Below are 43500 nucleotides of genomic sequence, written 5' to 3' on the forward strand. Positions count from 1 at the left end.
GGTACACGCCGTTGATCACATTCAGCAGTGAGCTTTTTCCCGCGCCATTGGGGCCGATCAAGGCGCAAATCTCCCCGGCTGCCACAGCAAAGCTGATGTCGGTCACCGCCTTGACGCCCTTGAACGACAAACCGATGTTTTCCAGCACTAGCAGATGTTCAACCTTTGTCGCCTGTGTCTGTACCATGAATCATGTCCTTGTCAGGCCGGTTGCGTGCTGTCTTCGATCCAGCCGTTGACCAGCGGAGCTGGCCACGGCGCGGGGCGGTGCCACTGTGCCGGATCCGGCCAGGTGCGTACCTCAATAGCCAACGCCTGGAAAAACGCCAGGGTTGGCGGTGCAAGTGCCTCGCCCACCAGCAACGGCGCACGGGTACGAGAAAAGCCGAGGACATCGCGCAACGGCCGGCGGATCAGCCAGTATCCCAGGTGCCGTTGCAGCGCACCGGGGTGCGCCACCAGCGCCCAATCCACCATTCGCCGGCGCCAGCAGCCTGGCTCCGGTAAGCGGGCCAGGACCTGGGCATGCAGGCGCTGGTAGGTTTCCCGGGTGCCGGCCACCAGCGTCGGGCCCAACTCACGACGGTCCTGGTCGCGAGTCGACAGGTTCTCCGGAAAGTTCAGGCGAAAGCCGGCAATCAACCAAGGCGCCAGCAAATAACGCGCTTGACCACCCGCGGCAAACGCTCGCGCCGCCAGGGCTTCGTCCTGCCGCCCCAGCTGCTCGCTGTGCACCAGGCGCCGGCCTTCCAGTAGCAACTCGGCGTGGCTGATGCGCTGCTGCTCGATGCCCTGCACCGCGTCCAAACGATAGAAAGCAAAGGCTGTGCGCTCGGCGCGGGCCTGGGGCTCCAGCCGGTGATCGCTGCCTTGCTGCTGCAGATGTGCGAACGCCAGGGTGTCACAGGCCTGACTCACCTCAGCCAGGCCGCGGCCGTCGGCGTAAATCAGCAGCCTGGGCGCCAGTCCGGCGGCGCGCAGGCGCTGAATCTCCTCATGACCTTCGGCGAACACCCATTCCCTGTGCAGCTCACGCAGCAGCGGCACCTGCGCGGCCGCAGCTTCCAGCGGATCCAACAGCGCGGCCACGCCGCCCAACCACTGTGCCGCCAGGGCAGCGATCAATGCCTCCGGCCGCGGGCGGCTGACAATCACCAAAGTCGCACCAGGCACAAAACCACGCGCCTGCAAGGCCGTGGACAGGCGTTGAACCTCAGTGGCCAGTTGGCGCCAGGTAAGCACCTGCCACACCCCCAGGCGCTTATGGCGCAGGGCGATGCCCGTCCCTTGCTGACGTGCCTGATGTTGCAGCCACTGCGGCAAGGTACCCGCGACGGGTTGCGGGTTATCGATGAATGTCGGCATGACCTTTCCCGTCCCTTACACCAATGCCGCAGCTTTGGTCGCCACAGCCTCGCGCTCCAGCTCACGCACCAGCGGCAACACCTTGCGGCCGAAGTACTCCACCTCCTCCTGAAAGTGCAGGAAGCCACTGAGCACCAGGTCCACGCCCACCGCCTTGAGTGCGACGATGCGTTCGGCAATCTGCTGAGGTGTACCGATCAGGTTGGTCTTGAAACCATCGTTGTACTGCACCAAGTCTTCGAAGGTGGACTTGGCCCAGTTGCCTTCGCCTTCCGGGCTGGAGGCACCGGCGTTCTTCGCCTCGCTGCCGAAACCGTTGACGGCCTCGGGGTCGGCCTTGGCGATAATTTCCTGCAACACCGCGCGGGCCTCGGCCTCGGTTTCACGGGCGATGACAAAGGCGTTCACCCCAACTTTCACCGAGTGGCCATTGATCGCGGCCTTGGCCCGAATGTCATCGACCTGGGCCTTGATGCCTTCGACGCTGTTGCCGTTGGTGAAATACCAATCGGAAACCCGCGAAGCCATATCCCGCGCCGCGCGCGAGCTGCCACCCTGGAAGATTTCCGGGTGCGGCTGCTGCAGTGGCTTGGGTTTGAGGGTGTAGTCATGGAAGCGGTAGAAATCGCCTTGAAAACTGAAGTTGTCCTGGGTCCAGATGCCCTTGAGCGCCTGGATGAATTCTTCCGAGCGACGATAGCGCTCATCGTGATCCAGCCACGGCTCGCCAATGGCGCGGAATTCGCCCTTGAACCAGCCCGACACGATGTTCACCGCAACGCGACCGTTGGTGAACTGGTCGATGGTGGCCAGCTGCTTGGCCGCCAGCACCGGACTCCAGGGCCCAGGCAGGATGGCGGCGATCACCTTGAGCTTCTCGGTGGCGGCCAGCAAGGCATGACTGATGGTCACCGACTCGTGTTGGTTTTCGGCGCCATAACCGGCGGTGAAGCGGATCTGTGACAAGGCGTATTCGAAGCCGGCCTTTTCGGCGATTTGCGCCAGCCTGCGGTTGTAATCGATGTCCCAGCTGGTGCGCTGTTCGATCTTGCTGACCACAAGGCCGCCGCTGACGTTGGGAACCCAGTAGGCAAACTTGATGTTGTCCTGGCTCATTTGCATGTACTCCATTGATTCGTTGAAGTGAGGGTTGACCGGGGACGTCAGGCCGCGCTGGCGTCCGGTTGAATAGTCAGATTGAGGCTCAGGACCGCCGACTCAACAGCGCGCTCGATGCGTTCGAGCACCTGCGGGCTGGTGATCTGGTAATCGGTGAAATCGGCTTCGGCGGCATACACACCGATGGGCAAGCTCAGGGCCTGGAAAAAGCCGAACAACGGGCGCAACTGGTGATCGATGATCAGGGCGTGGCGGTCCGAGCCACCGGTGGCGGCCAGCAACACCGGCACGTTGTTCAACGCCTGGTGATGGACGAAGTCGAACAGGTGCTTGAACAACCCGGTGTACGAGGCGCGGTACACCGGGCTGGCAGCAATCAGCAGGTCGGCCGTTTCAATGGCCTGCAGATCGGCCTCTACCGCAGCGGGTAAGTCTTCACGGCGCAGCACCCCGGCGAACTGCGGGCCGACCTCGGACAACTCGATCAGGTGCAGCTCGATCGGCAGCTGTTGCGCAAGACCGGCGACCAGCGCCTTGAGCAGCACCAGGGTGCGCGTAGGCCGCTGCACGCTCCCGGATACCGCGACCACTTTCAGTGTGTTGCTCATTGCCCGTCCTCGTGGTGGCAGAGGCCACCGCGGCACCTGCACAAGGACTAGAGCAGCAACCGTGCCACTTTATTAACTTAATATAAATCAATGAGTTATAAACTTTTCGTAAAACACCGCAGTGTCGGCCACCGGACAGGCTGTTGATCAACTGTTGCGCTCACAACAGTTGTCTCTCGGCCCCATGCCATGCCGCGCGCCCAGACCGCTGTTGCCGGGCGGTCAGCGCTTCAGCAAGTTGCCCGGCAGGCGACAGCAACCACCCTGGCGAACAGCCCTGCGCGCCCGATTAAACGGCTTTTGCAGCGCCAGGCACGACCTGTGCACTGGCACCAGTACGCAACAGATCGACCACTCTGTTGCTTCTCTTGTCTTCCATAAGGAGCTGCACCATGACCGTCCTGCAACAGCACCTGCCGCACCCCCTCTCCACCGGTACCGACTACCAGGCCCTGGCCGAGCGCTTCCGGCCGATCTTTGCGCGCATCGCCGCCGGCGCGCTGGAGCGCGAGCAAAGCCGCAGCCTGCCCTTTGAACAAGTTAAGTGGCTGAAGGAAGCCGGCTTTGGCGCCGTGCGCGTGCCGGTGCAGTACGGTGGCGCCGGCGCTTCCCTGCCCCAGTTGTTTGAACTGCTGATCGAACTGGCCGAAGCGGACTCCAATCTGCCACAGGCGTTGCGCGGTCACTTTGCCTTTGTCGAAGACCGCCTCAATGCCCAGGCCGACGCACCACAGGACACCTGGTTCAAGCGTTTTGTCGAGGGTGATCTGGTGGGCAATGCCTGGACCGAAATCGGCAGCGTCAAGATCGGCCAGGTCGGCACTCGCGTCTCGCGTCTGGGCGAACACTGGGTGGTCAACGGTACCAAGTACTACAGCACCGGTAGCATCTTCGCCGATTGGATCGACCTCTATGCCCAGCGCGATGACAACGGTGCCGACGTGATTGCCGCCGTCCGCGCGCAACAACCGGGCATCACCCAGAGCGACGATTGGGATGGCTTTGGCCAGCGCACCACCGGTAGCGGCACCTCGGTATTCGAAAACGCCGTGGTGGAGCCCGAAAACCTGCTCGACTTCGCCACCCGCTTCAAGTACCAGACGGCCTTCTATCAATTGGTGCTGTTGGCGGTTCAGACCGGTGCCGGCCGTGCCGCGGTGCACGACATCACGGAAGAAGTGCGCAAGCGCACGCGCATCTTCAGCACCGGCAATGCCAGCCACGTCAGCCAGGACGTCCAGGTGCAGCAAGTGGTGGGCAAGGCATCGGCGCAGGTCTACGCCGCACACGCCACCACCCTGCGCGCGGCGGCCGCCTTGCAGGTGGCGTACGAAAGCCGCTTCGCCCATGACGAAGTCGCCGAACGCGAGGCCAACATCGCCGCCGAACTGGAATCGGCCCAGGCCCAAGTGGTGATCGCCGACCTGGTGCTGCGCGCCACCAGTGACCTGTTCAACGCCCTCAGCGCCTCGGCCACCAGCACCGGCAAGGCCCTCGATCGTCACTGGCGCAACGCCCGCACCGCGGCCTCGCACAACCCCCTCATCTACAAGGAACGCATCATCGGCGACTGGGAAATCAACGGCACCGAACCGCCCTACGTCTGGCAGATCGGCGCTGGATCGAAGTAAGCCGACATCACGCGGGTGCCAGATACCCAAGCACCTGCACCTGATCGGCCAGCGACGAAGCACGGGCCAGCAACGCGTCTGGCCCCTGGCTCGTCGCAGCGGTGACGCGCGCGGGACTGGGCGTCCCCCCCCAGAAGTATGGAAATGCTCGGCCCGGACATGCGCGTATTGGGTGAAAATGACGGATTGCCGCGACTGCCAGACGTGACCTATCACTTGTGAATTCGCCCGAACACCGTAAACCCGCTAGTGCGTCGGGCGTATGAGTTGATTAAAAGCAGTCAAGGGAACTGATGCCCCGGTTCAGTTGCCCGCACCGCCGTGGGCTTCTTCAAAGAAGTAGTCCTTCCAGCTGGCCGCCTTGTTTTTCAGTACACCTACTCCTGCAATTTTTCGGCATAGATGAAGGTGCGCTGTGGCACGACGGTAAAGTCGATTTCGGGGTCTGCGACGATTTTCTCAACCAGCGGCAAGGCCAGCTTCGACTGCTCCACCCGGATATAGCTCTGGGCTGCCGCGGGCTTGTCGGCCTTGATTATTTTTTCGGCCTCGGCCAGCGCGTCGTAGAACGCCTTGTAGGTTTTCGGGTTTTCGTCGTGGAATTTTTCAGTGGTGTACAGCACGTTAAACGTGGCCTGCCCGCCGAGTACGTCGTAGGAGCTCAGTACCTTGTGCACGTTGGGATTCTGCAGTTCCTGGTACTGGAACGGCGGACTGCAAAAATGTGAATTGATCTCTGAACCGCCAGCAATCAGCGCCTCTGTTGCATCCGGGTGTGCAAGGCTGATCGAGACGAGATTCAAATCCTTTCAACCTGCGATAAACACGTCGGCCGGGATCAGGGGGGAGATGCCTACACCTACGGGCCTCAAGAACGGGTATAGAGGCAGCTTCCGCAGGAAGCGCCGGAACGAAAACAGGTTGTGATCTCTCTTCGACGCTGCCCAACAAACTACACGCAAACAAAAACGCCGCTCAGTGAGCGGCGTTTTTGCGTTTTTGGAGAAGGAAACGAGACTCGCATCTGGCGTCCGACCCATTGAAATCTAAGGGGTTTGGTTTATTCCTGAAGTAGGAATGGACTTGATTCTGGACTTGTTTTCAGGGTGTATCAAGAGCAAAAAAGGAGTTAATCCACGCCACGCTATTGGATTCTACCTATAGCCAAATGACGATTTTGGCGGCTACAAAGTCAGCCTTGCACTCGGCGTCATCGAGATTGGCTGCATATGCTAAGCGCAAGTTCTTCGACCTGTAATCTAAAAATCCTTAGCCGCTATGCGGCAAGCTCGACGTAGCTAGACTCCCCTCCTCCAGTCGCACCCGACAACCAACCCCATACGAAGGTCAGAGTGGTACGCCCAGCGTGATCAACGCCTACGGTGCCACGAGACCAGCCGGCAAGAATCTCGCCATCCGTAGTTAAACACTGATAAAGAAGCTCAATGGTATCGGGGCCTGTCGCGCGCCCGACTTGATTACCCATGCGAATTCGGCCGCCTTGGTAAGTGCCCGAAATGGCATTTTCCTCGACATGGTAGTGAAATACTGTACCTGCACCGGATAGTCCGTGGGCGTTGTCCGCTACCGTAAATCGGCGATTGTTCAGACGATCGCTGATTTGTGAAAAGGGAGTTTCCATAAATGACGAGTCCTTTAGTCGATATGTTCCATTCCAGCCTGATTATCTTAAGCCATTTTGTCGCGACTGATCTGATGAAGGCACTGCTTTGGCTATCTCTGGAGCTTCGAACTCACGACGATAAAAAGCAAGATGGATTCACCGCCCGCTTACAAACAGCTAGCAGAGATCGCTCGCCAAACGCGGCCTCCCCCATAATTCACCGCCCCACCTCTAATGCTATAAACCCGAATCCTATTTCGCCGTAATCACCGACAACTTGGTAATCCCCGCCCGCTCGATCGAGGCCATCGCCCGCGCCACTTCGCCATAATTCACCCCGTTGTCGGCTTGCAATTGCACGCGAACGTCAGGTTTTTTCGCTTTGGCGGCTTGCAGGTTGAACTCGAGCAGATTCGGCTGGATTTCGTCCTTGTTGATGAACACCTTGCCCTTGTCGTCGATGCTCACCACCAGCGGATCTTTCTGTTCCACCGGCGCCACCGCTTCGGTCTTCGGCAGGTTGATCGGGATCGCGTTAGTCAGTAGCGGCGCGGTGACGATGAACACCACCAGTAACACCAACATGACATCCACCAATGGCGTGACGTTAATCTCGCTGAGCACTTCATCGCTGTCTTGTGTGGAGAAGGCCATTTCAGGAGGCCTCCTTGACTTTCTGCCCGGCGACGGTGGCGCCGGACTTGCTCAGCACCGGGTGCAGCAGCACGCGGAATGAATGTTTCTGCGCCAGGTTATAGAAGTCGTGGGCGAAGTCATCCAGGTCCGCGGAGGTCAGTTTCAAACGACGCAGGAAGTAGTTGTAAACCAGCACCGCCGGCACCGCGACAGCGATCCCCACACCGGTGGCGACGAGTGCGGCACCAATCGGTCCGGCCACGGTTTCCAGGCTCGCCGAGCCCGCCGCACTGATGCCTTTCAAGGCCGACATGATGCCCCAAACGGTCCCGAAAAGACCGATAAAGGGCGAGGTGCTGCCAATGCTGGCGAGGATCGCCAGGCCCGTTTCCAGCGAGCGCCGTTCACGCACGATCTGCTGACGCAAGGCACGCTCGAGACGGTCCTGGTGATTGATCGACTGGCTGAGGTCGGTGTTTTGGTGGTCACTGACCTGAATCGCCGCATAACCGGCCAGCGCCACACGGGCCGCAGCACCAGGCAGGCTGTTGGCGAATTCGGCGGCCGAGTCAAGGCTCGACGCGGCCCAGAACTGCTTGTGGAATTTTCGATCCTGCGTCTTGAGTCGGGTGAACTGCACGCCCTTTAACAAGGCCAGGCCCCAGGTCGCAACGGAGAAAAGGATTAATAGCCAGATGACGGTGTGTTCGATGGATTCGAAGGGGGATGCGATCAGGTTCATGGTCAGGCTCTCCAACTAGGCATTAAATCGGTTGTAGCGATGCGCCTTTGGTCAGGTGGCCCGCGGTGTCTGTCTATAGGATTGAATTACTTTATTTTGAAGTCGATGGGCACGCTGACCCAGCCGTCCTGGGCGACATCGCCCTGCTTGGCCGGGACGAAGCTCCAGCGCTTGACCGCAGCCAGTGCGGCGTCGTCGAGTTGATCGCGGCCACTGCTTTTCTGGATCTGGATCTCACCGGGCTTGCCGCTGGCCAATACATGCACCCGCAACATCACCGTACCTTCCCAGCCGCGACGCATCGCCAGCGACGGGTATTCCGGTGCCGGGTTCTTCAAGTAACCCGCGCTGGCCGACGCCGGAGTCACCGGTTTCGGTGCCGGGGGTGCCGCTGGCGCAGGCGCGGCGACTGGTTGTGGCGGTGCTGGCGGTGCGGGTGGCTGCTCCACAGGTTTGGCCACGGGTTTGGGAATCGGTTTAACCAAAGGCTTGGGCTTTGGAATCGGTTTCGGAGGTGGAGGCTTCACGGCCAGCTCATCTTCAACCGGTGGTGGCGGTTCGACCACTGGCTGCGGAATCGGCTGGGGCGGTGGTGGCTCCACCACCGGTGGCGCTGGCTGCGAGAACTCAATGGTCATCGGCGGGATCTCCGGCGGCACCACGGGCAGTGCCGGCGGTGGGTTCTGGTTGACCCAGACAATCACCGCGCCGTGCAACACCAAGGCAAACACCCCGAGCAAGACTCCTTCACGGCGACTCAACACCCGTTTGGGCGTGCTGTGCAGCCGCGACAGCGCCAGGGGTTCCCGGAGGACCCGGCCAAGGTCGAGCAGTTCGCCGCGGGATGCCGGGTGTCGGAACACCTCGAAGGCCTTGGTGGCGCTCTGGACATTGCCCATTTATTTACTCCTGTAAGCCTTTGGATTGAACATGCACCGGCACCGGATTACCGCGCTGGCACCGATTGAGTCACCGTCAAAGGCGTCAGGAAAAACACCTCAGAGTCCGTCAACTTCTCCACGTCGACGCGATGCGGAAAGATCTTCTTTTCCACGAACAAATCGTCGACTTGCTGCAACGCCTGCACATCCCGCGGCTCCACCGGCAACAGCGACTCGTCGCCCCAACTGCGCAGCCGCTGCGAGACTTCGAGGGGGATATCGTTGACCTTGGCGAAGACCCGGGCGTACTCGTCGGGGTTCGCTCGGGCCCATTCGAAGGCCTTGGCGAAACGCTGTAACACGTCGCTGAGCGCCTTGCGTTTGAGCGGGTCGGTCAGCACTTCATCGGAGGCGGTGATGAACGTCAGGCCAGTGTTGATCCCCTCGCCGCTGATCAACACCCGGGCGCCCTGCTGCTCGGCAAATGCCTGATAGATACCGAAGGTGGCCCAGGCTTCGATCTTGCCGGCGTTGAACGCGGACAAGGCGTCGGTCGGCAGGACGAAACCGACGTTGACGTCTTTCTCATCGACCCCGGCATTGGCCAGTGCGCGAATCAACAGGTACTGGGAAATGCTGCCGCGGGCCGACGACACCACGACGTTGCGGCCTTTCAAATCCGCAACGCTATGAATGGGCGAATCGGCTGGAACCAGGATCGCAATGCCTCGTGATTGGCTGCGCCGTACCGCGACGATGCGCAAGGGTGTGCCACCGGTTGCAGCGGCGAGCACCGGGGTATCACCGGCCGGCCCAAGATCTACCGCGCCAGCGCGCAAAGCTTCAAACAATGGCGCGGCGCCCTGAAAATTGGCCCACTCAACCTTGTAGTCAATGCCCTCAAAGGCATTCGCCGCCTCGACCACCGTGCGCAGGCCATTGGCCTGATCGCCCAGCACCAGCGTGACGCCGGACAAATCTGACTGGGCAGTGGATGGGGCTTTGGTCTCGACGGCATCGCCGCAGCCGCTGAGCAGCAACGCCGCGCCAGACAGCATCAATATCGCCGATATCCAGACACGTATTGGCATAACGCAACCTCCCTGTTTCAAATGATCAACCATGGGCAAACCGTCGGACCGTGTTGTTCGTGAGCTGACGTTCAGCCACGGCAACGGTTTCCACTTCAACCCCCAACAAACTCAGCAAGCGCACACGGATTTCCTGAAACCCTTCCTGACCGGTGTCTCGAGCTCGCGGCAGATCGATCGACAATTGTTCGGCGATCTTGCCGTTGGCCAGCACGATCACCCGATCGGCCAGCAGGATGGCCTCGTCCACGTCATGGGTGACCAGCAGCACCGCCGGGTTGTGTTTGCGCCACAACTCGATGATCAGCCGATGCATGCGAATCCGGGTCAGTGCGTCGAGCGCGGCGAAGGGTTCGTCTAGCAGCAACAGCTTGGGTTCGCGCACCAGCCCACGGGCCAGTGCCACGCGTTGCGCTTCGCCACCGGAGAGCGTGGCCGGGTAAGCTTCAAGCCTATGGGCCAGGCCCACTTCCGTCAGCGCCTGCACCGCACGAGCCTTGGCGTCCGGGGTGTGCAGACCGAGAATCACGTTCTTCCAGGCGCGCTTCCACGGCATCAATCGGGGCTCTTGAAACACTGCGGCCCGTGCCTTGGGCACCAGCAGCTGACCGCTGTCGATACTGTCCAGTCCGGCCAGGCTACGTAGCAAGGTGGTCTTGCCCGAACCGCTGGCCCCGAGCAGCGCGACGAATTCGCCCGGTGCGATATCCAGGTCCAGGCCATCGATGACCCGCTGCTGGCCAAATTGGCGCACCACATTACGCAGTTGTACCGGTGCTTCTGACTGCAGTTTTTTTGCGGCGATAGTCGACATGTCAGTTCCTCACAAAAGATGGGCGCCAGGCCAGGGCAAAACGCTCCAGCGTGCGGATCAGTCCGTCGATCAATAAGCCGAGGACGCTGTAAATAAGCAGGCAGATAACGATCACGTCGGTGCGCATGAAGTCCCGCGCATCACTGGCCAGAAAACCGATGCCGGCGGTGGTGTTGATCTGTTCGACGAACACCAGGGCCAGCCAGGAAATCCCCAGGGAGTAACGCAGGCCGACAAAGAATGAGGGCAATGACCCCGGCAGGATCACATGCCAGATCAACTCGCGACGATTCAGGCCCAGGGTGTTGGCGGCCTCGATCAACTTGGGATCGATATTGCGAATGCCGGCGAACAGGTTCAGGTACACCGGGAAGGTGGTACCGGTGACGATCAGCGCGATCTTGGTGAACTCGCCGATGCCGAACCAGAGTATGAACAACGGCACCAGCGCCAGGGAAGGAATAGTGCGCAACATCTGCATCGGCGAATCGAGGATTACCTCACCGCGCTTGGACAAACCGGTGATCAGTGCCGCGACGACGCCGACGCTGACGCCGATACTCAAGCCCAGCAGCGCGCGCTGCAGCGACACCAGCAAATGCTTGCCCAGCTCCCCGGAGACGATCATCGCCCAGAGGGTGCCGCCGATTTGCGAGGGTGCGGCGATGATCCGTTGTGGGATCAGGCCGAGCTGCGACGCCAGTTCCCACAAGAGCAGCAACGCAATCGGGCTGAGCAGGCGCAGAAAGACTTCGGGGGTTCGCCAGTTGTGTAACCAGTCGGGGATCAGCTTCGACGCACCCTGGCTTTCAACAGCCTTGCTGACGGAAAACGAGCTACTAGTGCTCTGCGTATCGAAGGTCTTTTCGGTCATCAGGCTTCCTTCCTCATCAAGAATATGGCTTCGGATTCATGCTATTCGCATAAAAAACGTCAGTGAAATTCTTTTTGGGAATAACCTAATATGATTAATAATCAGATAGAAAATAATCCAGATAAATTATTTGCATAATTAGACCCTGCAACCCACGTCCTGTGGCGGATGCATTCCTGACGCCGATTAAAATGCGCATTACTGATATTTTATATTTTTTATGATTCATTTAATTAATAATTAACTTAGAACAAAACGGCATTTCACAGCCCTGCCCCGCTGCGCCTACTTTCGACGTCACAGACCGACCCCCTGCCCGGTGGAGGCTTGAATCACGCCTATCCAAAGACAAGGAACTCAGCATGAGCATCGAATTTATCGGTTACATCGGTGGCCACCAATCCTCGGAAACCCAGCCGCGCAGCGGCCCGGTGTTGCAGCCCGAATATGTGGAGACCGTCGCCCGCGCCCATGAGGAAGCCGGTTTCGACCGCGCCCTGGTGGCGTTCCACTCCAACAGTCCGGACAGCACGCTGATTGCCTCCCATGCCGCCAGCGTGACGAAAAAGCTGAAGTTCCTGATTGCCCATCGACCGGGATTCGCCGCCCCTACCCTGGCCGCACGACAGTTCACCACCCTCGACGTGTTCAATGGTGGGCGCACTGCCGTGCATATCATCACCGGCGGCGATGATCGCGAATTACGCGCCGATGGAAGCTATATTGGCAAAGACGAGCGCTACGCCCGCACCGATGAATACCTCGACGTGCTACGTCAGGAATGGACCCGCGAAAAGCCCTTCGACTATCAGGGCAAGTACTACCAGGTCGAGGGTGCGCACTCGCAAGTGAAGTCGCCACAACAGCCACACATACCGCTGTATTTTGGTGGCTCATCGGCGGCGGCCATCGCGGTGGCGGGTAAGCATGCGGACGTTTACGCGCTGTGGGGCGAAACCTACGAACAGGTGCGCGAAGTGGTGAATCAGGTGCGCGCCGAGGCGGCCAAGCATGGGCGCAGCATTCGTTTCAGCCTGTCGTTGCGACCGATTCTGGCCGACACCGAAGCGCAAGCCTGGGAACGTGCCGAGCGCATCCTGCAACAAGCCACAGCATTGGCCGAACAGAACGGTTTTGTTCGTCGCGAACCACCGAACGAAGGCTCCCGGCGCTTGCTGGCGGCCGCAGCCCAGGGCTCGCGTCTGGATAAGCGCCTGTGGACCGGAATCGCCGGCCTGCTCGGCGCACAAGGCAATTCGACTTCGCTGGTCGGCACCCCGGAACAAGTGGCCGAAGCCCTGCTCGACTACTACGACCTGGGCATCACCACGTTCCTGATCCGCGGCTTTGACCCACTTGATGACGCCATCGATTATGGCAAGCGCCTGATCCCGCTGACCCGTCAACTGGTGGCCGAACGTGAACGGCAAGCGGCGGAAAAAGTGGCTTGAACCATCCTTGATCTTTTAAGCCTCAGGACCTTAAAAGATCGCAGCCTGCGGCAGCTCCTACAGGGGTTCGCTTCCCCTTGTAGGAGCTGCCGCAGGCTGCGATCTTTTGATCTTGCTCTTCAATTACTCCCTATATGCCGTATCAGTCCTTTCCAACTGCCGAATCAGCGCATCCCAGTGCCGCGCAACACCCGGCCCGTCACCACTTTTGAATACCTCGGCCTGCTTCTCGACCTTGGCCACCACTTCGGCCGGCGGGAAGATCAAGTCGGCATTGCCACCGGCCTGCGCCGCGATCTGAATATTGCAGGCACGTTCCAGGCCGTGCAGTTGCTGGAAGGCGTGTTCAACGCTGACACCAGCGGTCAGCAGTCCGTGGTTGCGCAGGATCAGCACACTTTTGTCCCCCAGGTCCGCTACCAGTCGTTCACGCTCGTCCAGGTCCAGGGCGATGCCTTCGTAACCGTGATAGGCCACCCGCCCGGAAAAACCGATGGAATGCTGCGAGATCGGCAACAGCCCATCGCGCTGCGCCGATACCGCGATGCCGTCGCGGGTGTGGGTATGCAGGACCGCTTGCAGGTCGGGACGCGCACCATGGATAGCGCTGTGAATCACATACCCGGCGTAGTTGATACCGAGGCCAGTCGGGTCGTCGACGATGGTGCCATCGATGTCGACCTTGACCAGGTTGGAGGCGCTGATCTCATCGAACAACAACCCGAAGGCATTGATCAGGAAATGTTCCTCAGGTCCCGGCACCCGCGCGGAAAAGTGCGTGTAGATGTGGTCAGTCCACTTGAACACCGCCGCCAACCGATAGGCTGCGGCCAGTTTGACCCGCACTTCCCATTCTTCGGGAGTGACGCGCTGGCGAACATTTTTCGAGACGCTGGATAACGGGCTGACGCTGCTCATGGCAAAACTTCCTGGATGGCCTTGAAGGATTTCCAGCCAGCCTAGGGGATGCCAAAAAATAATAAAAAGCACATTTTAATCTAAGCTAATTATCATTTTTTTTTATGTCTTCAGTTGCTGATCATGCCGCATTCTTGATCTTCTGCAACGATCCAGCGACCAGTTTGCCAAAGGCATCGACCGGCCCTTGCAGGTTGCCGAGAAAGTGCGGGTAGATCAGCCACAGATCCATCAGCGGTTTGAAATCCTTGAGCGGCATCACCGCCAACTGATCGAAATGCGCACTGCGCTCCAGCAACGGACGCGGTACCAGGCCGAGCCCCATCCCGTCGGCGACCAGGCCCAACTGCAACTCGGTACCGAAGGTTTCCAGATTGACCCGCAGAGCCAGTCCTTGATCTGACAGAGTGCGTTGCAACCCGGCGCGGAAACCACAGCCGTCAGGGTTGAGAATCCAGCCACTCTGGTAAACGTCGGCGAGTTTGCACGCACGCTTGGACACTTGCGCCTTCGCGCAGACCACCACCAGTCCCATCTTGCCGATGGACTCACCAACGATGTTGTCCGGAAAAATCTTGCCCGCCGGGAACAGCGCCGCTGCGGCGTCCAGTTCACCGCGCTCGATCTTGCCTACCAGTTGACTGCCCCACCCTGTCGCCACTTGAGCGCGCAATTCAGGGTATTCGACACGCAGGTGCTTGAGGGCATCGAGCAGCACCACATCGCCGATGGTTTGCGGAACACCCAGGCGCAGCAGCCCGGTGGGCGGCGCATCGGTGGCCACGAGTTCGCGCAACGCGTCCATTTCCCGCAGGATCAAACGGCACTGTTCGTACACCCGCGTGCCAATCAACGTGGGCTTGAGCGGCTTGGTGTTGCGGTCGAAAAGCTCCACGCCCAACGCCTGCTCGAAGTTCTGCACACGCCGGGTAATCGCCGGTTGGGTCAATTGCAGCGACTCGGCCGCATGGCTGATGGACTGGCAACGAATCACTTCGACGAAGGCATCGATATCATCAATTTTCATTTGGCCCGCACATAGAGAACAGTCAATAAGATGTCTGAAAAGCATAGTTCTATTGCTGGAGTCTGGATAGACCGGAGCGCTCCCTGGCTCCTACTGATAACGTCTAACGCTATTCAATCGAGTTCTTAATTCCTTTCAGCTATAACCTAATCATTAAAAAATAGCATATTAAGAACAATCATTATGCTTAGATAATCACAACAACCTTCGAAACGAACGATGGAATCGCCATGACCCAGGCCCGACACCCGGAGAGACTCAGAGCATTCATAGGCGCCCTGGCTGAACTGATCGACAGCCATCCACGCGAGGGTGACCTGTTGTATCGCGGCGGCAAGCTGCTCGGCCAATTGGTCAGCCACGACGACTGGCTACCGAAAGACTTTGCCCGCCCCGACCCGCAGCGTTATCAGCAATACCTGTTGCATGCCGATTCACGACAGCGCTTCAGCGTCGTCAGTTTTGTCTGGGGGCCGGGGCAACGCACACCGATCCACGATCATCGGGTCTGGGGCCTGATCGGCATGTTGCGCGGCGCGGAGTACTCGCAGGGATTCGCCCGCAACACTGACGGCGCCCTGGTGCCCGAGGGCCATCGGATACAGCTGGAACCCGGCCAGGTCGAAGCGGTGTCGCCCAAGATTGGCGACATTCATCAAGTCAGCAATGCCTTTGATGATCAGGTGTCCATCAGCATCCATGTCTATGGCGCCAACATCGGCGCCGTGCACCGCGCGGTGTATCAGCCCGATGGCAGCGAGAAACTGTTTATCTCCGGTTATTCCAACGCCTTTCTCCCCAACATCTGGGATCTGTCCAAAGAGAGCCAAGCCCTATGAGCACCCTATTGATCCGCCCCTTCGCCGAGATTCGAAAGGCACTGTTGAACAAAGCAGAACTGGCCCTCGTCGATGTGCGTGAAGAGGCGCCCTTCGCTGAGGCGCACCCGTTGTTCGCCGCCAACATTCCACTGTCCAGGCTTGAGCTGGAGGTGTACTCGCGGATCCCGCGGCTGGATACCCCGGTGACCGTCTACGACAACGGCGAAGGCCTCGCACAGATCGCCGCTCAGCGCTTGCAAGAGCTCGGCTACATCAATGTCGGCTTGCTGGAGGGTGGCCTGGACGGTTGGCGCCGTGCCGGTGGCGAGCTGTTTATCGACGTCAACGTGCCGAGCAAGGCCTTTGGCGAACTGGTGGAGAGCCAGCGTCATACGCCATCCCTGGCGGCGGAAGAAGTGCAGGCACTGCTCGACAGCGAAGCCGATGTGGTGGTGCTCGACGCCCGGCGTTTCGATGAATACCAGACCATGAGCATTCCCACCGGCATCAGCGTTCCGGGCGCGGAGTTGGTATTGCGTGCCCGAGAACTGGCACCGAACCCGGCGACGCGGATCATCGTCAACTGCGCCGGGCGCACCCGCAGCATCATCGGCACGCAGTCGTTGATCAACTCAGGCATCCCCAACCCGGTTTCCGCCTTGCGCAACGGCACCATCGGCTGGACCCTGGCCGGTCAAAAACTGCAACACGGCCAGTCGCGCCGTTTCGCGCCGACCAGCGAAGAACACCGACACATCGCCGCTCAGGATGCCCGTCGCGTCGCCGACAAAGCTCTGGTTGGTCGCGCAACCCTGGCCGACTTGCAAGGCTGGCAACAAGAAGCAACCCGCAGCACTTACCTGTTCGATGTCCGCACCCCGGAAGAATTCGAGACCGGCCACCTGCCCGCTGCCCGTTCAACACCGGGCGGCCAACTGGTGCAGGAAACCGATCACTTCGCGAGTGTCCGCGGCGCACGTCTGGTGCTGGTCGATGACGATGGCGTAAGGGCCAACATGTCCGCGTCCTGGCTTTCGCAATTGGGGTGGGAGGTGCATGTGCTGGATGGCGCGCAGCCTGCGCATTTCAGCGAAAAAGGTGCCTGGCAGGCGCCGGTCCCCGCGCCGCAGCAGGCCGAGGAAATCAGCCCCGAAACCCTGGCCGAATGGCTGACTCACGGCGACATTGCGGTGCTGGATTTCACCAGCAGCGCCAACTACGTCAAACGCCATATCCCCGGTGCATGGTGGGTGCTGCGTGGGCAATTGCGCGAAGCCCTGGCCAACGTACCGGCCGCACAACGCTACGTGCTGACCTGTGGCAGCAGCCAGTTGGCACGGCTGGCTGTCGCTGATGTCGAGGCCCTGACCGGCAAGCCAGTGTTCCTGCTCAAGGGCGGCACGGCCAGCTGGATCGCTGCGCAACTGCCACTGCAAGACGGTGAAACTCATCTGGCTTCGCCGCGCATTGATCGCTATCGCCGCCCCTATGAAGGCACCGACAGTCCTCGCGAAGCAATGCAAGCCTATCTGGACTGGGAATATGGATTGGTGGCGCAACTGGCCCGCGACGCCACCCATGGCTTTTTTGTGATCTGAACCCTTAAGGCTTCTGCACCGTATACCGGGCAGCGCCGTTTGATACGCCCAACGTTGAATTCAGCCCGACCCCTTTCTCCAGGCGGAGGTGACAAGAAGCATCAAGACCCGCCTGGAGCATGCTGTTATGAGTTTCACCCAGCCGTTCAAATATCTGCTGATCGCCACCTCCCTTACCTTTGGCGCAGTCTCTCACGCCGCCGACCTGCAACCGCTGTTGGTGGCCAATCAAAAGTCCACGATCAAGGTACTGCTGGAGGTCTCCGGTGAACTGAAAAACGTGCCCTACCAGATCCAGTTCTCCGAGTTCCCCGCCGCCGCGCCGTTAGGTGAAGCGTTGAACGCTGGAGCGGTAGACATCGGCGCCCTGGGCGATGCGCCTTATGTGTTCGCCCTCGGCGCCGGTGCGCCGCTCAAAGTGGTCAGCATCATTCATGCCGAGGGGCGCAATACCACTGCCATTCTTGTGCCCAAGGATTCACCGATCAAGGATGTCTCAGGCCTCAAGGGCAAGCGCATCGTCACCACACGCGGCTCGATCGGGCATTACCTGGCCATCAAGGCCCTGCGCGGCGCCGGCCTGAGCACCCAGGATGTGCAGTTCGTTTTCCTGCTGCCCAGCGAGTCAAGACTGGTGCTGGATAACGGCACCGCGGATGCCTGGTCCACATGGGATCCCTACACCACCGTCGTCACCTCTCAGAGTCAAGCCAAGATCCTGGTCAGCGGCAGCAACCTGCTGAGCAATCACCTTTATCTCGCAGCCACCGACAAGGCCATCGTCGATAAGCGCCAGCAACTGGACGACTTCGTCGCCCGGGTCGACCGGGCCTACCGCTGGAGCAACGAGCACCCCAATGAGTACGCCGCTGCCCAGGCCAAAATCACCGGCCTGCCCCTCGCGGTGCATGTGGCCGTGGCCAAGGCGACCCACATGCAACCGGTGGTGATTGACGACACGGTCGTCAGCGGCTTGCAGGCCACCGCCGACATCTATCAGGAAGAAGGCTTGCTGACCCGACACATCGACGTCTCCCAAGGCTTCGACAAAAGCTTCAACACCAAACGTCCCCCACTTACCCAGGCTTCGCGCTAAAGGAGTAGAACCATGAGCAAGCAACGCCAACTCAAACTCGGGGCGATGGTCCATGGCGTCGGCCATGGCTGGGGCGAATGGCGCCACCCGCAGGCCCTGCCCAACGCCAGCGTGAATTTCGGTTTTTATCAGCAGCAAACGCAACTGGCTGAAGCGGCGAAGTTCGACTTCGTGTTTATCGCCGACAGCCTGCACATCCATGAGAAGTCGAGCCCGCACTACCTCAATCGCTTCGAGCCGCTGACCATCCTCTCGGCGCTGGCCGCGACCACTCGCCATATCGGCCTGGTGGCAACCGTCACCGTCAGTTACACCGAACCGTTCCAGGTGGCGCGCCAGTTTGCGTCCCTGGACCACATCAGCGGCGGTCGTGCCGGCTGGAACGTGGTGACCTCCTGGCTCAGTGGCACCGCCGATAATTTCGGCAAGGCCGAGCACCCGCCCCATGCGGTGCGCTACCGCATCGCCAAGGAGCATGTGAATGTGGTCAAGGGGTTGTGGGACTCCTGGGAAGACGACGCCTTCGCCTACAACAAACAAAGCGGCGAGTTTTTCACCCCCGGCAAACTGCATGCGCTGGCGCACAAAGGTGAATTTTTCTCGGTAAAAGGCCCGCTCAACATCGCCCGCTCCCGGCAAGGTCAGCCGGTGATTTTCCAGGCCGGCACCTCTAAGGACGGACGTAATTTCGCCGCGGAGAATTCCGATGCGATTTTCGTCAGCCCCGAGGGGTTCGACGAAGCACGCGCCTATTATCAGGACCTGAAAAAGCGCGCCAGCGGCTTCGGCCGGGATGCACAAAAGCTGTCGATCCTGCCGGGCATCCGTCCGATCGTTGGCCGCGATGAAGCAGAAGTTGAAAGCCGCTATCAGCAAGCGGTGGAACTGGTGAGTATTGAGGATGCGATTGTCGCCCTCGGCAGGCCGTTCAATGACCATGATTTCAGCCAGTACCCATTGGATGCCCCATTCCCCGAGCTGGGTGACTTAGGCTCCAATAGCCAGAAAGGCGGCTCGGACCGGATCAAACAACTGGCCAAAGACGAAGGCCTGACCTTGCGCGAAGTGGCCCTGCGTTTCTCCCGGCCACGACGGGATTTCGTCGGGACGCCTGAGCAGGTTGCGGACGCCCTTCAGACCTGGTTCGAAGAAGGCGCTGCCGACGGTTTCATCATCAACTCGTTGCTACCCGATGGCCTGCAATATTTCACCGAACTCGTCGTGCCGGTGCTGCAACAGCGCGGTCTGTTTCGCGATGAATACAGCGGCACGACCCTGCGCGACAACCTTGGGCTTGAGGCACCCGCCAACCGTTACACAACCGCCCAGGTTCACCAGAAAAGCGAGGTACTGGCATGAGCGAATCCTTTAATCGCCTGCCGGGGCAGTTCAATCGTCGCGGCTTCCTGACGGCCAGTTCGATCGCCCTCGGGGCGTTGGGGCTGTCCTCGATGGGATTGGCTTCGCGTGCGTTCGCGCAAAACACCTCGCTTTCGGACCTGACCCTGGGCGTCGCCACTTATCGCGGCCAGGAATCGTATTTCACCGAAGACGCCGGCACCGCTAACCGCCCTTACAAAGTCGATTACGCGGAATTTGCCGGCGGCAACCTGATCGTCGAAGCGCTGGCCTCGGGCAGCTTGGACATCGGCTCCATGAGCGAGATCCCACCGATCTTCTCTATCCAGAGCCATCGCCAACCGCGACTCATCGCAGTGATACAAGGCGACGTGAACAACCAGGTGTTCCTGATTCCCAAGAACTCGAAACTCGAATCGGTCGGGCAGCTGCGCGGCAAACGGGTCGGGTACGTGCGCTCGACCACCTCGCATTACTTTCTGATCAAGGCACTGAAAGAACAGGGCCTGACGATGAACGACATCACGGCGGTAGCGCTCACGCCGCAGGATGGTTTCAGTGCTTTCCAGAGCGGTCAGCTCGATGCCTGGGTGATTTATGGGGTGTTTATCCAGTTGGCGAAATTCCGCAGTGGCGCCCGGGTGTTGAAAACCGCTGAGGGTTATTTGTCCGGCAACTACTTGATGGCGGCGCGCCCCGCTGCCCTCGAAGACCCGCTGCGCAAACAAGCGATTCAGGACTACTTGCAGCGCACGGCGCGCACGCTGGAATGGATCAATAACAACCCCGAACCCTGGGCCGCCAAATCCGCGCAGCTACTGGGTGTCGACAAAGCGGTGTTTCTCGACATGTACAACAGCCGCAGCCAGCCGTGGAAAGTCATCGAAGTGGACGACCAGGCGATAGCCTCGCAACAGGAGGTCGCGGATTTGTTCTTCGATGCGGGTGTGTTGAGCGAACGGCTGGATGTCAGTCCGTTGTGGGACCGGCAGTTCAAGTTGTTGCCGATATGAGCCCTAAAGTCGCCCCCTCCCTGTGGCGAGGGAGCTTGCTCCCGCTCGGCTGCGAAGCAGTCGCAAAACGGTTTGCCTGAATCACCGCAGTGCCTGGATTTGGGGCCGCTTCGCGACCCAGCGGGAGCAAGCTCCCTCGCCACAGTTGGTTACGGTGGCCCCCAATCATTGCTGCTCACACTTTTTGATCGAGTGAATCCACCATGAGTCTTTCTTCTCAACACCCGCCCTTGCTGCGATCGGTCGAGGCGGCGAATTTCGAAGCCTTGCTGGAAACCATCGGCGCACAACTCAGCGCCACGGCGCACCTTTATGACGAAAGCGGCGCCTTCCCCCAGGACAATTTCAAGCTGCTGCAGGAGCACGGTCTGGTCGCGCTGACCGTGCCCAAAGCCCTCGGCGGTGGTGGCGCGAATCTGGCCCAGGCGCGCAAGGCGATCAGCGCAATCGCCAAGGGCGAACCCTCGACGGCGTTGATCCTGGTGATGCAGTACATCCAGCACGCGCGCCTGCAAGACAGTAAAACCTGGCCCGAAGCATTGCGCCTGCAAGTGGCACAAGACGCCGTCCAGCAAGGCGCGTTGATCAACGCCTTGCGGGTCGAGCCCGACCTCGGCACCCCGGCTCGCGGTGGTTTGCCAGCGACCGTTGCCCGGCGCACCTCCGCCGGTTGGCGCATCAGTGGCCGAAAAATCTACTCCACCGGCAGTCATGGCCTGACGTGGTTCAGCGTCTGGGCGCGCAGCACCGATGAAGATCCGCTGGTCGGTGCCTGGCTTGTGCACAAGGACACACCCGGCATCAGCATCATCGAGGATTGGGACCATTTGGGCATGCGCGCCACGTGCAGCCATGAAGTGGTGTTCGACAATGTCCTGGTGCCGCTGGATCACGCCGTCAGCGTCAGCCCCTGGAGTGCCCCACAACCCGAACTCGATGGCGATGGCTTCCTGTGGATGTCGGTGTTGCTCTCGTCGGTTTACGACGGCGTCGCCCAAGCCGCTCGCGACTGGTTGGTGGGTTGGCTGGAACAACGCAAGCCATCCAACCTCGGCGCGGCGCTCTCGACCCTGCCGCGCTTTCAGGAAACCGTCGGGCACATCGACACGCTGTTGTTCGCCAACCGCAGCCTGCTGGATGCCGCCGCCGAAGGTCGCACGCCAGCCAGTAACGCCGCGCAACTGAAATACCTGGTGACCGGCAACGCCATCCGCGCCGTCGAGTTGGCCATCGAGGCGTCTGGCAACCCCGGCCTGTCCCGGACAAATCCACTGCAACGGCATTACCGCGATGTGCTGTGCAGCCGTGTTCACACGCCGCAGAACGATGCCGTGCTGCAAGGCGTCGGCAAAGCGGTCTTCGCCCAGCACCAGCAAAAGGAACGCCCATGAGCCAGCTCATTATCGCCAGCCAACTGGATGAAGACTTCAACGATGTGATTCGTCAGCGCCTCGCACACACGCATCCTGACGCCCGGTTAATCGATGTGCCGAGCGGCGTACCCAGCGACCTGCCGACTGAAGTCAGTATTTTGCTGGCGCGGCCAATCAATGTTCGCGGCTATCTGGCGCCGGACACACCGCCGCCGGGTTGGCCCTACGGTTTGAAGTGGGTTCAGGTGGTATCTTCCGGCATCGACTTCTACCCCCAGTGGCTGTTCAACGGCCCGCCGGTGAGCACTTCCCGGGGCAGCGCCGCCGAGAACATCGCCGAGTTCGCCCTGGCCGCGATCTTCGCTGCCGCCAAGCGCCTGCCGGACATTTGGGTGCATGACTCGCAATGGAATTTCACCGCACTGACGCCGCTCAAGGGCACCACGTTGGGGATTCTCGGAATCGGTGCGATTGGCCGCAGCCTGGCGAGCAAGGCCCACGCCTTGGGCATCAATGTGCTGGCGTTGCGTCAGAGTCAGGCGCCGTTCGAGGTGGAAGGCGTCGAAGCCACGCGAGATATCCATGACCTGTTTGCCCGTTCCGACCATCTGGTGCTGGCCGCGCCGTTGACCGATGCGACCCGGCATATCGTCAACAGTGCGGTGCTCGCCAGCGCCAAACCCGGCCTGCATCTGATCAACATCGCCCGCGGCGGTCTGCTGGATCACGGGGCGTTGCTTGAAGCACTGGACAGCGGAACGATCGGCCTGGCTTCGCTGGACGTTACCGATCCCGAGCCACTGCCGGACGGACATCCGCTCTACACCCATCCACGGGTGCGCTTGTCACCCCATACCTCGGCGATTTCCACCAACAGTGGCCATGAGATAGCTGACAGTTTCCTGGCCAACCTTGAGCGTTATCTCAACGGTTTGGCGTTGGAGAATCAGGCGAACGTACAACGCGGGTATTGAACCCCGACACCCGTCAGTCAAACGCAATCCAATGTGTGCGGGCTTGCTCGCGAAGAGGGAGTGTCAGGCGACATCAATGTTGCCTGATCCACCGCCTTCGCGAGCAAGCCCGCTCCCACATTGGTTCTGCGCATCCGGAAGAAAACAACATCAGCTTTACGCATTTATAGAAGATTTTTAATGTTCATTTTTTATAATTAACTTATAACTAATCGGACTTTTACAGCGCCTTATTATACAAATACTGTTACAACCATCACCGACCCCTGACCAGGTGGAGGCCCACGGAACTGCACGTTTTTCCGGCCGACACCATTCCACGGTCAACTGCCACACCCAAATCCGAAACCGGCTCAAGCCCCCCGCCGCCATGGCTTTCGAAACATGGCCCCGGCAACGCTTTGCCCAAAAAAACATAACGACGCCAACGCTGCGCTTACACACTTGGGGTTCACCATGCATAACACCTTCACTGCAAACCGTTTGACGCTGGCCGTGTCGCTGGCGATGTTCGGGTTGTCGGCCCACGCCGAAGAAAACACCATGGATGGTGCCCTCCCCGTTGTCACAGTCACCGCCGAACACCACAGCGAAGACCTGCAAAAAACCCCGCTGGCGATTTCCGCATTCGACGAAAAAGCCCTGGAAGACAAGCAGATCAAAAGCATCCGCGACCTCTCCGGGCAAGTGCCGAACCTGACCCTCAGCCGCCAGTCGATCTCCTACAGCGCCCAGACCTACGGGATTCGTGGCATCGGCGAAACTGACCCGATCCAGGAAGCCGCCGTCGCGGTGTACGCCGATGACCTGTACATCCCGCGGGCGATTTCCTCGATGCTCGACTTCAACGACGTCGAACGCGTCGAAGTGTTGCGCGGCCCGCAAGGCACGCTGTATGGACGCAACAGCAGCGCCGGCGCGATCCGCGTGATCACCCGCGACCCGACCCAGGAAACCCGGGGTTTCTTCGAGCTCGGCGCCGGCAATTACAACGCGCAGAACGGCCGATTGCTGATCAGTGGCCCGCTGGTGGACAACGCGCTGTTCGGTAGTTTTTCGGCGATTCGCCTGACCCGTGACGGCACCGTCTCCAACCCGACCCGCGGCGAGGATGTGAACAACGTCGACATCCAGTCCTACCGCGGCAAGTTGCGCTTCAACCCGATCGATTCGCCGTGGGATGTGCAACTGACCCTGGCCGGCACCTTCGACCGTGGCGACACCACCAGCTATACACCGTTTGATGCCGACGGCCACTTCGATAAATTCAAGAGCTACAGCAGCCTCAATCCGAAGAACCGCCTCGACCAGGGCAGCTCGGTGCTGCGGGCAATCTACACCCTCGACGATCATCTGAGTTTCAAATCGGTGACCGCCTATTCCGCCTTCAACCAGCCAGTGGACTATGACAACTCCGGGCAGGCCGCCCTCATTCAGAACAGCCTGATCACCTACAAGCAGGACTATGCCACCCAGGAGTTCCAGCTCAACGGCGACTACGACGATTTCAGTTTCAGCACTGGCCTATACCTGTACCGGGAAAAATTCGACGCCGAGCGCGACAGCCTGACCTACTCGATTGCGCGCAACCGGGTGATCGGCCAGGGGCAATACAGCACAACCAATACCGAAAGTTATGCGTTGTATGGCCAGGGCAGTTACAAAGTCACGCAACAACTGTCGCTGATCGCCGGACTACGGTTCACCCGCGAACACAAGAACTTCGACTACACCAACTACGTGGTCAACACCGACCGGCAGATCACCGGTACCAATTTCAGCGCCGATTCAAGCAAATCCTGGCAATCCACCAGCCCGAAACTCGGCTTCGAATACGCCTGGACACCGCACCTCAACCAGTACGCCTACGTCGCCAAAGGCTTCAAGGCCGGCGGCTACGACAACCGCGCGCCGACCCAGGCCGCCGCCGAACAGGCGTTTTCGCCCGAGGACGTGACGACCTGGGAAACCGGCTTCAAGGGTGACTTCTTCGACCAGCGCCTGCGAGCCAACCTCGCGCTGTTCTACAACGACTACAAGGATTTGCAGACCAACGCCTACGACCCGGCGCTGGGTGTCAGCCTGCGGACCAACGTCGGCCAGGCGCACACCTACGGTGTCGAGCTGGAAACCCTGACCGCGCTGACCCGCGACCTGCAACTGACCGCCAACGTCGGCTACCTGGAAAGCCAGTACGACGACTTCGAAAATGCCAGCGGTGCCGGTGTCGATGCCAACGGCAAACAGTTGGTGTTCTCGCCGCGCTGGAACGCCAGCGTCGGCCTCAACTACACCATCCCGGCCGGATTGCCCGGCACCTGGCTGGCGGGCACCGATGCGCAGTTCCAGACCAAGTCCTACGCCAACGCGCTCAACGACGACGTCCAGGAAATTCCCCAGCAGACCTTCTGGAACGCCAATACCCGCTACCTCTCCGGCGACGGTCACTGGACCACCACGCTGGCCGTAAAAAACCTGCTCGATCGCGCCTATCCGCAATCGGTCGGCTACGTGCCCTCCAGCGGCGCCCGCTTCTACTCCATCAACGACCCGCGAACCCTCTTGTTGTCCGTGCGCTACGACCTCTGATCCCTAACGCGCCCCTACACCGGATTCCTTACCGCTTGAACGCAAGGAGCACCACGATGGCTGTTACCCGTAGAGAACTGATTTCCCGTATTGCCGCCGTCGGTGGCTATTCCGCCGCTGTCAGCGCCCTCGGTGCATTGGGGCTCACGCCTCAGGCCGTGGCGGCAACATTCAATCCGCTGCAACTGGGCAGCAGTGGCAAAGGCAAGCACGTGGTGGTGGTCGGTGCCGGTATATCCGGCCTGGTCAGCGCCTACGAGCTGCGCAAGGCTGGCTTCACCGTGACCATTCTCGAAGCGCGCGAGCGAGTGGGTGGACGCAACTGGACTCTGCGGCGCGGCACCAAGGTCGATTTCGACGATGGCATCAGCCAGACCGTCGACTTCGATGACGGGCAGTTTTTCAACGCCGGTCCCGCGCGTATTCCCAGCCATCACCAGACGATCCTCGGCTACTGCCGCGAACTGGGTGTCGAGCTGCAAGTGCTGGTCAACAGCAGCCGCAATGCGCTGGCCTTGCCTGACCCGACCAAACCGGCATTCCAGTTACGCCAGGCGGTCAACGACACCCGCGGCCAACTGTCTGAATTGCTGGCGCGTACCGTCAGCCGCAAAGCCCTGGATCAGGACTTGAGCGTCGATGATCGCAAGGCGCTGCTCAATTTCCTCAAGGTCTATGGCGATCTCAACGCCGACTTCAAATACAAGGGTTCGGTGCGCTCGGGGTACACCCGTATCCCCGGCGCCGGCGATCAAACCGGCATCACCCGTGCGCCGCTGGAGCTACAGACCCTGCTCAATCCCAAGCTCTGGGGCGCGTTGGTGTTCGATGAGATCCCGGAGTTTTCCTCGACCATGTTCCAACCGGTTGGCGGTATGGACCGAATTCCCTACGCGTTCTACGACAAGCTCAAGGATGCGGTGCGTTTCAACGCCGAGGTCAGCGACATTCAGACCTCCGAAAACGGCAGCCGCATCACCTACCGGGACCGCAAGACCGGCACCACCCAGACGCTAAGCGCCGATTACGCCATCGTCACGGTCCCCCTACCGTTGCTGGCCAAGCTGCCGAGTAACTTCAGCCAGCCGTTCAAGCAAGCGATTCTCAGCGCACAAAGCGATCAGGCCAACAAAGTCGCTTGGCAGTCACCGCGTTTCTGGGAAACCGACTTCAACATCTACGGCGGATTGTCGTACCTGGACCATGAAGTCAAAGGTTTGTGGTACCCCAGCGACCGGTTGAACAGCGCCCAAGGGATTCTGGTCGCGGCCTACAACACCAGCGAATCAGCTCAGGCCTTCAGCAAGAAATCCCTCGCCGAACAGTTCGCCTCCTCGCGGCAAGCCGTCGAACTGCTGCACCCCGGCCACAGCACCAAGTTGCAAAAACCGGTAGCGATCAACTGGGCCAAGGTGCCCTTCAGCAAAGGCCCATGGATCGTCAACGACGAGGTCGGCGAGAGCGCTTACCAAATCCTCAACGAGCCTCAGGGCCGCACGTATCTGGCCAGCGACGCCCTCGCCCATGGCGGCGTCGGCATTTGGCAGAACAGCGCCGCCGACTCGGCGCGACGCATCGTTTCCCTGATCGGCCGCCATGCCGAACGCCAGCAACCGGGCGTTGCCGCCTGACTTTTTTCAATAAAGGACTGACCGATGAAAACCATGACTTTGCTCACAGGACTCCTCATGACCGCTACCGCCCTCAGCAGCCACGCCGACGAGATCAAACGCATCGCCCTGCCCAATTCCAGTTTCCCGATTTCGCTGGCGGTGTCGGTGCCGGCCCAGACCGACCTGCTGTTTGTCAGCGGCCTGCTCGCCGACCTGCACGACCCGAAAGCACCGAAGGATTCCTTCGCTGCCTATGGCGACACCGCGACGCAGACCACCTCGATTCTCAACAAGCTCAAAGGCGTGCTGCAAAGCCAAGGCCTGGACTTGGGTGACGTGGTGCAGCTTCGGGTGTTTCTGGTGGGCGATCCGGCCAAGGGCGGCAAGCTCGATTTCGCCGGGTTGCAGGAAGGCTATACGCCGTTCTTCGGCAGCGCCGCGCAACCGAAAAAACCGGCACGCACCGCCGTGCAGGTAGTCGCCCTGCCGCTACCGGGCGGGTTAGTCGAAATCGAAGCCGTCGCCGCTCGCAAGAAGTGACACGGACCTTAGCCGACATTCAGGAGCTTCACTCTCATGCTCACCTGCCAAACGCGCCTTGCCGCGCCTGCCTACCACCCGTTATTGCTGCCCCTGTCGATTGCCTGTGGCTTGGCCTCGTTCAATATCGAGGCCGCCGAAAGCAACTCACCGACTCTCGACACGGTAGTCGTCACGGGTAACCGTGGCACCGTCCAACGCACCGTCACCACCAGCCCGACGCCGATCGATGTGGTGACCGGCGAACAATTGCGTTCGGTGGGAAAACCGAGCCTGTTGGAGGCGCTGAGCAAGTTCATCCCGTCCTTCAACCTGCCCGATCGCGCCGGTTGGGATGCCAGCGGCGTGGTTCGCTCGGCCACCCTGCGGGGGCTGACGGCGTCCCATGTGTTGGTGCTGGTCAACGGCAAGCGCCGGCATACCAGCGCCACGTTGAACATCAACGGCATCAACAGCGGCGCGGCACCCAGCGACCTCGACCTGATCCCGGTGGCGTCCATCGATCACATCGAGGTGCTGCGCGATGGCGCGGCGGCACAGTACGGCTCGGATGCCATTTCCGGGGTGATCAACATCATCCTCAAGCAAACCACCGGTGGCAGCTCCGACACCACCCTCGGCCAGGGCTATGACGGCAAACGCGGGACCGCGCAGGAGGCGCTCAATTATGGTTTTCAGATCGGCGAAGCCGGTGTGCTCAATGTCTCGCTCGACACCCGCTATCAGGAACGCGACAACAAGGCCGGCAGCAACGGCTATAGCACGCATTACTATCCGCAGGCCGACGGCTCGCCCGACCCGCGCGAGGCCGATGCCAGCCACCACACTTACAAGGGTTACGGACTGCCCCGCAGCCAACTGGCCGATGTTGCCTACAACCTCGACCTGCCGTTGAACGATGCCGTCACGCTCTACTCGTTCTCGACCTTGGCCACCCGGGAGAACAACGACGGCCAGAACTTCCGCCTGCCCAACGGGCGCAACACCATCACCACCGGTCCCAATGGCTATCCCGACGGTTACAGTCCTTACTGGCTGATCAACGAAACCGACTTCCAGTCCGCCTTCGGCGCCAAGGGCGAGGACTTCGGCGGCTGGGCCTGGGACCTGAGCAGCACCTACGGGCGTAACTACGCCAAGCAACGCACCTACAACAACCAGAACCCGTCGCTGGGCGAAAACACCCCGAACAAGTTCACCTCCGGCATTTACATCGCGGACCAACTGACCAGTAATCTGGATCTTAAAAACAGCTACGAAATCGGCCTTGCCAAGCCGCTGGATGTCGCCTTCGGTTTCGAGCACCGACGTGAAAGCTACGAGACCCGCGCCGGCTCCGAAGCCTCGTATATCGATGGCGGTTACGTGTTCCCCGCCGGCCATCCGCGCGCCGGGCAGCGTCCCGATCCGGGTGCCCAGGTCACCAACGGCATTACTCCTGAAGACGCACAGAAAGTCAGCCGCAACAGCGTCGCCAGCTACATCGACCTGGGTTTCTACCCCGTCGAGCAGTGGTACCTCGGCGTCGCCGCACGGTACGAGCATTACAACGAAGGCGTCGGTGGCACCCGCAGCGGCAAACTCAGCACTCGCTACGAATTCAACCCGGTGTTTTCGGTGCGCGGTACCATCAGTAATGGCTTTCGCGCGCCGTCGCTGGCCAATCAGATTTTCACCGCGCGCTCGACCGGGTTCGACACCATCAATGGCGTCTACCAGTCTTACAACTACGTGATTCTGCCGGTGGATTCGGCCGGCGCCCAGGCCCTTGGGGCCGAGTCGTTGAAACCCGAACGCTCGACCAACTTCAGTCTCGGTTTCGCCCTGACTCCCAGTGAAGACCTGAGCCTGACCGTGGACGGCTACGTCATCAACCTGTGCGACCGTCTGGTGCTCAGCGAACGTTTCCAGGGCCCGGGCGTCGCCGCCCTGCTCGACAGCATTGGTGTGCCGGCCACCGCTGGCGCGCAGTACTTCACCAACGGCGCCAACACCCGGACGTCCGGGGTCGATGTGGTCGGCAATTACCGGCAGAACCTGAACCAGTTCGGCTCGGTGAGATGGACTGCGGCACTGAACTACAACCACACGAAAATCCTCAGCGTCAACGACACACCGTCACAACTGACCGCCCTGGGCGACTTCCAGCTGCTCGGACGCCAATCGCGAGCACTGATTACCAAAACCTCCCCCAGCAGCAAGATGATCTTCTCCGCCGACTGGGCGATCAGCGACTTCGACGTCAATCTGCGGCTGACCCGTTATGGCACCTACACCGAGGTCAACAGCTCGAGCGATCCAAGCCTGGATCGCGAGTATTCGGCCAAATGGATCACCGACCTGGACGTGGCCTATGCGCTCAACAAACAACTGACCGTCGCCGTCGGCGCGCAGAACCTGTTCGACAAGTACCCGGACCATATCGGCGTAAGCAACTCTTCGTTCGGCGATAACTGGGGCAGTTTTTCACCCTTCGGCTTCACCGGCGGTTACTACTACACCCGCGTGCAATACGCGTTCTGACTCCTCTGGCGCGTAGAGCAAGAACAAAAGATCGCAGGTATTTCGAACATTCATTCTGAGCGATGCCGAGCCCGGTAAGGATGGCGCCTGAGGCTTAGGTTCCATATAGCCTGATACAAGGCTCTTATTCCATTAAATAATTACATTTTGTTTTTATAGTGCGTTTCAATCTATGAGCTGAAGCTGATACAGAAACGCCCCTTCAAATTTGTTCAGGAGCCATGATGTCCGATCCAAAACCTCTGTTGTTTGCACTCTACGAACAAGCCAGTGTGGGCTGTGGAGGTGCGCCGAGCCTCTGGACGCATCCGGCTGACGAGCGCCTGGCAATCAACTCGTTGGGCTACTGGTCGAACCTGGCGCGCATTGCCGACCAGGCCAACCTCGACATGCTGTTCTTCGGCGACGTGCTGGGTTTCTACGACGTCTTTGGTGGCAATGCCGATGCCGCGATGAAATGGGCTGTGGAAGCTCCGGCCAATGATCCGTTGATGATCATTCCCGCCTTGGCCGCGGTCACCGAAAACCTTGCGTTCGGCGTCACGGTTACCACCAGCTATGAACACCCCTTCTCCCACGCTCGGCGTTTCAGCACCCTGGACCACCTCACCAATGGCCGGGTGGGCTGGAACATCGTGACCTCTTATCTGTCCAGCGCCGCGCGTAACTTCGGCCTTGAACAGATGATCAAACACGATGACCGCTACGAACGCGCCGAAGAATTTCTCGATGTGGTGTACAAGCTGTGGGAAGGCAGTTGGGCCGACGATGCAGTGGTCGCGGACAAAGCTCATCAACTGTATGCCCGGGGTGATCGGGTACGGCCGATTAACCACGTCGGCGAGCACTATCGAGTCGCCGGGCCGCACCTCACCTCACCGTCACCGCAGCGCACACCGCTACTGATCCAGGCCGGCTGGTCGGGTCGCGGTCGCGAGTTCGCCGCCAAGCATGCCGAACTGATCTTCATTGCCAAATCCAACCCTCAGGAAATCCGTCAGGGCCTGGAGGACATATGGGCCAAGGCCCAGGCTCTCGGTCGCCAGCGTGAGGATGTGAAGTCCCTGACCGTATTGCGCATCGTCACCGCCAAAACCGAAATTGAAGCCCAGCGCAAATATGACGCATTGCAAAGCAACTACCATCTTCAAGCGCAACTGGTCAGTTATGCGGGCGACACGGGCATCGATGTCAGTCGCTATGCCGACAGCGATGCATTGTCGACCCACACCGAAGGGCTGACGTCCTATGTCATGCGCCCCGATGGCAGTGGTAAGCCGTTGACCGCCGGGGATGTGAAGCAACGTTTTGCCAAAGTCACCCGCGGCAGCGACCTGATCCTGGTGGGTACCCCACAACAGGTAGCCGACCGGATCGAAGAACACGCACGCATTTCCGGCACCAGCGGCTACATGATCAATCCGTTGATCAGCCCTGGCACGCTTGAAGATTTCGTGGAGTTGATCATTCCCGAATTACAGAAGCGCGGCCTCTACAGGACCCAGCCGCAAAACGGTACCTTCAGGTCCAGGTTAAGGGCAGATGGCAGCAGCCATTTACCCGACTCGGCTTATGGCGCTTCATTCCGCTTCGGCAAGGCGCTTTAGCCCGAAGGCGACTGCTCAAGCGTTATCAAGCAGTCGCCGAACGTTCGAGGAAAACGTCGCGGGGCATCAGCGTTTACAACGTAAGAAACAGCGCCGAGGTCCAGACTCGGGATTGATCGCGCTGCCGGGCGCAGATGAACAATGGATGTTCACGGCCCGGCTGCAGATTCAACTGCGCCAGCTCGATCTTCCCTTGCAGCTCTCGGGGCAGCGGCGCAGAGGTTGTTCTTTCAAGGGACACTTTCAGTTCCGCTCCTGGCAGCTCTTCGATCACTTGTGATTGCGCCAGTAACTCCTCACCGGACAACTCCATCAGCACAGTCGGCGCGTGTACGTAAGGTTGCGGTTCAGACGGATCGCCGACCTTGATGTAGTTGTCGATGCGGCTGTGGATCTGCAACGTCGCGCCGGCTAGCTGCGACAGGTCGATTTCAATACTGTCGGTGTCGCCGTTGGTGTCGGTGCGAAAGGCCAGTACCGTTGCATCCTTGCGCCATACGGTTTGCTCGGGGTGATCGAGTCCCAGGGCGCGAAAGCCACTGATGACCGCGCCCGTCACCCGAATCTCTCCGGTCCAGTAGGCACCGCGATAGCGATCCTTGATTCGTGCGCCCCCCAGCCGCAGCCGAATACGTTGGGCGGAAAACCCCAGCTCCTGATGCAGATTGCGCGACCAGATCAGCTTGTCGCCATCGAACAGATCGACCTGCTCCCAACCCGCCTCGCCCAGCAGTCGATAGTCCAGCGTGGCATTCGAATCGGCCGTGAACACTTCACCCATAAAGTGCTGGCCCTGGCGCAGGCTGGCAAACGAACGCTCGCCAGTGGTGGCAAAGGTGCGACGGGCACGAAGTGCCTTGCCGACACTGGCTCGGTCGAAGCCGTCGGCGACGACACCGGTCAGCCCGCCACGGGAGCCGAACACCGCCGTGGCCGGAACACCACCGCCACAACGGCCCTGATGCTCATCGCTGTTGGCAGCAGCACCGACCCGATAACCACGCTGAAGCGCTTCGGCGTAGACCCAATGGAATTGCCCCCAGGCCGAACCAACTTCAATCAGGCGCTCCAACTCCGGGTGATGCCAGTCGAGGTTGCAACGGCGACCACCGACGTGAGGCATCATCAGGTGGCCTTCAGGATCCTTGGCATAAGCCGCGTACAACTCGTCCACCGGCCAGGCGCCCGGCTTGATGGTGCCGGCGGTGAACTCGTTCCATTCGAAGGAACGCACCAACCGCCCTTGATTATCGAAGGGAAACTCAGGTTTGCGGTCATGCAGGAACACCACATTACGGTCGCCGCCTGCGCAAGAATTGCCGCACCATTCGGTGCCGGGATAACAAACAAATCGACCCGGCTCGTTGAGCTCGTGTATCAGCTGGACCGCCTGATCCCAGCGTTGCTCGGTAATACTGAAGTCGTTGGCGGTGTAGCCGAGTACGTCGAGACCGGCGACATCGCGACCGTAGCTGAGGTTGTACAAGGTGTCGTTGGTGCCCACGGTGTCATCGGAGTGCACATGCAGATCGGCGTACAACGGACGCAATGCCGTGCCGGCAGGATCGACCGTCACAAACGCCTGGGCCGCGCGCACAAAAGGTGCCGTCACCACGGCCGACAAACGCCACTCGCCCACCGCACCCAGATCAAAACCTTCAAGCCGGGCAGTTGCCCAACCTTCAGTTGCCAGGGTGAACGGTTGTTGTCGTTCGCCCCCTTCAGGGTCAACGAGGGTCAGCACGCCCTGGAGCGGCAAGTTGCGGCAGGTGTTACCCCAGGCATCATCCACCCTGAGCAAAACGTCGAACGCCTCACCCGCACTGACCAGCCGAGGGACAATCAACTGCACACTTTGCGCTGGTCCCGGCACGATGTTCAGCAGCGGATCGCCAGGCACCTCGGCAAACTTCGAGCTGCCCAATGGGTCGATGAACAGACGAAAACGGAAGTCTTTCTCGACAAAACTCTGCACCCGCGTACCCGCGCCGCCCTGACGACGATCGCCCAGGCGAATGGTGATCTTGTCCCCCGGGTTCAGGTAACCGTCGATGATGTCGATGATGATCGCTTTCTGAAACGGCCGTTCATGGCCCTTCTGGTCGAAGCGCACTTTCAAGTGCTGCACCGTGGCCTGGCTCTGTCCAGGAACCCGCTCACCGGCTTGATACTCGGCGCTGACATAGTTGGGGCCGGCCGGATTCGAGGTCTGGAACAATGCCCAGTCAGAGTAGAACTTGAAGGCCAGTTTCAGCCAGGCGCCGTCCGCCAAGCCGCTGCCACCGACCTCGTAGACCAGGGTGATTTCATCCCATTGCCCAGCAATCAGCGTGTCACGATCACAGCTGATGCTGCCCAGGAACGGGCGTTTCTTGTTGCGTTCGTAGAGGCCTTGCGGGGCAATGTAATGCCCGGCTTCGCGGGGATCGAAAACGTTACTCACATGACACCTCGTGCAGTGGTCCACTAAAGATTTGAAGGGTTCGAAAACAATGCTTATTGCACGCGCCATTTCTGGTAGTGACGCTCGATGCGCCTGAATACAAAACTCTCCATCAGCCAGGCAATCAGTCCGATCAGGACAATGCCCAGCAGCACCTGACTGCTGTTGCCGATCTGCCCGCCCGTCGACACCATCCAGCCAATGCCTTGGGACGCGCCGATCATTTCCGCCGCGACCAATGCCCGCCAGCCCTGGCTGAAGCCGATGCGCAAAGCTGCTGTCACGAAGGGCAATGAGGCGGGTAGATAAACGTGGGCCAGCAATTGCCAGGAATTGGCCCCCAGAGTGCGTGCCGCACGGACCTCACCGCCGCGGATACTCTGCACGCCCTCCTGAATGGTCACCGCCATGGGGAACATCGCGGCAATGAAAATCACCAATACGATGGAGACATAACCCAGGCCGAAAATGATCATGATCAGCGGCGCCCAGGCGATTGGCGGAATGGCCATGAACAGGCTGTTGAGCGGCGAGATGAAATCGCGAAACCGCGAGGACAGCCCTCCGGCCGTACCCAGCAGAATCGCGACGATCACCGCCGCACAGAAACCACCGACCTCTTCGAGGACACTGACCCTGAGGTGCTGCCACAGCGAACTGTCGCCCAGCCAGCGCACAGCCTCGCGGGCGACGTCCCAGGGTTGCGGCAAGATGTAAGTGGGAAAGCGGCTGGCCAGGGCGATCCAGATCAACAGCAGGAATGGCAGTGAGGCCCATCCCCAATTGGCTTTTGGCAAGGACATGGCGAACTCAGCGCGAGGCTTTTTCCAGGTAGGAGGTATCCACGATCTGGTCGGTCTTGAGCGTGGTATCGATAAAGCCCAGGTCGTGGGAGTAATTCATCAGGCGCTGGATTAATTGAATGTCCGAAGCGTGCAAATCCGCGGACCAGCCCAGTCGCGTCCGTGCTTGGGCGACGATGGTTTCTGGAACAATGGTCTTGCCGTCAACGCCTTGCACCGGCTCGAGTTTGAACGCCTCTGCGATAATTCGATTCGACTCGGCAGGATGTTCGTTGAGGAAAGCGATGGCCTTGCGATGAGCGCGCAGCAGCTTCACCACATCGTCCGGTCGCTCCTGCAAGGTTTTGGGTAAGGCGATCACCACGTACCACGGGTAATTCGGCAGCGCCTGATTGACGTCGAGCAGGACCCGGCTCGATCCGCGCAGCAATGACTGACTGACAAAGGGCTCCCAGGAAAACGCCGCGTCAACGATGCCGCGTTCCAGTGCCGCGTTCATATTGCCGGGCGGCATATCGATGATGTTCAGGTCCTTGTCAGGATTGAGCCCGGCCTTTTCTTTCAGGACATAGCCGCGCAACAGCACATCCATGCCACTGCCCTTCTTGACCCCGGCCAGCTTTTTTCCCTTGAGCTCATCCAGGGTGGTAATCGGACTCTTGGCGTCGACGATCACTGCCGCCTGACCGTAATTGACCTTGGCTAGAATCCGGCTTTGCAGCCCCCGGGAAAACCATTGGTACACCGGCGGCGTACCGACATAGGCCACATCCAGTTCACCGGCGGCCAGTGCCTGCTGGATCACCGGGCCATCGCCCAGCGCCTTGAGATCGACATTCAAGCCTTCCTCGCGGTAGTACCCCTGTTTTTCGGCGATCAACGCCGGCGCATTGGCCATGGCGAAGACATAACCCACACGCAAGGGTTTCTCTTCACCTGCCACGGCGAATATGCTGCTTGCCACTGCGGCAACAGACAATGAAAGGGCAAGCAGCGTACGTTTGATCATGCTGTCAACTCAGGTTGGCGGGTTGGATAAGCGGTGGCTGCAGACACTTCCATGACTTGGGATATGCGCTCCATCAGCTCATTGCGGTAATCGAGAAAGGCCGGCAAGCGGCGGGTTTTCAGGTTGGAGCGAGGGCGCGGCAGATGAATATTCAGTTCGCTATGGATACCGCCTGGGGCGATGTTGAGCACGATGACCCGATCCGCCAGAAACACCGCTTCGTCGATATCGTGGGTAATGAACAGCACCGTCTGGCCCAGTTCGGCCCAGATGCGCAAGGTCTCTTCGTTCATGCTGTTGCGGCTGATGGCATCCAGCGCGGCAAATGGTTCGTCCATCAGCAACACACTGGGCTCGAGTGCCAGGGTTCTGGCCAGGGAGACGCGCTGCTGCATTCCGCCAGAGAGCTGATGCGGCAACCGATGCGCCGCATTCTCCAGACCGACCAGACGCAGGTACTGCAAGGCTTGCGCACGCTGCTGCGACTCGCTGGTCTGAGCCGTCATCCGCAGACCGAAACGGACGTTTTCCAAGGCGCTCAACCAGGGAAACAACTGCGGCGCCTGAAACACATAACCCAACTCCGAACGCTCCGGACGCACCGCCGTCTGATTGATACTGATCTGACCGCTCTGAGGTTGCTGAAAGCCTGACAACAAATTCAGCATGGTGGTTTTCCCGCAGCCGGAGGGTCCCAGAATCGCGACGAACTCACCGGGCTTGGCGTTCAGACTGAAAGAGGTAAACACCCGATGCCCGTTGGGGTAGCTGAAGCTGATGTCATCGACCGTCAGCGCGTCGGCTTGCGGCTGTGAGTAAGGAATGGTTTCGAGCATGGCAAGTGTCGTCAGGTCGTTTACAATGGGAATACCTGGCATAATACGTATTAATATAAGCAGTCCCAATAACCTATTTTTATAACCTTAGAAGTGAAGGCACACCGCCCTCCTCCAAGGCCATGGGAACCGACAGTGTCTACGTCCATTCTTCGCGACAGCACCACCTCGCTCTACGAACAGATCGCCCATCAGTTGCTGGAAGAGATTCAACGCGGCGACTTTGAGCCCAGCGGCAAGCTGCCGTCAGAAGCGGAGCTGGGCCAACGCTTTGCGGTGAGCCGCGTCACGGTTCGCCTGGCGGTGGGCAAGCTCAGCGACGACGGAGTGGTGGAACGCAAGCAAGGCAAAGGCACCTTCGTGGCGGCCAAACAGGTTCGCCATGGCCTGGATGCATTGCGTAGTTTTCATGAAGCCTTATTGTTGCAAGGGCTCAAACCGAGCATGCAGGTCATCAGCCATACGTTGCAGCCCGTTCCAGAGCCCTTGCGTGGCTTGTTTGAAGCAGCGGACGATTGCCTGCTGCTGGAGCGACTGCACTTCGTCGATGATGAACCCATTGCGCTGGGACGCAGCCATTTACCTGCCGAATTGGCCAGCGTGGTCTGGACTGACGTCGAACATCAGCCGATCTATTCCATTCTCGAGTCGATCACCGGCATGGCGGTCACTCGCGCCGACCTGGCAATCCGTGCGCAAGAAGCCGATAAAAGCCTGGCCAGTGCCCTGCACGTCAAACGCGGCGCGGCACTGTTAGTCATGGAGCGCACCTCATATTTTGCCGACGGCCGCTGCTGCGACCGTACGACCTTTTACATCCGCCCGGAACGTTATGCCTTTGTCCTCAGTGGCGTCTTCAAGTCCAGACCCGCACAGGCAGATTGATCATGTAGGTCGGGAGAAATTTACGGGTGCCAAGCCACTATGGAGATGTCGGTAATGTTTTGCGCCCACAGTCAAATCATCAACAGTGCCTCGAACGCCGTGACGGGTGGCAACGCTTGATCCCGATCCACGGCCTCGATAGCTGCCCCACTGAACAGGGGGAAAAAGAAGGTCGAAGCCGCAGGTCCGGCCAGTTCAGAGCTTGGCGATCGAGACCTCGGTGGATTTGACGAAGGCAATCACTTCGCTGCCAATCTTCAATTCAAGGTCGCGATCACCGAGGTGACGATCCCTGAGGCGGTTTGCACATCGATTTCGGAAACCACCTCGCCTTCCAGTATTTCTTGATCACGCCCTTGAACTGGTTCCTCACGTTGATCGCTTTGATAGTCATGTTGTGGCTTCCTATCCGTTATTGGGCTATTCGCACTGACGTGCAGGTCATTTAAGGTGCACCTCCCATCACAACAACAAAAGGAATAAATAGTTATTTATTTGTTTCTCAATGAAATTTTGAAGGCCACTAAGCTAATTCCCAAAAAATATTTATAAAATATTTTTTATAACCATATTCTTCATGGCAGATAGCCCTTCTCTCTTGCTGAAAGCCGAGCGCGCCATGCCACAGTCCACCAAAAATGCTGAAGCAAAGTTCCGTCGTCCGGTGCTGGCCGGTCTGGTGGTTGCCCTGACCTTGTCATTCACCCTCCCGGCTCAGGCCCGGGAAACGCTGCGAATCGGTTACCAGAAGTCATCGACTCTGATTACCCTCTTGAAGACCCAAGGCACGCTGGAAAAAAACCTAGCGCAGAAGAATATCGATGTGAGCTGGCATGAGTTTTCAAGTGGCCTGCCACTGCTGGAGGCGCTGAATGTCGGCAATGTCGATATCAGCGCTGACGTGGCGGACACCGTGCCGATTTTTGCTCAGGCCGCGCAGGCCAAACTGACCTACTTTGCGCAAGAAGCGCCCTCGCCTTCCGCCCAGGCGATCATCGTGCGCGAGGACTCGCCCCTCAAGCAACTGGCAGATTTGAAAGGCAAGAAAGTCGCGGTCACCAAGGCGGCAGGCTCCCACTATTTGCTGATCGCAGCGCTGAAAAAAGCAAACCTGGCGTTTTCGGACATCCAACCGGCCTACCTGTCGCCCGCCGATGGCCGAGCAGCCTTCGAGAACAACAAGGTCGACGCCTGGGTCACGTGGGAACCCTTCCTCACCAGCGCGCAACGTCAACTGCCGACGCGCACCCTGGCCGACGGCACAGGCCTGGCTAGTTACAAACGCTACTACCTGACCAGCACGAGTTACGCCAAGGCGCATCCCGAAGTCCTCAAGCTGGTTTACGAACAACTGCACAAGACAGGTGACTGGGTAAAAACCAACCCACGTGACGCGGCGCAAATACTTAGCCCGTTGTGGGGCAACCTCGATGTGGCAACAGTCGAATCGGCCAACACCCATCGCAGTTACCAGGTACAGCCTGTGAATGGTGATCAGTTGGGTGAGCAGCAGAAAATCGCAGGTGCTTTTTTTGCCGCAGGCTTACTGCCCAAGGAGGTAGATGCCAAAGACGTCGATATCTGGAAACCGTAAGGCAGTCTTCGATTACGAGCTGACACTCACACCCTGTTCGATCTCGCGATGTCTTCGTCAGGCCCAAGAAGGTGTAACCTGGGTACCTGAGGCAGACTAGGCATTGGTGGGCATCAGCGAAGCGGTCTCCCACATCACCGACATGACCACCCAGATTGCCGCGGCCACTGAAGAGCAAACTGCCGTCGCCGAGGAAATCAGCCGAAACATCACCACGATCGCCCACTTGGCCGATCAAACCTCGGAACAGGCGCACCAATCGGCAGATCTGAATAAGGAACTGACCAAGACCGCGTCGACGCAGTACTCATTGGTTGAACGGTTTAACCGATAACCGATCAATCCTCATGGAGAGGCCCGCCTTATGCGGGCCTTTGCCCGCGCTTTCGTATCCGCCCTGTCATGCCTTCGTCACACCCACCAAGCACAATGACGGTCAGCCAAAAGGATTTGGCCCCATCGACAGAGAGTCCGGCCAAGTGCCGGTTTTTTTCGTTCCAGCGACATGCTTTTCACGAAGTGCTCACAGAACGGAGCGCAGATTGAACGGACAGAAGGATTTGACCCCATACAGAGAGCCCGCCATTTGCGGGCTTTTTGTTGTCAGCCATTCCCGCTGCTAAGCTCTCGAAGCCGGAATCGAACCTTTCTTATTGTTATTGAAAATAAAGGGAAATTTTTAGGTCGAAAATTTTTCTACCTCTATGTGTACCCTCAGTCTGCGGGCAGACTCAGTAATGAGCGTTGCTACCGGATTCCACCGAGTAATCGCCATGGAAAATTCGGGTGTGGTCATCCACGCGGAAGGGGCCTTCGGTAAGCGGACTTTTCCAATGGTACGACTGGAACGCAGTAGAGCACCCCATGAAACAGAAACGGGTCGCAGCTGGAACCTGTTGGGCGCCAAGCTCATTGATATCTTGATACGCCAGGATGATTTGGAGGACTTGAGACACAATAAGAGATGACATCGCCTCCGCCATCTTCATACGATAAAGCCCTGATTATTCAGGGCTTTATCGTTTCAGGCTTTTGGAAAAACCTGCCAGCCCACACTTCAGCCCACACCCTGGATGAAGTATTGCTTTTTGACCAGCGGCTAATTTTTCGAATGGTCTCTTGCCTACACCTACGGGCCTCAAGAACGGGTATAGAGGCAGCTTCCGCAGGAAGCGCCGGAACGAAAACAGAGGTTGTGATCTCTCTTCGACGCTGCCCAACAAACTACACGCAAACAAAAACGCCGCTCAGTGAGCGGCGTTTTTGCGTTTTTGGAGAAGGAAACGAGACTCGCATCTGGCGTCCTACCCATTGAAATATAAGGGGTTTCTGTTATTCCTGAAGCAGGAACGGACTTGATTCTGGACTTGTTTTCAGGGTGTATCAAGAGCAAAAAAGGGAATCATTCCAAGCCACGCCATTGGGCTCTACCCAAAGCCAGTTTCAGCTCGCCGACGACTGATGCGTCGTCCGGGCTAAGGATGATCACCGCCCCCTCTGCCGTTCAGACGGAGCCGAGCGATGAACCATGTCGCCCCTCCAGCATCATGGCGCGCTCAGTCAATTCTGGCCGTTGTGCTCAAGCATCACAAACACCCAAGAATTAAAGTCGAAGCGCCAAGGGTAGCTACCCCGCTCACAATTCCAAGAATAGAGCCACTCCGATGAGCCTGACAAAATCTCTGCCAGCATGCCTGGCACTCAGCTTCGCATCGTTTGCCATCTATGCAGCTGATGGTCCACCACCTTCGGTGAATGAGCCAAGCGGTATCAACCTGGGCGGCACCAGCTTTTACGACGGTTTCGCGGGGCCGCCCGGCTTATCACATCTGACCTATCTGAAGTTCAGCACCGCACGCAGCATCAAGGACAACGCAGGCAAGGATAATGGCGCCTTCGATAACCCGAAGATCAACATCATCACGCTGATGACGTGGAAATCCGGGCGCAGATGAACAAGGGCAAGCAACAGGTGGCAACGACGGCCAGCAAGGAATGGCAACCGCCTGCCGAAGTCGCGCGCGGCCTGAAGGCGCTCAAAGAAGGCGATCAGGCCACCGCTGAACAGGCTTTTCAAGCACGCTTGAAAAGCCGGCCCGACGATGCTGACGCGCTGGGTGGCCTTGGGGTTATTCGCCAGCAGCAACACCGACTGGCCGAAGCGGAACAGCTCTTGAGTCAGGCCACACGACAAAACGACGGCAGCCGCTGGCAAGTCGCGCTGAACGAAGTGCGCTACTGGTCAGCATTGCAGCAGGCCCGCGACGCCCAGGCCAAAGGCCAGACAGCCCAGGCACAGGTCTTGGTCAACCAGGTGCTGCGGCTCAATCCAAACGGGGTAGATGCTCGTCTCGCCCTGGCGGATATTCAGGCCAGCGCGGGCCAGTTCGATGACGCTCAGCGCAACTATCGGCAGATTTTGAACCAGCGCCGCGACGACCCTCAAGCACAGGAAGGGCTGGTCAATGTGCTGCTCAAGAGCGGCAAGAACGATGAAGCCCTGCAACTGATCAACAGCCTGCCCGCCACCGGACAGGCAAAGATCGGCCAGTCCGCACGCCTGCAAGCCTTGCGCGCGACGCAACTGGCCGCCCTCGCGAAACCGTACCCTTCCTGTACTTCCAATTCTGATGACGAACCTAAAGCACACCCCGCCCCCCCCCCACTCCGCCAGATGATCTGGCGACACGCAGCAGTCGGTTGGCAGGCGTGGCGCTGCTGATATTCCTGTTCGTCGGGCTGCTGTCCTCTGGCCGTCTGATTGTCTCAGGGCAAATCTCGCTACCCGATAAAGTGCTGCCCCCGCAGATTCTTGACGGCGATATCACGCATCGGATCGCCAAGGAACTGTCGAACGCTCAACTCCCCACGACCTTCGCCGAGCTGGAGCGCGGTGCCAGTTGGCTGCTCCTCGGTGACACCGGGCCGAGGGTTCGCTCGGGTTGTCCTGACTGGTTATTTTTGGCCGATGAGCTCAAGGTCAATGATCAAGCGCAGCGCAATGCCGATGCCAAAGTCCAGGCAGTGATTGATCTGAAGCAGCAGCTCTCCCAACGTGACATCAGCCTGCTGGTGGTCATCGTTCCAGACAAGAGCCGCATCGCTTCCGGGCAGCGTTGCGCACTGCACCGTCCAGCCGTTCTCGAAGGGCGCATCCAGACCTGGGCCTCGAAATTAGATGTGGGTGGCGTGCCGAATCTGGACCTCACCGGTGCGCTGACACCACTGGGGGCCAGTGCCTGGTTGCGCACCGATACGCACTGGAGCGAATCCGGCGCGAAGGCGGCGGCCGACGCCATCACCCAGCGCCTGAAGAGCCTGGGCATCAGCGCAACGCCACGCAGGTCGTTCAACGAAAGTCATGCCCCGCTCGCGGTGCGACCTGGCGATCTGGTCCATCTGGCGGGCATCGACTGGCTGCCGCTCAAATGGCAACCCGCACCCGAAATGGTCGCCCAAACCAACACCCACGAACGTCCCGTTGCGTCAGCCGACAGCCCTGATACTGAGGCAGACCTCTTTGGCGATGCCGATCTCCCCAACACCGCGCTCATCGGCACCTCATTCTCGCGCAACTCCAACTTCGCAGGGTTTCTGCAGCAGGCACTGGGCGCCCCCGTGGGTAACTTCGCCAAAGACGGCGGAGCGTTCTCTGGCTCGGCAAACAGCTACCTCAATAACCCGGCCTACAAAGAAACGCCGCCCAAGCAAATCATTTGGGAGATCCCGGAGCGGGACCTGCAGTCGGCTTACATCGACCCCATTGCCTCTGATTTTAAAGTCACCAGCGAGTAGCTGACGCCTTCTGGTACGTGACGAGCAATGGTCAAAGCCATCAGCCTGCATGATCGTTCGGGCCAAAAAATCGTCTCGCTGGCGAGATAACTGCGCAAGCAATACAGTGAGTAACGGTCACACATCCACGGAGAACTTATGACGAACATCCTGGACAAAGGAACAACGTCAATCTCACTGGTGCATGAAGCTCTATATAGCGCTAAGCAACGAGGCATGGATCTGGCCCTTGCGCTAGCAAATGCGGA

At 59.5% G+C, this 43500-nt stretch carries 35 protein-coding genes and 5 pseudogenes (1 of these 40 cut by a window edge); 21 read left to right on the plus strand and 19 right to left on the minus strand.

The window, feature by feature from the left end; all coding sequences use genetic code 11:
• The 4 genes in view from IB250_RS15305 to msuE are tightly spaced (at most 47 nt apart) and all read right to left on the minus strand, a layout consistent with a single transcriptional unit that may run on beyond the window.
• On the minus strand, positions 1–187 hold the start of the coding sequence (locus tag IB250_RS15305; protein ID WP_192344718.1) for an ABC transporter ATP-binding protein. 605 nt of this gene lie to the left of the window's left edge; the window shows 187 of its 792 coding nt (coding positions 1–187); its start codon is at positions 185–187; its stop codon lies off the left edge, out of view.
• Positions 188–201: 14 nt separating this feature from the next.
• Positions 202–1365, minus strand: a complete 1164-nt coding sequence (locus IB250_RS15310) for an AMP-binding protein (RefSeq protein WP_192344719.1) — start codon at positions 1363–1365, stop codon at positions 202–204.
• A 15-nt stretch (positions 1366–1380) separates the two neighbouring features.
• Positions 1381–2481 (minus strand): dimethylsulfone monooxygenase SfnG, encoded by a 1101-nt coding sequence (sfnG, locus tag IB250_RS15315; RefSeq protein WP_192344720.1) that lies wholly within the window; start codon positions 2479–2481, stop codon positions 1381–1383.
• A gap of 47 nt (positions 2482–2528) precedes the next feature.
• The gene (gene msuE, locus IB250_RS15320; RefSeq protein ID WP_192344721.1) at positions 2529–3092 is read right to left on the minus strand and encodes an FMN reductase; all 564 of its coding nucleotides are present in this window, start codon (positions 3090–3092) and stop codon (positions 2529–2531) included.
• Positions 3093–3484: 392 nt separating this feature from the next.
• Here msuE and IB250_RS15325 point away from each other — a divergent pair, with 392 nt between their 5' ends.
• Both IB250_RS15325 and IB250_RS15330 read left to right on the plus strand, forming a co-directional pair.
• A complete protein-coding gene (locus IB250_RS15325) occupies positions 3485–4723 on the plus strand; it encodes an acyl-CoA dehydrogenase family protein (protein WP_192344722.1) in 1239 nt (412 codons plus the stop codon).
• Positions 4724–4788: 65 nt separating this feature from the next.
• A pseudogene (locus IB250_RS15330) lies at positions 4789–5017 on the plus strand (LysR family transcriptional regulator); the annotation flags it as partial.
• 9 nt (positions 5018–5026) lie between these two features.
• On the opposite strand, the pseudogene IB250_RS15335 reads toward IB250_RS15330, so the two are convergent.
• The 8 genes and pseudogenes from IB250_RS15335 to IB250_RS15370 all read right to left on the minus strand — a co-directional run.
• Positions 5027–5514: pseudogene (locus IB250_RS15335) on the minus strand (sulfonate ABC transporter substrate-binding protein); the annotation flags it as partial.
• A 485-nt stretch (positions 5515–5999) separates the two neighbouring features.
• Entirely contained in the window at positions 6000–6365 is a 366-nt protein-coding gene (locus IB250_RS15340) for a hypothetical protein (RefSeq protein ID WP_192344723.1), read from the minus strand.
• A gap of 234 nt (positions 6366–6599) precedes the next feature.
• Positions 6600–7001 carry an ExbD/TolR family protein gene (locus tag IB250_RS15345; RefSeq protein WP_192344724.1) on the minus strand — a complete coding sequence of 134 codons (402 nt, stop codon included), beginning with the start codon at positions 6999–7001 and terminating at the stop codon, positions 6600–6602.
• Between the two features lies 1 nt (position 7002).
• Entirely contained in the window at positions 7003–7725 is a 723-nt protein-coding gene (locus IB250_RS15350) for a MotA/TolQ/ExbB proton channel family protein (protein ID WP_192344725.1), read from the minus strand.
• Between the two features lie 86 nt (positions 7726–7811).
• A complete protein-coding gene (locus IB250_RS15355) occupies positions 7812–8624 on the minus strand; it encodes an energy transducer TonB (protein WP_192344726.1) in 813 nt (270 codons plus the stop codon).
• A gap of 47 nt (positions 8625–8671) precedes the next feature.
• The gene (locus IB250_RS15360) at positions 8672–9697 is read right to left on the minus strand and encodes an ABC transporter substrate-binding protein (RefSeq protein WP_192344727.1); all 1026 of its coding nucleotides are present in this window, start codon (positions 9695–9697) and stop codon (positions 8672–8674) included.
• A 25-nt stretch (positions 9698–9722) separates the two neighbouring features.
• On the minus strand, positions 9723–10511 hold the full coding sequence (locus tag IB250_RS15365; protein ID WP_192344728.1) for an ABC transporter ATP-binding protein: 789 nt from the start codon (positions 10509–10511) through the stop codon (positions 9723–9725).
• Position 10512: 1 nt separating this feature from the next.
• Positions 10513–11385 (minus strand): ABC transporter permease, encoded by an 873-nt coding sequence (locus tag IB250_RS15370; protein WP_094989689.1) that lies wholly within the window; start codon positions 11383–11385, stop codon positions 10513–10515.
• A 362-nt stretch (positions 11386–11747) separates the two neighbouring features.
• Between IB250_RS15370 and IB250_RS15375 the strand changes: the two genes are divergently transcribed.
• Positions 11748–12836: an LLM class flavin-dependent oxidoreductase gene (locus IB250_RS15375; RefSeq protein WP_192344729.1), complete on the plus strand. Its 1089-nt coding sequence runs from the start codon at positions 11748–11750 to the stop codon at positions 12834–12836.
• Between the two features lie 123 nt (positions 12837–12959).
• On the opposite strand, the gene IB250_RS15380 is transcribed toward IB250_RS15375, so the two are convergent.
• Positions 12960–13754: a class II aldolase/adducin family protein gene (locus IB250_RS15380; RefSeq protein WP_192344730.1), complete on the minus strand. Its 795-nt coding sequence runs from the start codon at positions 13752–13754 to the stop codon at positions 12960–12962.
• A 121-nt stretch (positions 13755–13875) separates the two neighbouring features.
• Positions 13876–14781 (minus strand): LysR family transcriptional regulator, encoded by a 906-nt coding sequence (locus IB250_RS15385; RefSeq protein ID WP_192344731.1) that lies wholly within the window; start codon positions 14779–14781, stop codon positions 13876–13878.
• A 230-nt stretch (positions 14782–15011) separates the two neighbouring features.
• Here IB250_RS15385 and IB250_RS15390 point away from each other — a divergent pair, with 230 nt between their 5' ends.
• From IB250_RS15390 to IB250_RS15445, 12 genes are all read left to right on the plus strand, one after another.
• Positions 15012–15620 carry a cysteine dioxygenase gene (locus tag IB250_RS15390; RefSeq protein ID WP_192344732.1) on the plus strand — a complete coding sequence of 203 codons (609 nt, stop codon included), beginning with the start codon at positions 15012–15014 and terminating at the stop codon, positions 15618–15620.
• The gene (locus tag IB250_RS15395; protein ID WP_192344733.1) at positions 15617–17200 is read left to right on the plus strand and encodes a rhodanese homology domain-containing protein; all 1584 of its coding nucleotides are present in this window, start codon (positions 15617–15619) and stop codon (positions 17198–17200) included. The genes IB250_RS15390 and IB250_RS15395 overlap by 4 nt, the downstream gene beginning before the upstream one ends.
• A gap of 127 nt (positions 17201–17327) precedes the next feature.
• Positions 17328–18296 carry an ABC transporter substrate-binding protein gene (locus IB250_RS15400; protein ID WP_192344734.1) on the plus strand — a complete coding sequence of 323 codons (969 nt, stop codon included), beginning with the start codon at positions 17328–17330 and terminating at the stop codon, positions 18294–18296.
• Between the two features lie 12 nt (positions 18297–18308).
• A complete protein-coding gene (locus tag IB250_RS15405) occupies positions 18309–19655 on the plus strand; it encodes an LLM class flavin-dependent oxidoreductase (protein WP_192344735.1) in 1347 nt (448 codons plus the stop codon).
• On the plus strand, positions 19652–20668 hold the full coding sequence (locus IB250_RS15410) for an ABC transporter substrate-binding protein (protein ID WP_192344736.1): 1017 nt from the start codon (positions 19652–19654) through the stop codon (positions 20666–20668). The genes IB250_RS15405 and IB250_RS15410 overlap by 4 nt, the downstream gene beginning before the upstream one ends.
• Before the next feature lie 203 nt (positions 20669–20871).
• Positions 20872–22059 carry an acyl-CoA dehydrogenase family protein gene (locus IB250_RS15415; protein ID WP_192344737.1) on the plus strand — a complete coding sequence of 396 codons (1188 nt, stop codon included), beginning with the start codon at positions 20872–20874 and terminating at the stop codon, positions 22057–22059.
• The gene (locus IB250_RS15420) at positions 22056–23015 is read left to right on the plus strand and encodes a D-isomer specific 2-hydroxyacid dehydrogenase family protein (RefSeq protein ID WP_192344738.1); all 960 of its coding nucleotides are present in this window, start codon (positions 22056–22058) and stop codon (positions 23013–23015) included. The genes IB250_RS15415 and IB250_RS15420 overlap by 4 nt, the downstream gene beginning before the upstream one ends.
• A gap of 456 nt (positions 23016–23471) precedes the next feature.
• Entirely contained in the window at positions 23472–25604 is a 2133-nt protein-coding gene (locus IB250_RS15425; protein ID WP_192344739.1) for a TonB-dependent receptor, read from the plus strand.
• A gap of 56 nt (positions 25605–25660) precedes the next feature.
• Positions 25661–27235 (plus strand): flavin monoamine oxidase family protein, encoded by a 1575-nt coding sequence (locus IB250_RS15430; RefSeq protein WP_192344740.1) that lies wholly within the window; start codon positions 25661–25663, stop codon positions 27233–27235.
• A gap of 24 nt (positions 27236–27259) precedes the next feature.
• Complete coding sequence (locus IB250_RS15435) at positions 27260–27757, plus strand: RidA family protein (RefSeq protein WP_192344741.1); 498 nt, start codon at positions 27260–27262, stop codon at positions 27755–27757.
• A gap of 36 nt (positions 27758–27793) precedes the next feature.
• Positions 27794–30280 (plus strand): TonB-dependent receptor plug domain-containing protein, encoded by a 2487-nt coding sequence (locus IB250_RS15440; RefSeq protein WP_192344742.1) that lies wholly within the window; start codon positions 27794–27796, stop codon positions 30278–30280.
• Positions 30281–30504: 224 nt separating this feature from the next.
• Positions 30505–31887 (plus strand): LLM class flavin-dependent oxidoreductase, encoded by a 1383-nt coding sequence (locus IB250_RS15445; RefSeq protein ID WP_192344743.1) that lies wholly within the window; start codon positions 30505–30507, stop codon positions 31885–31887.
• A gap of 73 nt (positions 31888–31960) precedes the next feature.
• Here IB250_RS15445 and IB250_RS15450 read toward each other — a convergent pair whose 3' ends face one another.
• The 4 genes from IB250_RS15450 to IB250_RS15465 are packed head-to-tail and all read right to left on the minus strand — an operon-like array spanning position 31961 to position 36978.
• Positions 31961–34330, minus strand: a complete 2370-nt coding sequence (locus IB250_RS15450) for a hypothetical protein (RefSeq protein WP_192344744.1) — start codon at positions 34328–34330, stop codon at positions 31961–31963.
• Positions 34331–34383: 53 nt separating this feature from the next.
• Positions 34384–35133, minus strand: a complete 750-nt coding sequence (locus IB250_RS15455) for an ABC transporter permease (RefSeq protein ID WP_192344745.1) — start codon at positions 35131–35133, stop codon at positions 34384–34386.
• Between the two features lie 7 nt (positions 35134–35140).
• Positions 35141–36142, minus strand: a complete 1002-nt coding sequence (locus IB250_RS15460; RefSeq protein WP_192344746.1) for an ABC transporter substrate-binding protein — start codon at positions 36140–36142, stop codon at positions 35141–35143.
• Complete coding sequence (locus IB250_RS15465; protein WP_192344747.1) at positions 36139–36978, minus strand: ABC transporter ATP-binding protein; 840 nt, start codon at positions 36976–36978, stop codon at positions 36139–36141. The genes IB250_RS15460 and IB250_RS15465 overlap by 4 nt, the downstream gene beginning before the upstream one ends.
• 135 nt (positions 36979–37113) lie before the next feature.
• On the opposite strand from IB250_RS15465, the gene IB250_RS15470 reads away from it, so the two are divergent.
• A complete protein-coding gene (locus IB250_RS15470; protein WP_192344748.1) occupies positions 37114–37863 on the plus strand; it encodes a GntR family transcriptional regulator in 750 nt (249 codons plus the stop codon).
• Positions 37864–38058: 195 nt separating this feature from the next.
• Here IB250_RS15470 and IB250_RS15475 read toward each other — a convergent pair.
• Positions 38059–38257, minus strand: a pseudogene (locus IB250_RS15475) (TOBE domain-containing protein).
• 225 nt (positions 38258–38482) lie between these two features.
• On the opposite strand from IB250_RS15475, the gene IB250_RS15480 reads away from it, so the two are divergent.
• The 5 genes and pseudogenes from IB250_RS15480 (at position 38483) to IB250_RS15500 (ending at position 43252) form a co-directional block, all read left to right on the plus strand.
• The gene (locus tag IB250_RS15480) at positions 38483–39457 is read left to right on the plus strand and encodes an aliphatic sulfonate ABC transporter substrate-binding protein (RefSeq protein WP_192344749.1); all 975 of its coding nucleotides are present in this window, start codon (positions 38483–38485) and stop codon (positions 39455–39457) included.
• A gap of 55 nt (positions 39458–39512) precedes the next feature.
• Positions 39513–39791, plus strand: a pseudogene (locus tag IB250_RS15485) (chemotaxis protein); the annotation flags it as partial.
• A gap of 1330 nt (positions 39792–41121) precedes the next feature.
• A pseudogene (locus IB250_RS15490) lies at positions 41122–41388 on the plus strand (phenol degradation protein meta); the annotation flags it as partial.
• A 20-nt stretch (positions 41389–41408) separates the two neighbouring features.
• Positions 41409–42179, plus strand: a complete 771-nt coding sequence (locus IB250_RS15495; protein WP_225603517.1) for a tetratricopeptide repeat protein — start codon at positions 41409–41411, stop codon at positions 42177–42179.
• Entirely contained in the window at positions 42158–43252 is a 1095-nt protein-coding gene (locus IB250_RS15500) for an alginate O-acetyltransferase AlgX-related protein (protein WP_412548343.1), read from the plus strand. The genes IB250_RS15495 and IB250_RS15500 overlap by 22 nt, the downstream gene beginning before the upstream one ends.
• The last annotated feature ends 248 nt before the right edge of the window (positions 43253–43500 follow it).

The organism is Pseudomonas sp. PDM09 (assembly GCF_014852305.1).
Lineage (GTDB): Bacteria > Pseudomonadota > Gammaproteobacteria > Pseudomonadales > Pseudomonadaceae > Aquipseudomonas.

What these genes read in the sequence shown, in the direction of transcription:
- IB250_RS15340 (WP_192344723.1), bottom strand. Translation starts at nt 6,365, where the DNA reads ATGGAAACTCCCTTTTCACAAATCAGCGATCGTCTGAACAATCGCCGA.
- IB250_RS15360 (WP_192344727.1), bottom strand. Translation starts at nt 9,697, where the DNA reads ATGCCAATACGTGTCTGGATATCGGCGATATTGATGCTGTCTGGCGCG.
- IB250_RS15455 (WP_192344745.1), bottom strand. Translation starts at nt 35,133, where the DNA reads ATGTCCTTGCCAAAAGCCAATTGGGGATGGGCCTCACTGCCATTCCTG.
- IB250_RS15480 (WP_192344749.1), top strand. Translation starts at nt 38,483, where the DNA reads ATGCCACAGTCCACCAAAAATGCTGAAGCAAAGTTCCGTCGTCCGGTG.
- IB250_RS15420 (WP_192344738.1), top strand. Translation starts at nt 22,056, where the DNA reads ATGAGCCAGCTCATTATCGCCAGCCAACTGGATGAAGACTTCAACGAT.
- IB250_RS15395 (WP_192344733.1), top strand. Translation starts at nt 15,617, where the DNA reads ATGAGCACCCTATTGATCCGCCCCTTCGCCGAGATTCGAAAGGCACTG.
- IB250_RS15375 (WP_192344729.1), top strand. Translation starts at nt 11,748, where the DNA reads ATGAGCATCGAATTTATCGGTTACATCGGTGGCCACCAATCCTCGGAA.
- msuE (WP_192344721.1), bottom strand. Translation starts at nt 3,092, where the DNA reads ATGAGCAACACACTGAAAGTGGTCGCGGTATCCGGGAGCGTGCAGCGG.
- IB250_RS15425 (WP_192344739.1), top strand. Translation starts at nt 23,472, where the DNA reads ATGCATAACACCTTCACTGCAAACCGTTTGACGCTGGCCGTGTCGCTG.
- IB250_RS15415 (WP_192344737.1), top strand. Translation starts at nt 20,872, where the DNA reads ATGAGTCTTTCTTCTCAACACCCGCCCTTGCTGCGATCGGTCGAGGCG.
- IB250_RS15495 (WP_225603517.1), top strand. Translation starts at nt 41,409, where the DNA reads ATGAACAAGGGCAAGCAACAGGTGGCAACGACGGCCAGCAAGGAATGG.
- IB250_RS15400 (WP_192344734.1), top strand. Translation starts at nt 17,328, where the DNA reads ATGAGTTTCACCCAGCCGTTCAAATATCTGCTGATCGCCACCTCCCTT.
- IB250_RS15445 (WP_192344743.1), top strand. Translation starts at nt 30,505, where the DNA reads ATGTCCGATCCAAAACCTCTGTTGTTTGCACTCTACGAACAAGCCAGT.
- IB250_RS15325 (WP_192344722.1), top strand. Translation starts at nt 3,485, where the DNA reads ATGACCGTCCTGCAACAGCACCTGCCGCACCCCCTCTCCACCGGTACC.
- IB250_RS15405 (WP_192344735.1), top strand. Translation starts at nt 18,309, where the DNA reads ATGAGCAAGCAACGCCAACTCAAACTCGGGGCGATGGTCCATGGCGTC.
- IB250_RS15350 (WP_192344725.1), bottom strand. Translation starts at nt 7,725, where the DNA reads ATGAACCTGATCGCATCCCCCTTCGAATCCATCGAACACACCGTCATC.
- IB250_RS15365 (WP_192344728.1), bottom strand. Translation starts at nt 10,511, where the DNA reads ATGTCGACTATCGCCGCAAAAAAACTGCAGTCAGAAGCACCGGTACAA.
- IB250_RS15465 (WP_192344747.1), bottom strand. Translation starts at nt 36,978, where the DNA reads ATGCTCGAAACCATTCCTTACTCACAGCCGCAAGCCGACGCGCTGACG.
- IB250_RS15385 (WP_192344731.1), bottom strand. Translation starts at nt 14,781, where the DNA reads ATGAAAATTGATGATATCGATGCCTTCGTCGAAGTGATTCGTTGCCAG.
- IB250_RS15390 (WP_192344732.1), top strand. Translation starts at nt 15,012, where the DNA reads ATGACCCAGGCCCGACACCCGGAGAGACTCAGAGCATTCATAGGCGCC.
- IB250_RS15430 (WP_192344740.1), top strand. Translation starts at nt 25,661, where the DNA reads ATGGCTGTTACCCGTAGAGAACTGATTTCCCGTATTGCCGCCGTCGGT.
- IB250_RS15380 (WP_192344730.1), bottom strand. Translation starts at nt 13,754, where the DNA reads ATGAGCAGCGTCAGCCCGTTATCCAGCGTCTCGAAAAATGTTCGCCAG.
- IB250_RS15440 (WP_192344742.1), top strand. Translation starts at nt 27,794, where the DNA reads ATGCTCACCTGCCAAACGCGCCTTGCCGCGCCTGCCTACCACCCGTTA.
- IB250_RS15435 (WP_192344741.1), top strand. Translation starts at nt 27,260, where the DNA reads ATGAAAACCATGACTTTGCTCACAGGACTCCTCATGACCGCTACCGCC.
- IB250_RS15310 (WP_192344719.1), bottom strand. Translation starts at nt 1,365, where the DNA reads ATGCCGACATTCATCGATAACCCGCAACCCGTCGCGGGTACCTTGCCG.
- IB250_RS15410 (WP_192344736.1), top strand. Translation starts at nt 19,652, where the DNA reads ATGAGCGAATCCTTTAATCGCCTGCCGGGGCAGTTCAATCGTCGCGGC.
- IB250_RS15460 (WP_192344746.1), bottom strand. Translation starts at nt 36,142, where the DNA reads ATGATCAAACGTACGCTGCTTGCCCTTTCATTGTCTGTTGCCGCAGTG.
- IB250_RS15370 (WP_094989689.1), bottom strand. Translation starts at nt 11,385, where the DNA reads ATGACCGAAAAGACCTTCGATACGCAGAGCACTAGTAGCTCGTTTTCC.
- sfnG (WP_192344720.1), bottom strand. Translation starts at nt 2,481, where the DNA reads ATGAGCCAGGACAACATCAAGTTTGCCTACTGGGTTCCCAACGTCAGC.
- IB250_RS15355 (WP_192344726.1), bottom strand. Translation starts at nt 8,624, where the DNA reads ATGGGCAATGTCCAGAGCGCCACCAAGGCCTTCGAGGTGTTCCGACAC.
- IB250_RS15345 (WP_192344724.1), bottom strand. Translation starts at nt 7,001, where the DNA reads ATGGCCTTCTCCACACAAGACAGCGATGAAGTGCTCAGCGAGATTAAC.